Annotated in this window: 38 protein-coding genes and 1 pseudogene (1 of these 39 running past the window's edge); 14 read left to right on the top strand and 25 right to left on the bottom strand. The window is 65.7% G+C overall.

All coding sequences use genetic code 11. From position 1 onward, the window contains the following. The 3 genes from AWC08_RS05030 to eccB form a co-directional block, all read right to left on the bottom strand. Nucleotides 1-512: the 5' portion of a PPE family protein gene (locus AWC08_RS05030; protein WP_085087433.1), read on the bottom strand. It extends 712 nt beyond the left edge of the window; only the first 512 of its 1224 coding nucleotides appear in the window; it begins with the start codon at nucleotides 510-512; its stop codon lies beyond the left edge, outside the window. A 514-nt stretch (nucleotides 513-1026) separates the two neighbouring features. Continuing rightward, complete coding sequence (gene eccCa, locus AWC08_RS05025; RefSeq protein WP_065132018.1) at nucleotides 1027-5190, bottom strand: type VII secretion protein EccCa; 4164 nt, start codon at nucleotides 5188-5190, stop codon at nucleotides 1027-1029. Then, nucleotides 5187-6716 carry a type VII secretion protein EccB gene (eccB, locus tag AWC08_RS05020; RefSeq protein ID WP_065132017.1) on the bottom strand — a complete coding sequence of 510 codons (1530 nt, stop codon included), beginning with the start codon at nucleotides 6714-6716 and terminating at the stop codon, nucleotides 5187-5189. The genes eccCa and eccB overlap by 4 nt, the downstream gene beginning before the upstream one ends. A 255-nt stretch (nucleotides 6717-6971) precedes the next feature. Between eccB and malQ the strand changes: the two genes are divergently transcribed. The 3 genes from malQ (at nucleotide 6972) to AWC08_RS05005 (ending at nucleotide 9985) form a co-directional block, all read left to right on the top strand. Beyond that, complete coding sequence (malQ, locus tag AWC08_RS05015) at nucleotides 6972-9143, top strand: 4-alpha-glucanotransferase (protein WP_065132016.1); 2172 nt, start codon at nucleotides 6972-6974, stop codon at nucleotides 9141-9143. Next, nucleotides 9137-9607, top strand: a complete 471-nt coding sequence (locus AWC08_RS05010; protein ID WP_065132015.1) for a nuclear transport factor 2 family protein — start codon at nucleotides 9137-9139, stop codon at nucleotides 9605-9607. The genes malQ and AWC08_RS05010 overlap by 7 nt, the downstream gene beginning before the upstream one ends. Before the next feature lie 102 nt (nucleotides 9608-9709). Continuing rightward, on the top strand, nucleotides 9710-9985 hold the full coding sequence (locus tag AWC08_RS05005) for a LapA family protein (RefSeq protein ID WP_232008055.1): 276 nt from the start codon (nucleotides 9710-9712) through the stop codon (nucleotides 9983-9985). 3 nt (nucleotides 9986-9988) lie between these two features. Here the strand turns inward: AWC08_RS05005 and AWC08_RS05000 are convergent, their stop codons facing one another. Beyond that, complete coding sequence (locus AWC08_RS05000) at nucleotides 9989-10417, bottom strand: type II toxin-antitoxin system Rv0910 family toxin (RefSeq protein WP_174900755.1); 429 nt, start codon at nucleotides 10415-10417, stop codon at nucleotides 9989-9991. Between the two features lie 190 nt (nucleotides 10418-10607). Between AWC08_RS05000 and AWC08_RS04995 the strand changes: the two genes are divergently transcribed. Beyond that, a complete protein-coding gene (locus tag AWC08_RS04995) occupies nucleotides 10608-12347 on the top strand; it encodes a molybdopterin-dependent oxidoreductase (RefSeq protein ID WP_065132014.1) in 1740 nt (579 codons plus the stop codon). A gap of 7 nt (nucleotides 12348-12354) precedes the next feature. Here AWC08_RS04995 and AWC08_RS04990 read toward each other — a convergent pair whose 3' ends face one another. Beyond that, nucleotides 12355-12573, bottom strand: coding sequence for a hypothetical protein (locus AWC08_RS04990; protein WP_069434784.1), 219 nt, complete (start codon nucleotides 12571-12573; stop codon nucleotides 12355-12357). Here AWC08_RS04990 and AWC08_RS04985 point away from each other — a divergent pair. After that, complete coding sequence (locus tag AWC08_RS04985) at nucleotides 12563-12838, top strand: hypothetical protein (RefSeq protein ID WP_142283414.1); 276 nt, start codon at nucleotides 12563-12565, stop codon at nucleotides 12836-12838. The genes AWC08_RS04990 and AWC08_RS04985 overlap by 11 nt on opposite strands. A 63-nt stretch (nucleotides 12839-12901) precedes the next feature. Here AWC08_RS04985 and AWC08_RS04980 read toward each other — a convergent pair whose 3' ends face one another. Beyond that, the gene (locus AWC08_RS04980) at nucleotides 12902-13462 is read right to left on the bottom strand and encodes a hypothetical protein (protein ID WP_065132011.1); all 561 of its coding nucleotides are present in this window, start codon (nucleotides 13460-13462) and stop codon (nucleotides 12902-12904) included. Between the two features lie 203 nt (nucleotides 13463-13665). On the opposite strand from AWC08_RS04980, the gene AWC08_RS04975 reads away from it, so the two are divergent. Both AWC08_RS04975 and AWC08_RS04970 read left to right on the top strand, forming a co-directional pair. Beyond that, on the top strand, nucleotides 13666-15534 hold the full coding sequence (locus AWC08_RS04975) for a DUF4407 domain-containing protein (protein WP_069434786.1): 1869 nt from the start codon (nucleotides 13666-13668) through the stop codon (nucleotides 15532-15534). A gap of 143 nt (nucleotides 15535-15677) precedes the next feature. Next, entirely contained in the window at nucleotides 15678-16127 is a 450-nt protein-coding gene (locus AWC08_RS04970; RefSeq protein ID WP_065132009.1) for a DUF6941 family protein, read from the top strand. Nucleotides 16128-16184: 57 nt separating this feature from the next. On the opposite strand, the gene AWC08_RS04965 is transcribed toward AWC08_RS04970, so the two are convergent. The 3 genes from AWC08_RS04965 to AWC08_RS04955 all read right to left on the bottom strand — a co-directional run bounded on the left by AWC08_RS04965 (nucleotide 16185) and on the right by AWC08_RS04955 (nucleotide 24325). Further along, the gene (locus AWC08_RS04965; RefSeq protein WP_197522041.1) at nucleotides 16185-17399 is read right to left on the bottom strand and encodes a cytochrome P450; all 1215 of its coding nucleotides are present in this window, start codon (nucleotides 17397-17399) and stop codon (nucleotides 16185-16187) included. Nucleotides 17400-18122: 723 nt separating this feature from the next. Then, on the bottom strand, nucleotides 18123-20006 hold the full coding sequence (locus tag AWC08_RS38935; protein ID WP_085087427.1) for a PE family protein: 1884 nt from the start codon (nucleotides 20004-20006) through the stop codon (nucleotides 18123-18125). 95 nt (nucleotides 20007-20101) lie between these two features. After that, nucleotides 20102-24325: a PPE family protein gene (locus tag AWC08_RS04955; RefSeq protein WP_083271123.1), complete on the bottom strand. Its 4224-nt coding sequence runs from the start codon at nucleotides 24323-24325 to the stop codon at nucleotides 20102-20104. Between the two features lie 254 nt (nucleotides 24326-24579). Between AWC08_RS04955 and AWC08_RS04950 the strand changes: the two genes are divergently transcribed. Both AWC08_RS04950 and AWC08_RS04945 read left to right on the top strand, forming a co-directional pair. Then, the gene (locus AWC08_RS04950) at nucleotides 24580-25140 is read left to right on the top strand and encodes a TetR/AcrR family transcriptional regulator (protein WP_065134714.1); all 561 of its coding nucleotides are present in this window, start codon (nucleotides 24580-24582) and stop codon (nucleotides 25138-25140) included. A gap of 234 nt (nucleotides 25141-25374) precedes the next feature. Beyond that, on the top strand, nucleotides 25375-25932 hold the full coding sequence (locus tag AWC08_RS04945; RefSeq protein WP_065134713.1) for a TetR/AcrR family transcriptional regulator: 558 nt from the start codon (nucleotides 25375-25377) through the stop codon (nucleotides 25930-25932). Nucleotides 25933-25937: 5 nt separating this feature from the next. Here AWC08_RS04945 and AWC08_RS04940 read toward each other — a convergent pair whose 3' ends face one another. Further along, nucleotides 25938-26747, bottom strand: a complete 810-nt coding sequence (locus tag AWC08_RS04940) for a DAPG hydrolase family protein (protein WP_069433560.1) — start codon at nucleotides 26745-26747, stop codon at nucleotides 25938-25940. Next, complete coding sequence (locus AWC08_RS04935) at nucleotides 26747-28087, bottom strand: FAD-binding oxidoreductase (protein WP_069433559.1); 1341 nt, start codon at nucleotides 28085-28087, stop codon at nucleotides 26747-26749. Before AWC08_RS04935 ends, AWC08_RS04940 begins: the two co-directional genes overlap by 1 nt. 66 nt (nucleotides 28088-28153) lie before the next feature. Between AWC08_RS04935 and AWC08_RS04930 the strand changes: the two genes are divergently transcribed. Next, nucleotides 28154-28900 carry an IclR family transcriptional regulator gene (locus AWC08_RS04930; protein ID WP_069433558.1) on the top strand — a complete coding sequence of 249 codons (747 nt, stop codon included), beginning with the start codon at nucleotides 28154-28156 and terminating at the stop codon, nucleotides 28898-28900. A gap of 73 nt (nucleotides 28901-28973) precedes the next feature. Here the strand turns inward: AWC08_RS04930 and AWC08_RS04925 are convergent, their stop codons facing one another. The 12 genes and pseudogenes from AWC08_RS04925 to AWC08_RS04870 form a co-directional block, all read right to left on the bottom strand. Then, nucleotides 28974-29264 (bottom strand): ANTAR domain-containing protein, encoded by a 291-nt coding sequence (locus tag AWC08_RS04925; RefSeq protein ID WP_065134709.1) that lies wholly within the window; start codon nucleotides 29262-29264, stop codon nucleotides 28974-28976. Nucleotides 29265-29431: 167 nt separating this feature from the next. After that, the gene (locus AWC08_RS04920; protein WP_069433557.1) at nucleotides 29432-30796 is read right to left on the bottom strand and encodes a wax ester/triacylglycerol synthase domain-containing protein; all 1365 of its coding nucleotides are present in this window, start codon (nucleotides 30794-30796) and stop codon (nucleotides 29432-29434) included. A gap of 112 nt (nucleotides 30797-30908) precedes the next feature. Continuing rightward, nucleotides 30909-32186 (bottom strand): D-arabinono-1,4-lactone oxidase, encoded by a 1278-nt coding sequence (locus tag AWC08_RS04915; RefSeq protein WP_069433556.1) that lies wholly within the window; start codon nucleotides 32184-32186, stop codon nucleotides 30909-30911. A gap of 2 nt (nucleotides 32187-32188) precedes the next feature. Continuing rightward, complete coding sequence (locus AWC08_RS04910) at nucleotides 32189-33394, bottom strand: M28 family metallopeptidase (protein WP_069433555.1); 1206 nt, start codon at nucleotides 33392-33394, stop codon at nucleotides 32189-32191. A gap of 19 nt (nucleotides 33395-33413) precedes the next feature. Beyond that, nucleotides 33414-34652 (bottom strand): amino acid deaminase/aldolase, encoded by a 1239-nt coding sequence (locus AWC08_RS04905; protein ID WP_069433554.1) that lies wholly within the window; start codon nucleotides 34650-34652, stop codon nucleotides 33414-33416. Nucleotides 34653-34761: 109 nt separating this feature from the next. Then, on the bottom strand, nucleotides 34762-35877 hold the full coding sequence (locus AWC08_RS38930; protein WP_085087424.1) for a PE family protein: 1116 nt from the start codon (nucleotides 35875-35877) through the stop codon (nucleotides 34762-34764). A 135-nt stretch (nucleotides 35878-36012) separates the two neighbouring features. Next, on the bottom strand, nucleotides 36013-44370 hold the full coding sequence (locus tag AWC08_RS04895; RefSeq protein ID WP_069434535.1) for a PPE family protein: 8358 nt from the start codon (nucleotides 44368-44370) through the stop codon (nucleotides 36013-36015). Nucleotides 44371-44622: 252 nt separating this feature from the next. Beyond that, nucleotides 44623-44976 (bottom strand): annotated as a pseudogene (locus AWC08_RS37880) (HAD family hydrolase); the annotation flags it as partial. A 156-nt stretch (nucleotides 44977-45132) separates the two neighbouring features. Further along, complete coding sequence (locus AWC08_RS04885) at nucleotides 45133-46872, bottom strand: DUF6311 domain-containing protein (RefSeq protein WP_069434534.1); 1740 nt, start codon at nucleotides 46870-46872, stop codon at nucleotides 45133-45135. Between the two features lie 5 nt (nucleotides 46873-46877). Then, a complete protein-coding gene (locus AWC08_RS04880; protein ID WP_069434533.1) occupies nucleotides 46878-47621 on the bottom strand; it encodes a PP2C family protein-serine/threonine phosphatase in 744 nt (247 codons plus the stop codon). Next, entirely contained in the window at nucleotides 47621-49072 is a 1452-nt protein-coding gene (locus AWC08_RS04875) for an AMP-binding protein (protein WP_069434532.1), read from the bottom strand. The genes AWC08_RS04880 and AWC08_RS04875 overlap by 1 nt, the downstream gene beginning before the upstream one ends. Further along, the gene (locus AWC08_RS04870) at nucleotides 49069-50049 is read right to left on the bottom strand and encodes a phosphotriesterase family protein (RefSeq protein WP_065134496.1); all 981 of its coding nucleotides are present in this window, start codon (nucleotides 50047-50049) and stop codon (nucleotides 49069-49071) included. The genes AWC08_RS04875 and AWC08_RS04870 overlap by 4 nt, the downstream gene beginning before the upstream one ends. Nucleotides 50050-50174: 125 nt before the next feature. Between AWC08_RS04870 and AWC08_RS04865 the strand changes: the two genes are divergently transcribed. The 3 genes from AWC08_RS04865 (at nucleotide 50175) to AWC08_RS04855 (ending at nucleotide 53597) form a co-directional block, all read left to right on the top strand. After that, nucleotides 50175-51893, top strand: coding sequence for an acyl-CoA dehydrogenase family protein (locus AWC08_RS04865; RefSeq protein ID WP_069434531.1), 1719 nt, complete (start codon nucleotides 50175-50177; stop codon nucleotides 51891-51893). Nucleotides 51894-51975: 82 nt separating this feature from the next. Further along, the gene (locus tag AWC08_RS04860; RefSeq protein ID WP_065134493.1) at nucleotides 51976-52659 is read left to right on the top strand and encodes a TetR/AcrR family transcriptional regulator; all 684 of its coding nucleotides are present in this window, start codon (nucleotides 51976-51978) and stop codon (nucleotides 52657-52659) included. Further along, on the top strand, nucleotides 52656-53597 hold the full coding sequence (locus AWC08_RS04855; protein ID WP_069434530.1) for a R2-like ligand-binding oxidase: 942 nt from the start codon (nucleotides 52656-52658) through the stop codon (nucleotides 53595-53597). Before AWC08_RS04860 ends, AWC08_RS04855 begins: the two co-directional genes overlap by 4 nt. Before the next feature lie 94 nt (nucleotides 53598-53691). Here AWC08_RS04855 and AWC08_RS04850 read toward each other — a convergent pair whose 3' ends face one another. Beyond that, nucleotides 53692-55110 (bottom strand): NADP-dependent succinic semialdehyde dehydrogenase, encoded by a 1419-nt coding sequence (locus tag AWC08_RS04850; RefSeq protein ID WP_069434529.1) that lies wholly within the window; start codon nucleotides 55108-55110, stop codon nucleotides 53692-53694. Between the two features lie 77 nt (nucleotides 55111-55187). Here AWC08_RS04850 and AWC08_RS04845 point away from each other — a divergent pair, with 77 nt between their 5' ends. Continuing rightward, on the top strand, nucleotides 55188-56834 hold the full coding sequence (locus AWC08_RS04845; RefSeq protein WP_069434528.1) for an acetolactate synthase large subunit: 1647 nt from the start codon (nucleotides 55188-55190) through the stop codon (nucleotides 56832-56834). Here the strand turns inward: AWC08_RS04845 and AWC08_RS04840 are convergent, their stop codons facing one another. Continuing rightward, nucleotides 56835-57287 (bottom strand): hypothetical protein, encoded by a 453-nt coding sequence (locus tag AWC08_RS04840; RefSeq protein ID WP_065134488.1) that lies wholly within the window; start codon nucleotides 57285-57287, stop codon nucleotides 56835-56837. Nucleotides 57288-57671: the final 384 nt, after the last annotated feature.

Here is a 57671-nt window from a genome sequence, read left to right as displayed (position 1 = left end):
GGCGGGGTGAACGGACTCAGTTGCAGAGCGGTCGCTGACGAGGCGGCGTAGCCGTACATCGCGACGGCGTCCTGCGCCCACATCTGTGCGTAATGTGCCTCGGTCCCCGCGATCGCCGGCGTGTTCTGTCCGAAGAAATTGGTGGCGATCAGCGTGGCAAGCAGCGCTCGATTTGCCGCGACCACTGGCGGCGGCACCGTCATGGCGAACGCGGTGTCGTAGGCGGCGGCAGCTGCCCTGGCCTGCGTTGCAGCCTGCTCGGCCTGGTCCGCGGTGGCGCTGATCCAGGCCACATAAGGCGCGATCGCGGCCACCATCGACTGGGATGCCGGTCCCACCCACGGCGAACTGGTCAACTCGGTGATGACCGAGCCGTAACCCGATGCCGCCGTGGTCATTTCGGCGGCGAGCCCATCCCAGCCCGCCGCTGCGGCCAGCATCGGGCCCGATCCGGGGCCGGCATACATCCGGCCCGAGTTGATTTCGGGCGGTAACGCTCCGAAGTCCAACACCACCCCTCCTCAGCCAGCCGAGACCGCCTCGGCGGTCTGGCTTTCGGTTGCTGCGGTTGCTCCCCCATGCGGTGACCGAGCTCAGTCGTGCAGCGGGTCGGTAATGCTGCGCTTGCCGGATGAGCTGCCGAGAACCCAAATATCTCTCCAACCACAAAAAAGCCGGAGATAGTAGCATCGTCAGCAGTTATCTGGTTTGCTTTCGCGCAAGCACATAGAAAACACATTAGAACCTGAAATCAGGCGAGGATACCGATGACACCGACTATTCATTCCCGGCCAACCGTTGTTCAGCGGGCGTTAAACCATCGATCGAGCGCTGCGCTCTGACCTGCACAAATCGGGGGGACGGATCCGCGACAAATCGACTGCGACCCTGTTTCCGAGCGCAATGTTCACCGCGATGTCGCTAGGGCCGCACAAGCAGACAACGCCGCCGCGCCGTGTCGAATCCAGCGAACTGGAAAATCGACAGCGACGCGGCGGCGTTGCTTGCGCTATGACCTGACTGGAACTACTTGCGCACCTCGGTGGCCGCAACCTGAACGAACACGCCGGTGTCCTCGGCCATGAGCAGGCCTCGACCACGGGGCAGCGGGCCGCCCTTCATCTTGCCGCGGATGAAGCCTTCGTCCGGGTCGGCGTCCATGACCAGCAATGGCGCGTTGGCCTGGTGCAGGGCACGTAGCATCGGGTCGCTGCCCGCCGACGACCAACCACCGAAGGTGCGCGTGACGATCACGTGCAACCCGACGTCTGCAGCCCGGTTCACGAACGGAACCACCTTGTGCAGCGGCGAATCGAAGCCCGGCGGCAGCTGCTGGATATCGTCCACGATCAGGAAGATCTCCGGACCACTCCACCACGACCGCGACAACAGCTCCTCGGCGGACAGACCGGGCGGCGGCTCGCGTCCCGCCAGGGCAGCCGCCAGCTCACCCATCATGGCCACCACGCCGTCGAGGTTGTAGGCGAACTTCTCCACGTAATCGGAGCCCAACGCGGTGAGCAGCTGACGGCGCGGGTCGATCAGCCACACCTGCGCCGACGGCCGTCCGGGCGGAGGTGGCGGCGCGCTGGTGGAACCCGGCGCGTACAGCCGTCCGATCTCGGACATGATCGTGGCCAGCGTCGTGGTACGGCCACACTCGCGACGGCCGGTGACCATCAGGTGCGAGTTCTCGGCGAAGTTGAGATACACCGGCTGCAGGTCCAATTCCGAGATCGCCCAGGCGATTCCGCCGGCACCGACGCCCTGACGGGTGTCGCGGGCCGCCAGTTCGCGGACCTGCTCGACGCCGAACCGGGCCGGCAGACGACGTACCGGAGGTGCCGCTGCCGTGGTGAGCCGGCTGACGGCCGCGACAACGCTGTCACACTCGAAGACGTTGTTCGGCGTGCTGGCCAGTGCCGGGCGCGCCACCAGGGTGTGCAGGCCGGCCTGCGGGTCGCTGTCGAGCCGCACGTAGTTGACCGCCACCATGCCACGCCCGGGCTTGACCGGAACGTCCTTGGCGAAACGCGAGCGCACCAGTTTGGCGTCTTCGACTGCGGCCAGACGCAATTCGACACGGGAACCGAAACCGCTTCGCACCGGCGGCCGCAGCTCCGACTCGCGGTCGGCGGTGACGATGACGTGTACGCCGAACGAGGGACCCTGGTTGATGATCACGTTGACCTGGTCGATCAACACCTCGTTCTCCTCGGCCAGCGCCCGGTAGTTGTCGATCACCAGGAACACATCACCGAACCCGTCGTTGGGCACCGGGCCGGCTTCCCCGCCGAACTTGCGCCGGCGGAACATCTCCATCGACGCGATGCCGTATTCCAGGAAGCTGCGCTTGCGCTCGCGCACCAGCGCCAGCAGTTCGGCGACCGTACGGCGCACGCCGTAGGGATCGGTGGGACCGGCGACCTCGCCCACGTGCGGGAACTGCGCCACCGTCGTGAGTGCGGTGCTGCTGTAGGCCAGGCAGTAGAACTGCACCTGTTCGGGCGTGTGGGTCAGCGCCGCGGCGCAGATCAGCGTCTGCAACGCGGTGGTCTTGCCGGACCCGCCGGCACCCAGGATCAGCACGTTGGCACCGGGGCCGGAGGTGTCCACCGTCCACGGCGGCTGGTCGTGCTTGAACGGCCGGTCGATGATGCCGATCGGGAACACCAGGTTGCGGGCCGAGCCGTAGTCCTTGTTCCACGGGTGGCCGAGGAAACGGTTGACCAGCTCGTCGATCGCGACCGGCTCGGTCAGTGGCGGCTGCCACAAGCGGTACGGCTCGAAATTGATTCTGCGGAGCTGGTCGATGATCACGGTGCCGACCTTCGGCGTCCGGATCGCTTCCTCTTCTTCGTCCTCTTCGACGTGGCCGTTCAGCGCCTCGCCGTTGCTGAAGCTCGCTACCGGCTCGATGCTCGGACCTCCGACGCTGACTTCCATCGGGGTGAAGGAGTTGGTGAACAGTTGCGGGCGCACGTAGTCGATGCTGTGCACCAGCACCGGCGCTTCCTCACCGTCGACGGTGGAGATGCGCAGGTAGTCGCGCCAGAGGAACTCCGCCTGGAACCGGATGATGTCCTCGAGGCTCTTGCGGAAATAGCCCAGACCGGCCTGGGCCGGCAGGTTCACCGCGTTCGGTACGCCTGCCGCCTGCGCGGCGCCGGCGGTGCGTGCCTTGAGCACCAGGCGGTAACCCATGTTCTCCATGAGCTTCTCGGCCCGGCTCTCAATGGTCTGCGAGGCCATCATCAGGTGAATCCAGTAGGCGCGACCCTGGCGGCCGATCGAGTCGAGCACGTCGACGGCGGTCGGCATGATCCGGAACCACTCGTAGAACTCGTCGATGACGACCACCAGCATCGGCAACGGCGCCATGTCCTGGCCGCGGGCCCGCATTCTGGCCCGCACCGAGTTGTACTCCTTGGCGTCGTCCACCCCGGCGCTGTCGCAGATCGCCTTACGGCGGGCGATCTCACCCCACAGCGCGTCCAGGAACCGCTCCATCAGCGCCTGGTCTTCTTCGAGGTCGGTGATGATGCGCGAGACGTGCGGCACGCCGGCGAACGGCTTGACCGCGGACCCACCCTTGAGGTCGGCCAGCACGAACTGCAGTTCCTCCGGCGGGTGGCCGAGCATCAGTGACTCGATCACGGTTCGCACCAGCGTCGACTTACCGGAACCAGTGGTACCCGACATGACGCCGTGCGGGCCGTCGCCGCCTTCGTCCAGCGACTTCATGTCCAGGAACAGCAACTCGCCGTTGTCGGAGCGGTTGCCGAACGGCACGCGCAGTCGGGATCGGCCCATGGTGTCGGTGCGGCTGCCCCACAGGTCTTCGAAGTCGATGTCCGCCGGGTCGCTGATCCCGTAGTAGGACAGGATGTCGCGGGCCCCGATGTGGGCGACCCGCTGGCCGATCTCCTCGTAGGCCTCGGCCAGGCGCCACTGCGCCAGCTTCTGGGCGAATTCCTCGGCCTCGGCCGTGCTCATCTGGTCGGTCAGTGCGAAGAACCAGGCCTTGTCGTCGATCACCATCCAGGTGTCGCGGTCGCGGGGCAGTGCTTCGATCACGCCGATCTTGTCGAAGGTCAGCTTGCGCTCGGGCACGTTCGTCCACATCTCCGAGCCGGTCAGGTCGAAGAACGTCACGCCGTCCACACCTTCGGCGCTGATCACGTACTCCCACTGCGGGTCGTCGACGTCGGCGATGATCACGTGGTGCGGGGTCGGGGTCTGGGCGGACGAGCTCGCGTGCCGGGGTGTGAACGAACCGCGGCCGGCGAACAGTTCGGCCTGCTCGGCCGCGAATTCGCGCACCGAGCTGTAGACCATCCGGGCGCTGCCCGCGGCGTCGGTGCGCCGGGAGTCACCGAAGTGCGGCAGCCACTTCACCCAATCCCACTCGTCCAGGTCGGAACTGACGACGATCAGCCGGATGTGGTCGGGGCCGTGCGAGAAGGCCAGCTGACAGATGATCGCGCGCATCAGCCCCAGTACCTGCGGGCGATCGCCCACCAGTGCATACCAGGGCTCCACCAGCACCGAGATCATCTTGGGCAGGTTGTAGACGACGCTCTGGTAGCGGCCGAACTCCTGCAGCGCCTTGCCGGTCACCGGCTCCAGCTCGATGTCGGTGGGCATGTTCTGCGGCTCGCCCCAGGTCACCTCGGGGCGCGTCATGCCGACCCCGACCCGGACGACCCCGAAGTTGAGGTCTTTGCCGTCGGGCTTGCGTTCCCACATCCGTTGGGAGCCGACCGCGGCGGCCAAGGTGTTCGGCGCGGGGTGGAACCAGCGGTAGTTGGCGTCCATGCTGTCGGCGGACTCCTGCGCGGTCTCCCGCAGCATGTCCAGCATCAGCATGAACTGGGCACGCATGGCGTCCAATTTTGGGCGGCTCATCTGCTGCTGACCGCCGAAGCGGCCACCGAACATCATCATCATCATGCCGCCGACCATGAAGATCGGGAAGATCGAGCCAACGCCGCCGAACACGTGCGAACCGCTGGCGAACGTCATGGCCACCATGCCGCCCAGCAGACCGATCACCACGACGCCGACCACGATCAGCCACCAGGGTTTGCCCTCCGGCGGCGGAATGCTCAGCGGCGTCGGCAGGACGATGTTCTCCGGCTTGATTACCGGAGGCTTCTCCGGTGTAGGCCGCGCAAATCCACGTTTCACTTCGGTACCACCAACTCTGCAGGGGTCATGTCCATCGGGAGCGTGTCGTGCTCCACGAGGGCGTCGGCACGAGACAAGGTCGGACCCTGCGGCAACAACCGGAGCGCCACCCAGGGCGCCATGCTGGGTTGCAGCGTCAGACCGAGCGCGTCGCGGGCTTCCTTCGTGTCATCCACCCCGAACCGCGCGCCGGCGTTGGTCAGCCACCACAGCGACTCTGCCGTCTGGGCGCCCGGGTTGTTGCCCGTGACTGCCACGAAATTTGCGTAATTGGGGCCGAAGTAGACCTGGTCGGCCTCACGACCGGTGACGTCCGACTTCACCAGGCTGACGACATTCTTCATCTCACTGGACTTGATCGGGATGGTCGGCCCGGAGACGACCTGGATGCGGGCCCGGTTCTCGCCGTTGGTGCGTTCCCACCACCAGCAGGTCGACGGATTCTCCCGGATGTCCAGGACGTTCAACGGGTCGTTGGGGTACGCCGACAGGTCCAGCCTGTTGACCACCGGCATTCTGGCCAGCGCCGACGGTTCCACCGTGACCGGCTTGGTGTTACCCGGGCGTCCCGCGTTCTGCAGGATCTGGGCCACCAGCGGCGGCAGGGTCTGGACGCCGTCCTCCAGCACCAGCGAATACTGTTGCGGCCCACTGATCTGCGGCGTCACCAGGATGGTTCCGACCGGGCCCGGGGCGCCCTGGAAGGTCGCCGGGGCGCCCGCTTTGGGCACCTCCGGAACCAGGAGCTCGGGTCCGACCGGGAGGGCGTCATAGAGCGCGTGGCTCATCGGGCGCGCCTGACTGACCTGCTCAGGGGTCAAGCCCAGCGGCAACAACACCGAGCGGTCGGTGGCGTCGATCTTCGACCGGCGGCCCTCGCGGATCACCCAGGTGTTTCCGCCGTAGCTCAGCACCACGGCGTCCGAACCGTTGAGGATGCGGCGGTGGCCGCTCATGTCCGGCGTGCCGTCGATGACGGTCACCGTGACGCCTGCCGGCGACGGCATGCCCGAGGGACCGGACGTGCCGCCGACGGTGTCGCACACCAGCCACGACGACGTGGAGGGACTCTTCGGTGCGAACTCGGAGGGAGCCCCGGGGATGCCGACCAACGGCCCGTGCGGCATGTTGGCGATCTGGCTTCCCTTGACCAGGTGCGGGTTATCGGGCCGCCCGGTGATCAGTCGCGCCGAAGCCAGGTTCAGTGCGGGGTACAGCCGATCCCCCACCTTGACGTACAGGGCGCCGGAATCGCGGTCGGCGATGATCGGCGACTCGTTGATCTGGCCCGCCGGGCTGATGAACGAGTACAGCAACGCGCCCAGGCAGATGACCAGGGCAGCGGAAACGGAAGCGACGACCGCCAGGGTCTGGCGACGGCCCGGCTCGATCTCCATGCGCACCCGCCAGCGGGTCAGCGCCATCGCGGTGCGGCGAGCCAGGAACTGATAGCCAGTCACCTGGGTGCGCGTCGACAACCCGAGGCCGTAGCCCGACCCCCGCTGTCCGCGGCTATGTTCAGCCACGCTTGATCACCTTTCGGTCATAACGCCCGGATATGAAACGCCCGCTAATCGGGAAGCGCCAAATCACATCGACAACGGTAAGGCACCTGCGCAGACCTTGCCAGGCGTTCGATCCCCCGCGGAGTCGTCGTGACTTCACTGGGCATGTTAGCTGCGAATCACCGACTCGGCGCGCTAAGTAGCCCAGTGTTCACATCGGCGGCAGGGGACCCGCTGAGCTGCGGGGCGGGTGGCGGGACGTAAAAATGTTGTTCCATGACCGAGCTAGCGCCGTCGCTTGTCGAACTCGCCCACCGGCTCGGCATCGCCATCGGATACCAGGACTGGCGTGGTCAGCAGGTGTTCGTCCCGGAAGCCACCCTGGTGTCGGTTCTGGGCGCGCTCGGCGTTTCGGCGAGCACGGAACAGGAACGCAACGCGGCCCTGAGCGCATTGCTGCGGTCCTACTGGGCCCGATCGCTGCCGCCGACGATCGTCGGACGTGCCGGTGCGCAACTGCGGTTCTGGGCGCACGTCACCCACGGCGCTCCGGCGGAGGTGTGGCTGCAACTCGAGGACGGCACGGAACTCAGCGGCCCGGAAAGCCGCATCGTGCAGGTCGACAACTTCACCCCGCCGTTCGATCTGGATGGACGCCAGATCGGCGAGGCAAGCTTCCTGCTCCCGGCCGATCTGCCGCTGGGCTACCACCGCGTGCACCTGAGCTCCGGTGACCACCGTGCCAGCACTGCGCTCATCATCACGCCGGACTGGCTCGGGATGCCGGAGCGGCTGGGAGCACGCCGTGCCTGGGGATTGGCCACTCAGCTCTACAGCGTGCGGTCGCGGCAGTCCTGGGGCATCGGCGACCTGACCGACCTGGGTGATCTGGCGCTGTGGTCGGCCTGGGGGCACGGCGCCGACTATCTACTGGTCAATCCGCTGCACGCCGCTTGCCTGCCGGCCCCGGGGGGCGGTGGTGGGCGAATCGAACCGTCGCCGTACCTGCCGACTTCGCGTCGTTTCGTCAATCCGCTGTATCTGCGGGTGGAGGCGATTCCGGAGTACGCCGACCTGCCCAAGCGGGGCCGGATCCGGGATTTGCGCGAACGGGTCCAGCGGCGGGCCGCACGGTCGGACACCATCGACCGCGACAGCTCCTGGGCCGCCAAGTGCGCGGCCCTCAAACTTGTGCACGCCGTGCCGAGATCAGCCGGGCGGGAGCTGGCCTACGCCGCCTTCCGCGCGCGGGAGGGCCGGGCCCTCGACGACTTCGCCACCTGGTGCGCCCTGGCCGACAAGCACGGCACCGATTGGTATCAGTGGCCGAAATCGGTGCGACATCCCGACGCGTCTGGTGTCACCGCCTTCGCGGCGAAGAACGCGACGGCCGTCGATTTCCACCGGTGGTTGCAGTGGCAACTGGATGAGCAGCTCGCCGCGGCCCAGTCGCAGGCCATCCGGGCCGGCATGGCGCTGGGCATCATGCATGACCTGGCGGTCGGCGTGCACCCCACCGGCGCTGACGCCTGGGCGCTGCAGGATGCGCTGGCGCTGGGGGTGACCGCAGGCGCGCCTCCGGACGAGTTCAACCAGCTGGGCCAGGACTGGTCGCAGCCTCCATGGCGGCCCGACCGGCTCGAGGAACTGGAATACCGGCCGTTTCGCGCGTTGATCCAGGCGGTGCTGCGGCATGCCGGCGGAGTTCGGATCGACCACATCATCGGCTTGTTCCGGTTGTGGTGGATCCCCGAGGGCCGGCCGCCGACCGAAGGCACGTACGTGCGCTACGACCACGAGGCGATGATCGGGATCGTCGCCCTGGAAGCCCAGCGGGCCGCTGCGGTCGTGGTCGGTGAGGATCTGGGCACCGTCGAGCCCTGGGTACGCGACTACTTACTCTTACGTGGCCTGCTGGGCACCTCGATTCTCTGGTTCGAGAAGGACGAGGCAACCGGCGCGCCGCTGTGCGCCGAGCGCTGGCGGGAATACTGCCTGTCCTCGGTCACCACCCACGACCTGCCCCCGACGGCCGGTTACCTGACCGGCGACCACGTCCGGTTGCGGGAATCGCTGGACCTGTTGACCCGGCCCGTCGCGGCCGAGGCGCAGGCGGCCGCCGATGAACGGGCGGCCTGGGTGGCCGAGTTGCGCCGGGTTGGCCTGCTCGACGACGGCCAGGAGAGCCCCGAGCAGCTGATTCTCGCCTTGTACCGCTACCTCGGCCGGACGCCGTCGCGGCTCCTGGGTGTGGCGCTGACCGACGCCGTCGGGGACCGGCGCACCCAGAATCAGCCGGGCACCACCGACGAGTACCCGAACTGGCGGGTCCCGCTGACCGGTCCAGACGGGCGGCCGATGCTGCTGGAATCGGTGTTCACCGACCCCCGCGTCGCTCGACTGCTCGACGCAGTGCGTGCCGTGACCACCCCGGCGAATTCATGCTGATCGACCGGGCTGCCCTCAGCGATCTGGTGCACCGGTACGCCGCTTTGGTGGATGATCGCCAATTCGATGCGGTGGCAACACTATTCACTGATACTGCGGAGCTGGTGGTGGCTGACCCGCCGGCGACGCTGGAACCGGTCCACGTACATCGGGGCCGCGATGCCATCGCGGTCGCGGTGGGTGCGGTGGCCCGGGTCGCGCGCACCGAGCACGCGGTCGTCGGCGAGGTCTACGACCTGGCGGGGCAACCCGGTCTGGCCCGGGGACGCATCACCGGAATCGCCCACCACTGGACCCAGCGTTCGGTTGATGGCGACGGGACCGAAATCGTGGACGTGATCTGGCATCTGCGTTACGACGACGAGTACCGGTTGACCGACGCGGGTTGGCGAATCAGCCGCCGGGCGCTGACGGTCAATGCCATCGAAACCCGGCAGGTGCGCCGGCTGCGATCGTCCGAGTAGCCCGGAACCCGTTTGCCCGTAAGATATTTCGGGTAGGCGTTGGAAGGCTCGATGTGGTCGTTCGGGACGGCCGACTGCAATTGACTGCAGAGGGAGACGCTGATGGCCGAGATCGTGCACATGCCTCGCGCCGAGCGCGAGCTGGGGGAATTCGAAGATGCCGCGGAGCGCAGGCCTGTGCTCATGGTGATGGCGGGAGCCGTTCTCGCATTTGTCGTGTCGGTGGCGGCGTTCGCCTTTGGCCAAGCGGGGGTGGGTGTTTCGGTGTCCAGTGGTGGAATGCTGGTTTTCGGCGCGGGGCTGTCCTGGCTCAGCATGGAGCGCAGGCGGGTAAGGGAAGCGGAACGCGAAGCGCTGCTGCCCAATTGGCGCCGTTGAGCCTCAGCGCAGCTCGGCCAGGTTCTCGACGGACCTCTTGACATCGGAGCGCAGAACGCGGGCGACCAGGCGTCCGACCGGTCCGCTGAGCACTCCACCGGACAGGTCGGCGGTGAGCTGGAAGTCCGAACCGGGGTCTTTCGGCGTGACGGCCATCGCGACCGTTAGGCGGACGCCGCCACGCCCACGGCCTTTCAGCTCAATCGAATTGGGCTCGTCGTAGTGCGTCACTTCCCAGTAGATGACGTTGCGGAATCCCTTGACCTTGATCAGCGACGCGACACAGGTGCCCTCTTCGATCGTGTCAGGCACCTCCCCTCGCCAGCCACCGAAGATCGTCATCCATTCGTCGAATCGCTGCAGATCCGATGCCAGCTTCCATGCGGCTTCCGGTTCCACCTCGGAGGTGGTCGACACCTCTACCCTTGCCAACGAATCCGCTCCTCTGCACTCGGGGTCAGGGCGGTTGCATACCCGGGTGTCCAGGGTGGGTAAACCCGACCGTGGCTCGCCAGCGCTGCAGTTCGCCACAGTTTCTAATTTGTACAGTCGCCATAGTGTAAATTTGCTCAACGTGAGTAGATCCCTTGACGCGGGGGCCGACCCCCGCACCGGATTGGCGATGTCAGAACGTCAGTTGGGGGTGGACTATGCCAGCGAGGTGCATGCCGCCGAGGACGTCGTCGACGTGGAGTCCTACGGCGGTGGCTTCGATCTCACGCGCCGCGCCACGGCCCCGCGCTTGCGGGTCGGCCGGGACAAGTGGTTCAACCTGCTCTGGCTGATCCCGATCGGTTTCGTTTTGCTGCTGGCCGGCGTCGCGGTCGGTAAAGGGCTGCACCACATGCCGGCGGTGCAGTCGTTCATCGCGCGTTATCCCGGCACCGATGAGCATTCCGGAGCCGTCGGACGGCCGGCGTGGATCGGGTGGACGCACTTCTTCAACCTGTTCATGATGACGTTCATCATCCGTTCCGGCATTCAGATCCTGTGCGATCACCCTCGGCTCTACTTCAGCCGCAATGCGACGCCGGGCAAGGATGAGTGGCTGCGGGTGGGACCGCCCGTCCCGGACGATCCATTGTGGACCGCCAACGCCGACACCGTTGCTCTCCCACCGCAATTCGGGTTGCCCGGCTTCCGGCACTCGATCGGCCTGGCCCGTTGGTGGCACCTCGGCGTCGACGTGTTGTGGATGGTCAACGGCGCCGTCTTCTACGTACTGCTCTTCCTCACTGGCCAATGGCGGCACCTGGTGCCGACGAGTTGGGATGTGTTCCCCCAGGCGGCGTCGGTGGCCATTCAGTACGCGTCACTGCAGTGGCCCACCGACAACGGCTGGGTCGCATACAACGGCTTGCAGTTGCTCGCCTACTTCACCACCGTGTTCATTGCGGCTCCGGCGGCGGTGATCACCGGACTCGGCATGTCACCGGCTCTGTCACAACGGGTGCACTGGCTCAGCAAGCGGTTGAGCATCCAGCATGCCCGCTCTCTGCACTTCCTGGTCCTGGTCTACTTCCTGTTCTTCATCCTCACGCATGTGACGATGGTTTTCGCCACCGAGGCCCTGCGAAACCTCAACCACATGTTCGCGGCCCGTGACGACAACGGATGGGTTGGCTTTGCGGTCTTCTGCGTCGCGATGGTGATCGTGGCGATCGGATGGGTTGCCGCAACCCCGTTCACCATTCGCCACCCACGCGTGGTGCAGCGGGTCGGGTACGCGCTGGTCGGCCCCTTCCAGCGCTCGCTGGAACGGCTCAATCCCAAACCCGGCGCCTTCACCGAGAAGGACATCTCGCCCTATCACTGGCGCAACGGCCGCCTGCCGGAAACGGTCGAATACAAGGAGCTGGAGAAGAACGATTTTGCGGACTGGCGGCTGCGCGTGTACGGCCTGGTCGAGAACCCGGTGGCGTTCTCGCTCGAGGACCTGCGCGCGCTGCCCTACCACGATCAGATCACGCAGCACTTCTGCATCCAGGCCTGGTCGGGAGTGGCCAAGTGGGGTGGGGTGTCGATGCAGACCATCATGGACATCGTCAAACCGCTGCCGGAAGCGAAATGGGTGGTCTTCTATTCGATGGGCCTGGGCGCCACCGGTGGCATCTATTACAACGCGCATCCGATCGAGCAGATGACGCACCACATGAGCATGCTCGCCTATGACATGAACGGCGAGCCGCTCCCCTACCTGCACGGCCGGCCGCTACGGCTGCGCAACGAGCTGCAGCACGGGTTCAAGCAGGTCAAATGGATCAAGGGCATCGAGTTCGTCGCGCACTACTCCGAAATCGGCAGTGGTTACGGGGGTTACAGCGAAGACCACAAGTTCTTCGGCCGCCACCAGACGCTGTAGCAGGCGCTTAGGTGGGACACACCTGGTCGACCCACGACTTCACGACTTCGTTGTTCTTGGTGTAGTCGGGGTCGTCGAAGTGCGCGCCGCCGGTGGTGACGAAGTGTTCGATCGCGGACTTGACCGAGGACGGCGGGTTATACCGCTCGAGGGTGTCGGCGGCCTTGCGCGCCGCATCCTTGTCGGACGCCGTCAGCAGATCCAGGTTTGCCCCGGTGACATCCACGCACTGGCTGGAGTCGAGCGTGGTGACCGGTGCCGACTCGGTCGAGGTGGCTTCGCTCGACGAGGCTGAGGTCGAGCTCGAGGCCGAAGTCGACTTGGCCGGGCTACTGGGGCCCGACGAGTGGACCACCGTCGTCTTGCTGGACGTGCAGCCCGCCGTCAGTGTCGTGGTAACCACGACAGCCGCAATCCACCACCGCTTTGCCATCAAATCCTCCTGGACGTGCGGCAACCACTCCCGGCGCGGTTGCACCGCCGTAGAGTAACGCAACGGTTGTGCCTGAGTTGGTGTTTGAGCTGCACAGATCCGCAGCGTGTACCGGACGCGGCTAACTACCCCAAGCGGCCGCCACCTGGGTGGCTACGTCGATTACCTGAGCCGACTGAGATTGCGGAGAGTCGATCTCCTCGCGGACGTACTGGGCGATGAAGCGCCGTATCTCCCCGTCCACGCCCGCGAGGATGCGTAACACTTCGCCGCGGATGGACTTAGACGAGACATTGACGGTGATGTCCGAGGGCCGCGGTTTGGAGACGTCGACGATCAACAACAGGGGCTCGGCCGCCCGCGCGGTGGCACGCAACGCGATGTCACCGGTCACCATGAACCGTTGCTTGTCCAGTCGCAGGTCCAGCAACAGGTCGATGGACAGCGGGATGTGGATGACGAAGGTGATGAGGTCACCGAGCTTGCGGGTGACCCGCGGCTCCTGGATCTTGACGTTCGCGCTGACCTTGGCGATCCCGCCCGGGCCCTGGGCAATCGGTTCCATGGCGAACTCACTGCCCGCGATATCACTCAGTGCGGCGGCGACCCGATCCGGCGTGACGGCAACCTCGAAAAATCTGCGGCCGAACTCTTCGTAGCTGAGGAACTCGTGATTTTCCATAAGATTTATACGGTCTCATGCCACCCGCCCCATGAGCCGCTGATCCGCTCGAGTCGCCGAAAATTCGGCCTGCCTCATCGGCCTGAAGTGTGATCCGCACCACCACGCCGGCGGTTGTGAAGAACGCCACAAGCGGGCGCTTCGATTCGGTGTGTCGGGCGACGGCCTGCCAGGCTTGACGTCATTGGAGGTGTTTAGTTCTCATGCGCGCGCACGAAATCTCTGAGCAGCGCTCGGTCGTCACGCGGATCGAGGCGCTGCTGACCTGGCTTGGCGGCGGCCACGCAGGCGAGCTCGGGGAACGCCATGAGCGGTCCACACACGCCGTCGCGGGAGCGGTGGTGGTGCTCGGCGCCGTGCTGGCGTGGCTGGTGGCCGCTCTGGCGGTCACGTCCGCGGTCGCGACGGCCCCGGCCTGGGCCATCGTTTCGGCGACCCTCGTTTTCGGCCTGCTGATCGGAGCGGTCACCCGCAGCATCGCCGGTGGCCCGGCCCGCGGCTGGTCCGGCACGGCCGGTCGCGCCGCCGTCGCGGTCGCCGTCGGCGTGGTCGTCGGTGAGCTCGCCGCGCTCGTCCTCTTCTCCGGGGCCATCGACCGCCGCCTCGACGAGCGGGCGCTGCGCACCGCGGACTCGGCACCGGCCGTCGCACAGGCCGCGGCATCCCTGCAACAGGCGCGTGCGGCCCGCAGCGCGCTGGACGGGAGCGTCGACCAGGCTCGCGGGCACCTTGATAACGCCCTGGTGATTGCGCGCTGCGAGTACAACCCGACACCGGCCTGCCCGCAAACCCGGATTACCGGGGTTCCCGGCCGAGGACCTGAGACCCGGACGGCCAACGAGCTGCTCGGTGATGCACAGCGTGAGTTGGACGGCGCGCTGGCCGCCCGCGATCGTCAGGCGCCAGCCCTGGACGCCACCGTTTCCCGCGACGAGCAGGCTCTTGCCGACGCGCGGCATGCCGTGGTCGCCGATGCCGGTCGCGGTCTGGGTGCGCGGTGGGTCGCGATGAATGACCTGACTCTCGACAGTGCCGGGGCGCTGATCTTGCGCCTGCTGACGATCGCGTTCTTCGCCCTGCTGTATCTGCTGCCGCTGATCTTGCGGATGTGGCGCGGTGAAACAACCCACGATCGCCACGCCACCGCACGCGCAGAACAGGAACGTGCCGAGCTGGAGGCCGACACCGCGATCGCGATCAAGCGGGCCGAGGTGCGCCGGGCAGCCGAAATCATGTGGGCCGAGCACCAACTCACCCAGACGCGCCTCGCCATTGAGGCCCAGGCCGAGATCGATCGCGAACACCACCGCCGTCGCGTAGTCGAGGCGCTCGACGCCCCGGTGCACGCGTCGTCGGAGCGTACCTTCGAGTCAGTGGAGGAAGACATGTATCTGCCGATCGCCGCCGAAGCAGAGGCCGCAAGCCGGGCGGTGGCCCAGTTGCCCCCCGCGGACCGGGACGTCCAACCGCCGGTGACCGAGAACCTTCCGGCCCCGGCCGAACCCGCCGTGGCGGCCGTCGAGCACTACGAGGTGCCGTCCGCCGGCGAGGTCGATGACGCACAGCGCGCCCCCCTCATTCCGTCTATTCCGGACGCCACCAAGGCCGCCGCCCGGTGGATCCGCCCGCTGGTGCCGCCGTTCGTAGCACGCGTCATCGACAACACGACCCAGCCCTTGCGTACCGCGCGGCAGGTGTTCGAGGAGGTCGAGGAAATTGCGTTCTCGCTCAAGCGGACTCGCAAAGTCACGATGAACACCGAAAGCTCGGATGGGGGCGCCCAGCAACAGGCCCAGCAGCCGCAGCCGCTGCAGGCCCCGGCTGCCGCAGCCGGCGACCCCGGAGTCCACCGCATCGATTCATCGCGAGGCCAGGCGGCTCACCCGAATTACGCCGGTAATTACGCTCAGCTGGGCGGGCAGGCCGAACAGGCACTGGGTCAGGCACCCACCAGGGACCTGGCCGGTTTGTCGGTGGGGGCCTCGGATGGCCGGCGCGAGCTGGTCGAGCGGGAGGGGCCGCGTGAGCTGCGCGGGCCCGAAGGCCCACGTCAGTTACCGCCGGCCAAATAGGGTGGCATAGCGGCAAACCGGGCGAGTGCGTCGCAGCGTAGTATCTTTCGGGGTCGGCAGCGCCGGGTAATTGCATACGGATTGGGAACAGGACGTGGATCTATGGATCTCGTGACGGCAGCATTCGTAAGGCAGCAACTCGCATGAAGGTCAGCCTTTTTCTGGCGGACGCGGCTCAGGCCGATGTCCAGTCGGGCAAGGTCCATACCCTCGGGCTGGGCTGGCGGCAATGTCAAACCCCTACCCCGCCATTCGCATTGGTGATGTTTCTGGACATCGACTGGGACGAGACCAACAAACAGCACAAGCTCACCTGCCAGTTGCTGGACACCGACGGTCAACCGGTGGTGGTGCCGGGGCCACAGGGCCCGCAGCGGATCCTGTTCGAGGCCGCCGCCGAGGCGGGCCGCCTGCCGGGTGCGATTCACGGGACCGCGGTCCGCATGCCGCTCACCCTCAACATCCCGGCCGGGATTCCATTGGACCCGGGAATCTACGAGTGGCGCGTCGAGGTGGACGGTTACGAACAAGCCACCGCCGTCGAGGCGTTCATCGTGTCCCCGGGCGGCATCCCCCCGGCGACGCCGGGATAAACCGGCGCGCAAATTCGGTGCTCCGCCGCAAGAAGCGAGCAGAGCGTTCAGCCGCAGCTATTTGACGGCGAGTTCGAGCCGCTGTAGCCGGCGCACCAAGATGCTGGGCAACCACGGCCCGACGTCGGCTGCCTCGATGAGGGATGTCCGGCTTAGCATCAGCCGCAACGCAATCTGGGCTTCGAGTCTGGCCAGCGCAGCACCGACGCAGAAGTGTGCGCCCTTGCCGAAACTGATGTGACCTTTTCCTGCGGAGCGGTTCAGACGGAACTCGTCGGGCTTTTCGAACTGTGCCGGATCGCGGTTGGCCGCGCCCCACAGCAGCAGCAGATGCGAGTCGGCCGGCAGTTCCACGCCTTTCAGCATCGTGTCGCTCCGTACGTGGCGGTAGTGCCCTCGGAACGGAGCCTCATAGCGCAACGTCTCCTCGATGAAGGCACCGAGAAGCTCCGGGTTCTCCCGCAGTTGTTGCTGGATATCACGACGTGTTGCCAGGATCATCGCCGCACTTCCCAGCAATGACGCCGTGGACTCTCCGCCGGCGGCGAACAGCGTGACCATCATGATCTGGGCGGTCAATGTGTCGAGTTCGCCTGCGGCGCAGGCACTAGCCAGCTCGCCAAGCAAGTTGTCTTGCGGATCGGCTGCGGCTCTGTCGAATTGCTCTTCGATGTAGCCGGTTAGTTCCATTACCGCTCGGCCGGCAGCCGCGATCTGGTCTTGATCCACCAGCCCTTCGAGCAGTTGGGTGGCCGCGTAACCCCACTTCACCAGCTGCGCGACGTCGCAATCGGGTACGCCGATGAGCCGGGCCACCACCATCATCGGCAGCCGGTTCGCGAAAGCGCCCATCCATTCGATACCACCGTCCTGCAAACCGGCGGCCCACAGCCGGTCTGCGGTCTCGGCAGCGAACTGCTCCATCAGGCGAATTCGCTTGGCGGCCAGGTACTTCACCAGCTGCTTGCGGTGGATAGCATGCGCAGGATCATCCGCCGTGGCCAGTACGTGGGTCGGTCCGCCCAGCGGGTCCATGAGAAATGGTCGAACGAATCCTTCAGCCGTATAAGTCAGCGTGGCGGTGAGGTTCGAGGAGAACTCGTCGGTACGGCGCACGGCGTCGTTGACCGCGTCCCAGCCGCACACAGCAAAGAAGTCCGAGTCGGCGATGCGGTGCACCGGACCGGCAATTCGCATCCGCTCGTAGATGGGATACGGATCTTGCAGGCACTCGGGGCTGAAGAAGGTGATCGCATCGGTGGCTACTGTCACTACGCCAGCCTTGCGGGTACGGATCCACAAATCAACGGCATAGGGCAAGTCGAGAACATGTGCACGACGTGATTGGCCCTTCGGCGTCTCAACGCTGCGGGCGGACATGCGGGAACGCGGGAACCCAGCGGCATTTCTGTCTCACGCCTGAGACGCGGCGGCGCTAGTCGAACGATTCAATCATCTGCGTTAAGAAAGCAATCGGGTGTTGAGTGGATGCATCTTCCGCTCCGAACATGACCCCACAGTCGAGTACACCTACGAGGTGGGCCACGCGAATTGCCGCCCACCGCCAAGCGTTTGCGACGATGGCTGCCGCTGCCGAATACCCGGCCCAGCGCCTCCACCGATCAGCTGTGTCCCGCCGTCGAGTAACGCCGTGCTCAACACCTCGTTCGAACGAGAGTTGCAGCTGGCGAGCGACTTTCCTTGCTGTGAAGGGCATTCCACAGTTTGGAAGGCGGGTATGGAGCCGGGGATACTCGAGTATTAGCGGCCCACCATTACGTCCCATGCTGTCGCCCGCCTCAAATCTCAAGATAGACAAAGCTGATGGTGGATCCGCGTTCGAACCGATCAACCCTGCAGTAAGGAACGATTTCGGATGTCGTCGCCGGGCAGGACATGCGAGTTCCGTGCTGAGTGAAGCTCCTCGCTGTGCCGCCAACCAAGTTTGAGACCAACTACCGGGGCACAGGCTGGCTCCGCAGTCCGTCCTGGCCCCTAGAACAGGACCTTCGAGCCGGTACTGCCGTTGACGCCGTTGGCGCCGGCGCTGCCGGCGGTACCGCCACTTCCTGCGGGGCTACCAGGTCCGCCAAGCCCGCCGGCCATACCACCACCGCCCTTCCCGCCGGCGCCGCCGACGCCGGGAGTGGCGCCGTAGTAACCGGTGCCGCCGCTGCCGCCCCTGCCGCCAGCACCGCCTGCGCCACCGCGCCCACCCGCACCACCCGGTGCGACGGCACCCGCGGGACCGGCGGGGCCATCCGGGCCGGCGGGGCCACCGGCCCCGGGCAAGCCGGCGGCGCCACCGACGCCGCCGGCACCGCCAGGCGCACCGATGCCGCCCGCACCGCCCTGGCCGCCCGTGCCGAAGACTTGGGCACCACCGCCGTTGCCGCCGCTCGCGCCAGCGCCGCCGGTCCCGCCGATACCACCGACACCGCCCGCACCGGCGGCCCCACCCCGGCCGTACTGACCCCCGTTACCGCCGTTGCCACCGGCGCCACCGGGTCCGCCCAGTCCGCCGGCCGCGCCGTCCCCACCGTCACCCCCGGTGCCACCGTTTCCACCGACCGTGCCGCCAGGCCCGCCGTGGCCTCCACTGGCGCCGGAAGCTCCGGCCCCGCCCACCCCGCCGGTTCCGCCGACTCCACCGGCACCGCCGTTGCCGCCCAGGGATCCTCCGTGGCCGCCATCGCCGCCGCGCCCACCAGCGCCGCCGACGCCTCCCACGCTCTTGGAGCCACCGGCGTCACCACCGTTTCCGCCGTCACCACCGGTCCCCGAAGTCGTCCCAGCACCGCCAGCTCCACCCCTGCCGCCTGTGGCACCGACGCCGCCGTCGCCGCCGTCGCCCCCATTGCCGCCGATGCTGCCCGTGCCGGTGCCGCCGTTGCCGCCCGCGCCGCCCGGCGCGCCTGCCCCGCCGTCGCCGCCGTCCCCACCGTGGCCACCGGGTTGACCCGTGACGCCGTTGCCACCCCGGCCGCCTGCTCCGCCCGGAGCTCCCGTTCCACCGTCGCCGCCCCCTCCGCCATTGCCGCCACTGCCCGTACTGCCCGGAATGGACGTCGTGCCGTTGCCGCCGGCGCCGCCCGCGCCGCCGGGTTGCCCAGCGACGCCGTCGGACCCGTTACCGCCGAAGGCACCCGGGCTTCCGGCGGTACCCGCTGTCGCTGCCGGTTGAGTAATGCTCTGGGTCGGATTGACGCCGGCTACGCCGGGCGCACCCGCGCCCCCGGCGCCGCCCGCTCCGCCGTTGCCCAGCGTCGCGACGTTGCCGCCGGCGCCGCCGGCGCCGCCGCCGATGCCGCCGCGTCCGCCGGCGCCACCGTTGCCGAACGTCGCGTCGCCCCCTCGGCCACCGGCCTGACCGGGCAGACCATCGCCGCCGCGGCCTCCATTGCCGCTCAGCCACCCGCCCGGCTTGCCGGGCTGACCGGGCGCCCCGTCGGCCCCGTTGCCGACCAGCGGTCGGCCGGTGAGCGCCAGGGACTGCGCGTTGGCGGCGGCGTTTACCGCCCTGACCGGGCTCAAGAGCGTCTGGGCCGCCGAGTTAATCGCGGTCATCGGGTTGGTTGCCGCTGCGGTGCCCAGCGCGTTGATCGCCTCAGCGCTCTGGTAGAGGCCCGCGCTGGTAGCTAAGGTGCGCACGAACTGTGCGTGGAACTCCGAGGCTTGCGCGCTGAACGTCTGATAGGCCTGCGCGTGCCGGCTGAACAGCGCTGTTGCGAGTTTGGACACGTCGTCCAAGGCTGGGGCCACCACGCGCGTGGTGGAGGCCGCGGCGGCGGAATTCGCCTCCTCCAACGCTGAGCCGATGCCGGCAAGGTTGTTGGCGGCCAGGGTGAGCAACTCCGGCCCGGCGATCACATATGACATGTCAGTTTCCTTTGGCTAGACAGATTGGATCAGTGCCGGTGCTGCCGAGTTTCGTGCTCCGCAGCGTCGCGGCGTGGCGTGGTGTGTGCCATCACTTAGAACCCGTTGAGGAAGCCACCCGTGACTCCGAGGTTGGCGATGCCGGCCAGCAGGTTGGGCAGGGTCAGGTTTCCGGTGTTGGCCAGGCCCGAGAGGGAATTGCCGAGGTTGAGCAGGCCCGAGATGGTGGAGCCGATGTTTTGGAAGCCCGAGCCGCCGAAGAAGCCCTCTGGGTTGGCGTTTAACAGACCCGACAGGCCTAGCCCGCGGTTGCCGAAGCCGGAGTTGGCTCCGGTGCCGGTGTTGAAGAAGCCCGACGACGGCGCGGTGCTGGTGTTGCCGAAGCCCGGCGCCGGCGGAAGGTCGAAGGCGGCGATGGTGGTGCCGGGCAAGGTGATGCTGGGGATCGTCAGGCCGGGAATAGTGAACCCGGACAGAGCAACCGGCGGAACCGTGAGACCAGGGATGGTGAAGGTGTCCAGCCGGGTCGGGTTCAGAGTGAGTCCCGGGATGTTGAAGGCGCCCAGTGCGATCGGCGGCACTGAAACATCGGGGAGCGCCAGCAACGGCAGACCGAATGGATCGATCTTGACGGGCTCGATCACAAATTGTCCGGTGGTAGCACCAGGAATCTCGAAGCCGCCGAGCGTGATACCCGGGATCTTGACCTCGGGCAGGGTGAGCGCCGGGAGGCCGAAGGTGGCCACTCCGACCGGGTCGATGGTGAACGGGGCGGTGGTCATTCCGGGAACGGTGAAACCGGCCAGCTTGACCGGATCGATGGTGAGCGACGGAATAGTGAAGTTGCCCAGTGTGACCGGCGGGAGGTAGACGTCCGGCAGGCTGACGAACGGAGTCACGAAATCGCCCACCCCGACGCTGGGGATCGTGAACGGGTCGGTGGTGGCGCCGGGAATGGTGAAACCCGCGAGCTTGACCGGATCGATGCTGAGCGGCGGGATGGAGAAGTTGCCCAGCGAGACCGGCGGGACGAAGACCTCCGGCAAGCTCATGAACGGCGCCGTGAATTCACCGACCCCGATGCTGGGGATGGTGAACTGGCCGGTGGTGGCGCCGGGAATGGTGAAGCCAGCCAGTTTGATCGGATCGATGCTAAGCCCGGGAATGGTGAAGCCGTCCAACTTGATCGGCGGGATGCCAATCTCCGGCAAGGTGACGAACGGAAGATTGAAGTCACCCACCCCGATGCGCGGGATGGTGAACTCGGCGGTGGTGGGGCCAGGGATTGTGAAGCCGTCCACCTTGATCGGCGGAATGACAACCTCCGGCAAGGTGACAAATGGAAGATTGAAGTCACCCACCCCGATGCGCGGGATGGTGAACTCGGCGGTGGTGGGGCCAGGGATCGTGAAGCCGTCCACCTTGATCGGCGGGATGCCAACCTCCGGCACGTGGATGAACGGAAGATTGAAGTCGTCCACCCCGATGCTGGGGATGGTGAACGCGGCGGTTTTGACTTCGGGGATCGTGAAGCCACCCAGGTTGATACGTGGAATCGTGATGTCCGGCAGCGTAATTGGAGGCAAACCAAACTTGTCGATCCCGATGCCTGGGATTTTGAAATCCTTAATGGTGAAGCTCGGCAGATTGAAAGCGTCCGCAGATATCGAGGTCAAATTGAAGTAGGCCGCCCCGTTATAGTAATCAATTTCTGGGACGCCCAAAATCCATCTGCCAGTGTAATTTACGCCCTTCAACGCAAACACGTTCGTGTCCCAGTCGATCCGAAGGTTCGGTGAAACTTGAAAGCCATTGACGCGTATCACGGGTCCATTAATTTCAGGAAACGCTATCGTCGGCGTCGTCCAACCGCCCAAGGTTGAGCTATTGAGCGTAAATTTCGGAATTATGATTTCGGGCAACGTCATCGGCGGGACTGTGATCGGGGGCAGCGTCAATGCGGGAATGGTCAGCTCGGGAGTGCTGAAGCGGTCGAGCCACGCGGGCATGAGGTTAAAGCCCGGGATGGTGACCTTGGGCAGCTCCAGCCCCGGCACAGAGATGTCAGGCAGCGTCAACCCGGGGATGGTCAACTCCGGGAGCTTGAAGGCGTCGAGCCAGGCGGGTTTGAGGTTGAAGCTTGGGATGGTGACCTTGGGCAGATCCAGCCCCGGCACAGCGATGTCAGGCAGCGTCAATTTGGGGATGGTCAGCTCGGGAGTTTTGAAGTCGGCCAGCCACGCGGGGTTGAGGTTGAAGCCCGGGATGGTGACCTTGGGCAGCTCCAGCCCCGGCACCGCGATGTCGGGTGTGGTGATCGCGGGCAGCAACAAGTCCGGCACGTTGATCGTGGGCAGGGTCAACGCCGGAATGGTCAACTCGGGTGTCCTGAAGTCGGCGAGATACACACCGTTCACGTTGAAAGCCCGCGTATTTATCTCGGGCAGCCGCAGGCCTGGCACGGCGATCTCGGGCGTGGTGATCTTGGGGAGCAACAAGTCCGGCACCCTGATCGTGGGCAGCGTCAACGCCGGAATGGTCAACTCGGGAGTCCTGAAGTCACCGAGATACACACCGTTCACGTTGAAGGCTCGCGTATTTATATCGGGCAGCCGCAGGCCCGGGACGGCGATCTCGGGCGTGGTGATCGCAGGCAGCGAGAGGTTCGGCACGCTGATCGCGGGCAACGTCAATCCGGGAATGCTGAGCCTGGGTGTGTCGAAGGCGCCCACGCCGGTGGTGTTGAGGTTGAAGCCCGGCACGGTCAACTCGGGCAGCGTCAGGCGTGGCACCGTGATAGTCGGCAGCGTCAACCCGGGAATGGTGAGCCTTGGGGTGTCGAAGCCGCCGACGCCGATGCTGTTCAGGTTGAAGCCCGGCACGGTCAAGGTGGGCAGGTCCAGCCCGGGCACGGCGATGGGGGGTGTGGTGGTCCGGGGCAGGTCGAAACCGGGGATGGACAGGTCGGCCGTCGTGATGCTGGGCAGGTTCAGTGGCGGGATCGCGATGCTGGGAATGTTGATCGGCGGCAATGTGAGATCGGGCGTCCCGATGGCAAAGCGCAGCCCACCCTGTCCGATGCCTCGCCACGCGAAGCCGTTGTTCATGTCACCGGAGTTGAAAATCCCAGTGTTCACGTCACCAGAGTTGAAAAGCCCGGTGTTCACGTCACCAGTGTTGAAGAGCCCGGTGTTGACACTGCCCGAATTGAAGTCACCGGTGTTGAAGCTGCCGGCATTGAAATTCCCGGTGTTGGCATCGCCGAGATTGAAGGCGCCGGTGTTAAATGATCCCGGGTTGAAGAAACCGGTGTTGGCCAGCCCGGCATTACCGAAACCGAAACTTCCCACCCCCGAGTTCAAGAATCCGCGATTTCCCGTGCCGGAGTTACCTATCCCCATGTTACCGCTACCGGAGTTGAAGAAACCGACATTGCCGGTGCCGGAGTTGAACAACCCTAGATTTGCGTTGCCCGTGTTCAGCAAACCGATGCCAACCTGCCCAGTGCCGGTAAGTCCGACGCCGATATTGCCGGTACCGGTGTTGGCGAATCCGACGTTGTTGAAACCGTTGTTGGCAAAGCCGATGTTGTAGTTACCCACATTTGCCGGCCCGACATTGTTGTTGCCAAGATTGCCGAGGCCGAAGTTGTTGTCGCCGAAATTGCCGAGCCCTATATTGCCGATTCCGAGGTTCGTGCTGCCCAAATTGATCGCACCCAGTCCAGCCCCCCAGCCGGCCGCGGGAGGCAACAGGCTCGCCGCAGCACCGCTAAGCCGACCCGGCAGGCCCGCCAAACCTTGCAACGGCGCAACCAAGGGCGTCAACGCCGAGACCGCCGCCGAGGCGCCTGCGTGATAGGCGACCATCGCCGACACATCCTGGGCCCACATAGCCTCATAAGCGGCTTCCACCGACGCAATCACCGGCGCGTTCTGCCCGAACAAGTTGGACCTGACCAACGACACCAAATCCACCCGATTGGCCGCCACCACCAGCGGCTGCACCACCGCGGCCCGAACCGCCTCGAACTCTGCCGCCATGGCACCGGCCTGCGCCGCTGTCTGCCTGGCTTGAGCTGCCGCGGCTGACAACCACCCTGCATACGGCGCCGCGGCCTCTGCCATTGCCGCCGCCGATGCACCCTGCCATGCCCCGCCCGCCAGCCCAGCGGTCACCGCCTGAAACGAGGCCGCGGCCGAAGCTAATTCCTCGGCCAGTTCACCCCACGATGAGGCAGCCGACAACAACGGCTCAGCGCCCGCCCCAGCAAACATCAACGCCGAGTTCACCTCTGGAGGCAACACCAAAAAACTCATCGCTCAGCCTTTCCTCAGCCCGCATCCCACTTGTGCCAGCAACACCGATCAGGGGTGTGATCGCCCCACCTTGACCAACGCGAATCCGCAGGTCAATGGAAGGAACGGAAGTTGAAATGCATCACTCGGGACGCGTGCTGACGCCGTCTCAGCCTGCGGATCTGACCTGCGGCGCCGGTGTAAGAAGCTGTTATTTTTGTCTCACCGGTAGAAAAGTTTTGTTGTTGCTTGTGCCGAGAAAGGACATCTGATCGGTGCCTGCTGATGATTGGCTCGTCGGTGGTGAGCGTCGGGCGGCCGCTGCTGAGCGGATCTATGACGCGGCGGCAGAGCTTGTCGCCCATGACGGGCTCAGTGGCCTCGATATTGACAAACTCTCGCTCAAAGTCCATTGCTCGCGGGCGACGATCTACCGCTACGTCGGTGGCAAGACGGAGATCCGCAATGCCGTCGTGCAGCGCACCGCTGAGCGCATCGTGGAGTCCGTGCGCTCGGCGGTCGACACCCTCAGCGGCGCGGAGCGGCTCGTCGACTCGATCATCTTGACTCTGCAACAAATTCGCGCCGACCCGTTGTGCCAGCTGATGATCAGCTCGATCCGTGGGGGTACTCGGCAAGTAGCTTGGCTTGCCGAGTCCCCGTTGACTGCCAGGTTCGCGACTGATTTAGCCGGCCTGTCCGGAGGGGATCCTCAAGCCCCGAAGTGGGTGATTCGCGTTGTGCTATCGCTGATGTTCTGGCCCGCCGAAAACGATGAAGCCGAACGGCGGCTGGTGGAGAAGTTCGTCGCGCCGGCTTTCGACCAGCGGCGTTGAGCGATTAAAGCTCTCGTCTACGATTTTAAATCGCTGGAAGACCGGCTGACCCCTACGGCGGTCAGGGAAAAGCTAGTCTGATACAAATCCGAATTTCGAATGCTCCGCTGAGGGATGAAGCAAGTAGCATCCCATCGCTAAACGCCAAACTGCCGCAATAATCAAATGAGATGCTAGTTTGTGTCTCACCGCGAGAAGCGCCGCCGCAGTGTCCATCTCGGAAGGTGTTGACCAGTGCCTGGTGATGATTGGCTTGTCGGTGATCGACGGGCGGCCGCCGCTGAACGCATTTATGACGTTGCAATCGACCTCATGGCGCGCAGCGGAATCAATGAACTAGACCTTGATGAGCTGGCCAGGCGAGCGCACTGTTCGCGAGCGACAATCTACCGCTATGTCGGTGGCAAGCGTCAGATCCGTGACGGTGTTGTCGCCCTGGTTGCGACACGCATCACCGAGACTGTGCGGTCTCAAGTCGGCTCGATGACCGGGCCGGAACGCGTCACCGCCGCAATACTTTCAACACTGGCAGCTATCCGTTCAGAGCCACTGTGCAGGCTGATGATCGCCTCCATCCGAGGCGGCACCCGCGAAGTGTCATGGCTTGCCCAGATGCCCCTCCTTGCGGAATTTGCCGCAGAACTTGCCGGGCTGCCGCGCGACGATCCCGAGCCTGCGCGGTGGGCGGTTCGGGTGGTGTTATCGCTAATGTACTGGCCCGCCGAAAGCGACGACGCCGAACGCCAGCTGGTGGAGAGCTTTGTCGCGCCAGCATTCGACCAGCGCCTTTAGGGCGCCTACTCGTTACCGAAGCTCTCGTAGAGCTCAGGCAGAAAACCGGCCAGGTGGTTCATCTCCTGGGCGCAGTGCACCAGCAGATTGCGTCCGCTGGTTTCGGCGTTGCCCAGTATCCGGGAGGCGATGGGACGCACTGCCTTGGACGCCACGCCGGGGGCGTTGCGCACGGCTATGTGCGGGCCACCCATCCAGAAGCGGGACCGCATTTCGGAGCCGGCCTGCGTGGAGCGGATGTGGTGGACGAACCAGCCCACATCCACCGGCGCGTCGCCGGAGCCCAGCCGCGCGCAGACGGCCACCGCATCGTCGGTGTCGGCGGGCAGGCCCATCTCCCCCGGCGCGACGAATTGTATTGCCCCACTGAGCATGCTCGAGCCGATGTATTCGTTGATCATCGACCACCGGCCAATGTAGCGTTGCGCGCCCTGCCGGCCGGCGTCATCGCCGTCCTTCCAGGCGGCCGACAGATGCGCCCGGGGGTGCCACAACTTGTAGCGTCGGCTGTCGCACCCGTGCCAGCCGAACCACCAGGACCACATCGCCGGTGTGACGCCGGGCATGTCGGTGCGCACCGACACCTGATAGCTGCCGTCCTCCAGGACGCCGTAACCGTTCTCCGTCTGCTGGTAACCATCGTCGGCCACGCTGGCGACATCGTCGCGGGCCAGCAGTGCCATGCCACCTTGCGGACCGTGCTGCAGGGCCTCCACGACATGCTGTGGCAGGGGCGCCATTTCGGGCTTGAAGAATTTACCGAACGGGGTGTCCGCGTCGTCTCCCCGGTAGCCGAGGTAGAGGTCACCGGTCATCAGATTCGTCCCATCCAGCTGTTGAACAGATTGTCGGGGTCATAGGTCGCGCGGGCCTTATCCAGCCGCGCCATCGCCTCGTCGGTGGCGAAGCGCGCGGGCCGCTGGCCCAGGTTCTCGTCGGCCAGCTGGATGCCGGTCGCCAGATGCGACATCGCCGCCATGTTGGAACGCGCCCAGTCGCCGTATTTCTCGTCGTCGGCCGGGTCCTTCCAGGAGCCGTAGAGCGCGAGGTAGATCTCGTCCTCCACGCTGTAGGCCATGTCTTGACGGGCCGGTGACGGACCCCAGTTCAGCCACAGGAAGTGCGACGGGGAGGGCGGCAGCGTGTCGACGATGTTGCGGATGCCCGGCAACAGGTCCTCCGCCGACGCCGAAGTCCACATGTTGTCGGCCGTGTAGCGGTGATCTTCCAGGTAGTGCGTCATCACGACGTCGTACCAGGTGGGCAGATCCGTTGGCATGTAGGGATTCTTGACGAGTGCGCGGTCGATGACCGGACACGTCTCGAACACCGCCAGGGCCTCCTTGGCCTCCTCCTCGGAGTCGGCAAATGCCGGCGATGCCATCACGATGGCCGGAATGTCGAGCCCCATCTCGGCAACGCTGGCCGTCGCGATGATCTGCATCTCGACGCGCCGGTCCACGTCCGCGCTGACGTTGCGAGCCCACGTATACACCTCGTCGGCGACCTCGAGCGGGTAGACGTACACGCTGGTGCCGCACACCTTTGGGCGCGGATAGACCTTGAGGTAGAAGGAGGTGACGACGCCGAAGAAGCCGGGACCGGCACCGCGTGCGGCCCAGTAAAGTTCCGGATGGTTGTCTGCGTCGCAATGGACTTCCTCACCGTCGGCGGTGATCACATCCAGTGCGGTGACGCTCTCGCAGGCCGGCCCGTAGATCCGGCTGTTCCAGCCGTATCCGCCTTGCAGGAGGTAGCCGCCCAGACACACGCCCTTGCAGTGGCCGCCGGGGAAGAACAGATTCTGCGCCTGCAGGTCGGCCATCAGCAGGCTGCCACCTTTGCCGGGGCCGGCGACGGCCGTCATGTTGGCGGCATCGATGGAGGCGTGATTGAGGCGACTGACGTCGAGCAACAGGGCGCCGTCGCGCAGATGGCTGGCAGCGAAGCTGTGCCCACCCGACTTAATGTTGACCTTGTGACCGTGTGACCTTGCGTAGGCGAGAGCGGCTTTGATGTCATCGGCGTCGGCGGCCTGCACGATCACCTCCGGATACCGGTCGGGGACCCGCTGATGCCAGACGCTGTCGCGCCGGGCCGGTTCGTAGCCGTCGTCGCCACGGAAGTAGTGTCGCCCGGCAGGTAGCGCGCTCATCTGGAACTCCTTTGATCCCTATTTCGGTTCTTCACAGTCCGCTATGCGGCACACTATAGTGGAAGAGTGGGGCAAACGGAACGGACTTCGACGACGAATCGTGACGAGGGAATTCAGGTGCTGCGTCGTGCCGCCGCCGCCCTGGACGAGATCGCCGCCGAGCCGGGACATTTGCGTCTCGTCGACCTAGGCGAGCGACTGGGACTGGCCAAGTCGACTGTCCGCCGGCTGCTGGTCGGCCTGGTCGAGGTCGGGCTGGTCAGTGTGGATTCGAACGGCCGGTTCTCCCTGGGCGATCGCCTACTCGGCTTCGGCAGTGCCACCGGTGCCCATATCGCCGCGATCTTCCGCCCCACCATCGAGCGGGTCGCCGCCGCCACCGACGGAGAGACCGTCGATTTGTCGGTGTTACGAGGCCAGCGAATGTGGTTCGTCGACCAGATCGAATCCTCGCACCGGTTGCGCGCGGTGTCGGCGGTCGGAATCCGCTTCCCGCTGGCCGGCACGGCCAACGGCAAAGCCGCGCTCGCCGCACTCGACGACGCCGAGGCGCAGGCCGCACTGGCCCGGATGCCGCAGGAGCTGGCTGCTGCGCTGCGTTCGGAGATCGACGAAATTCGTTCCACCGGAATCGCTTTCGATCGCGATGAGCACACGCCCGGAATTTCGGCTGCCGCTATCGCGCGACGATCGGTGGGAGACAACGTGATCGCCATATCGGTGCCCACGCCGACCGAGCGATTCGCGGAGAAACAGGACCAGATCGTCGCCGCACTGCGCGCCGCTGCCGAGTCGACGGCGTGGACCCGCTGACCGGACTGCTGAAACTCCCAGGGGCGCGCGGTACTTCCCTTTACCGCGGCCGCACGGTGTTCGGCGATGCCGGTCAGCGCGAGGATGCGGCGGACCCGGCGAAGAGGTCGCCCCATTCGTGCCGCGCCGCGGACTGCGCTTCGATGAAACTGGGCGTCTCCTCCCCTTCACCAGCGAGGTGCACCAACGCCCAGGCCATCGCATAAACGGGGACCCGGTGCCGTTGTGCTGCGCCGTGCAGCTCGTCGAAGGCCGTTCCGGACCGGCACCGACGCAGGCCGATGAGGATGCCACGTGCGGTGTCGAGAAGGCGACCAGAGTTCGAATCAGAGGGAATCTGGGTAGGAGCCCAGCTTGCCGTCATACCTTTCCTACCTCCAACCGGTACATCCACCAGCGAAACTCTTGCAGGTGAGACCATTTCGCCGGAGGCGCGCCAAGAATGGCGCACGGTGCCATGATTTGCGGGTCGACGCGATTACGCCAGAGTGCCGCCCATTTCGATATCCAGCTGTAAGGGTGCTGAGACGATCAGTCCGCCAGCGCCAGCACCTCGTCGAAGCCTGCAACCACAGCCGCGTGGAAGACGTCATGGTCGGGGATCGCCGCGGTGTCGACGTTGATGCCGAGCGCGCAGACATCCACGTAGGACAGCAGCGTGACATTGACCGATGAGCCGATGGTGGGGCCGAATGCGTACTGACCGCGTACCGCGGCACCACCCAGAAACACCGGCACCGGGATGCCGGGCACGTCACTGGTGAGGAAGTCGACATGACGCAGCACCGAACCGATGTACCACCGCGGCATCAGGTTCAGCACGCCGGCGATCAATTGGGTATGCGGCAAAGACTTTTCGTTGCGTACCGCACCGACCCGTTCGTGAATCTGGGCGATCCGGCGCGCCGGATCGGGCTCGCCGACCGGCACATCGAAGCGCATCAGCGTGATCTTGTTGCCGCCCATGTCATCGGTTGTAGTCCGCAAGCTGATCGGCATCGTCAGGTGCAGGTCGCCCACGGACACACCGTGCTTCTCGTGGTAGATCCGCAGGCCACCCGCGACACCGGCGACGAACGCGTCGTTCAGTGCGCCGCCGGCCCGGTGCGCCGCTTCCCGCAATGCGGTCCGCGACACGTCGTGGACGCTGAGACGGCGGATGAGACTGCGTTCGGTCGTCAACGGCGAGCCGGTTCGGCCCAGGGGGCGCACGGTGCGGTAGACCGACGCGGCGTTGGCCGCCGCTGAGCGCACCGTCGCCACGGGGCGCCGGACTCCGTCATACACCAGGCGCGGCGCCAGCCTGGCAGTGCCCATTAGCGCCTTTCCGAGCAGAGAACTGTTGTAGCGCAACGTGTCCCGATAACCGTCCAGCCACGTGGAGGCGGAGACCTGCGGCTCGTCGGGTAGCGGCGCGTGCGGGTAGAACTCCTCGGAGAGGTCGAACAGGTTCATCGCGATCTGCACGCCACCCACCCCGTCGGTCAGGGCATGGTGGAACTTGCAGATCACGGCCGCGCGGCCGTCGGCCAACCCCTCGACCAACGTCGTCTCCCACAATGCCCGGGCGCGGTCGAAGTCCTGCATCTCGGCCAGGCGGGCCATTTCGAGCACGTCGTCGAGGGTGCCGGATCCGGAGGCCGCCGTGCGCCGCATGTGGTAGTCGAGGTCGAAGTCCGGGTCGGACTCCCAGCGCGGCGGCGCCGGCGGCGGGGATTCGACCACACGCTGCCGGAACATCGGCAACTTGCGGCTGATCAGATCGAACCGGTCGCGGACCTCGCCCCAGTCCGGACTCCGGTCCAGCAGCACCACGCTGACCACCGTCGACCGCAGCCGCGGATCGCTTTCCATCGCCCACGTGAAGGCATCGCTGTTGCGCAAGAATTCAGTCATGTTCGCTCCCGGTCGTAAACCTACGGCCGGCAACGCCTCACGTCAGCACCATACTGGCAGCCAATGACTTTGGTCCCCACAGATCGGGCCGTTCGTCTACGCCCCCGGCGCGTCAGGTGCCCAGAACCCGCCGGGTGTAGTCGTTGCGGAATACCCGGTTGGGGTCGAGACGGTCGCGCACGGCGGTGAACCGATCCCAGTCGGGGTAGCGCTCACGTAGGGTGGCGGCGGTCTGGTAGTGCCGCTTGCCCCAGTGCGGGCGGCCTTCGTAGGAGTCCATGATCTCCTCCACGGCGCGGAAATACGTCTCGAATTCCATGCCGCTGAACTGGTGTACCGCGATGTAGCAGGTGTCCCGACCGTTCGCGGTCGACAGAAAAGCGTCGTCGGGAGCGCTGAAGCGTACTTCCAGGGGATACATGACCGGCAGGTTGCGCCGGCGTACGAGGTCGATGACGCGCTGGACCGCAGTTTGCGCATGCTCTCGGGGAATCGCGTATTCCATCTCGGTGAACTTGACGTTTCGCGCGCTGGCGTAGACCTTCCACCCATGATCCTGGACGCTCGACGGCGACATCAGGCTTGTCATCAAGCGATTCAGGCGTGGTGCGGCGCTTGGGAATTGGCGACCGGCGCGGCAGATCACGTTCAGGCCGGCGTTCTCCAAGCCCTCACCGAGCTTCTTTTTCCACACCGGTCCGGGCCGGGGTGGTTCGTTGCTGCGCCGGGTGGTGCGGGTGAGCGCGGTGTCGCCGTAGGGGAAGACGAAGAACTCGAAGTGGTCGTTGCCGTCGACATCGGCGTCGAGTCGCTCGAGCGTGGTGCTCAGCGGGCGCAACTCGTCCTCGCGGTGCAACGTGAACAGCGGCACCACCTTGAGCGTGACCTGCGATATCACGCCCAGCGCTCCGAGCGATACCCGCGCCGCCAGGTAGTCGTCTCCGTCGTTGACCTCCAGCACCTCACCGCTGGCGGTCACCACACGCGCCGAAACAATCTGTGCTGACACGTTTTTGAAGCGCGCTCCGGTGCCATGCGTGGCGGTTGCCGTGGCTCCGGTGATCGATTGCTTGTCGATGTCGCCCTGGTTCTCGATGCCGAACCCGTTGGCGGCCAGCTCGGCGAAGAGCGGATGCAGCTTGGCGCCCCCCTCGACCGTCGCCAGCCCGTTGGCCTTGTCGACGTTGATCACCCGCTGCAGGCCGCTCATGTCGATCATGACGCCGTCGGTACAGGCGCAGTCGGTGAACGAGTGACCGCTTCCCACCGCGCGGACCGGCTGGCCTCGGCCGGCCGCCCGGACGACGATGTCCGAAAGCTCGGCCTCCGAAGCGGGCCGTTCGATCAGGGCCGGCGCGCAGATTTGGTCACCGGCCCAGTTCTTCCACATACTCATCGCACCAGCTCCCGTGCTACAGATTCCGCGACCGTGACCGCGTGGATCACGGTCTCATACACCAGATTTTCTGGCGTATCCGACATTTGGTGATAGTTGGACAACGCCTTGTGGCGGTCGATCGAAGAAAAGCACGCGGTAGGGTAACCCGCCCGGCTCATCAGCACGGCGTCGGTGCTGGTGCGTGATCGCATGCCGCGCCGCAGCGGTGCCCCGGCGCGTTCGGCGGCCCGCACCACCAGATCGCGGAACGGCCGGTAGAAGTAGTCCTCCATGACCGTCGCGCCCTCTCCTTCGAGCATGATCAGCTCCGGGGAGCCGACGGTGTCGAAGTTGAGGAAATAGGTTCGCTCGCGGTCCAGTTCCGGTTTGTGCCGCGCCATGAAACCGTAAATGCCGCCCTGCAACTGCTCTTCGGCGCCCAGCGAGACCAGCAGCACCCGCACATCGGGCGTCGGACGGTCACGCAGCCGCTCGGCCAGAGCCACCAGCAGCGCGACCGCCGAGAGGTTGTCGTTGGCCCCGGGCACGATCGGGCTGCGGGCGATGTCGGCGAATGCGGCCACCCCGATTGCGCTTATCGCCGCGCCGGCGAGCATCATGGCCCGGCTGCCGCGCAGGGCCCCGACGCCGGCCAGGGCGGGCGCGAAGATCGTCGGCCACCAGCTGGGCAGGGACGTGTCGACCCGTTCGACGATTCCGGGGACCCAGGCGACCGCGTACTCCTGAAGCTTGGAGTCGAAGAATTTGCCGCTGTGTGCGGCGTCGTGGTGCGCGCACACCACTACCGTGTGCTCACCCGCCGGGTCACCCGCTTCGGCCACCACATTCCAGGTGGTCCGGGATTTGTGCAGGGTCTTGCGCACCACCCGGGCTCCGTTGGAGCAATCGTCGGCGATCGCCAGCCCGGCACTCACCCCGGCCAGCGCCGCCGGCCCCCGCAACCGCCGGCTGACCAGACCCGCCGCGGCGGCCGCGACGCCGACGGCGGACAGCTTCGCGTGCAGTCGGGGGTAACCGTCGTAGAACTGCTCTTCTTCGACGCGCGCATGCCGCGCCCCGGCGGCGCGCAGGCGCTCGACGATCCAGAGGGCCGCTCGGTGCTCGCCGGGGCTGCCGGCGCCCCGCTCGATCGGCGCGAGCGTCTCGACGACTTCCCGCAGCGTGTCGATCTCGGTGGGCTCCGCGCTGATCGCGGTCATGGCGACTCCTGTGTGCGCATCAGAGGAACGTGCACCCCTCACCCCGGTAGGTCGGGACCGTGTCGACTATCGCGTTGCCGCGCACCAAATGCAGCCGGTCGAACCGCTCACACAGTTCACCGGCCTTGGTATGCCGGAAGTAGACCTTGTCACCGATCCGCAGGGCACGGGCCGCGTCCCCGGTCAGCGGTGTCTGGACTTCGCCCGTGCCCTCCATCGAATTCAGTGCCAGCCCCGGCGGCAGGTACGGAGTGGGCATCCGGTCTTTGGCACCGACGCCACTGGCCAGATAGCCGCCGCCCAGTGCGGTCACCGTCTGGTCGTCCGGCCGGCGACACACCGGCAGGGCGAACATCGCCGCGGGCGCCAACGTGAACGACGAGTAGGAATCGAACAGCGTCGGCGCGTAGAAACCGGATCCCGCGGTCGCCTCGGTCATCGCCGGTTCCTGCGCTACGAGCTCCAGGTCCCCGGTGCCGCCGGCGTTGACGATCTCGAGGTCGGCCACTTCCCGGACCAGCTCCACGGCGCGGGCGCGGCGCTCCCGTAGTTCCGCGATCGAGCGGCGCTGCATGAGCCCCACGAGCGCATTCTGCAGATGCTTGCCGGCGACATGGTCGCCGAACCCGGCGATGTGGCCCTCATAGGACATCAGCGCGACCAGTTTCAGCTTCGGCCGCCGCGCGATCTGTTCCGCGAGGGCACGCGCTTGCTCGGGGGTGTGCAGGGGGGAGCGCTTAGGGCCTATCTTGACGCGGCCGCCGCCCGGCCAGTATCCGGCGTCAAGGTCCAGGCACAGCCGTACCGGCTGGTTTGTTGCCTTCTCGATCAGGTCCAGATGCTCCACACTGTCGACCATCACGATCGGGGCGCCGTCGGGGTCCGCGGCGGTGACCTCCCCCAGCTCGCGCAGCGCGGCGCGATCGGTGCTCGGGTAAGCGAGCAGCAGATTCCGGAAGCCGTGGCCGGCCAGCCACAGTGTCTCGCGCAGGGTGAAGGTCATCAACCCGTCGAAACGCTGGTTGAAGTCCAGAATTTGACGCTGTATCGGCCTGCACCGCAACGACTTTGACGCTACCCGAATCGGCTTTCCGCCGGCGCGGGTCAGCAGCTGGGTGGCGTTGCTCCACATTGCGTCCAGGTCCAGGAACGCAAAAGGCGCATCCAGGTCGGCGAACGCTTCTTCGTAACGCCGCAGCCGGCCTGGTACATCCAGCCTGACTTGCCCATCCGCACGTTGCTCGCGACCGGCATTCACGCCGTCACCTTACTGAACATTCGCCCAATTGCCGCAACCTCTTCACAACCGAGTCCGCAGTCTGTGCACTTTGCCGTCCATGCCACCGAAGATTGTGCAGAATGCCCTGCTACGGGCCGTTGACGCCGTTACTGCCGAAGAGCAGGCCGCGCCTACCGCCGGGTCCACCGGGGGCGCCACCGGTGCCCGCTCCGCCGTTGCCGCCATTGCCGATCAGGACGGCGTTGCCGCCGGCGCCACCGGCACCGGTGCCGCCCGGCGCGCCGTTGCCGCCGGCACCGCCGTTGCCCAGGAGCAGCCCCCCGCCGCCGCCGGAACCACCGATACCGGCCGCTCCGGCGCCGGAACCGCCGTTCCCCCCCGCGCCACCACTGCCGAACAGGTAGGCGCCGTTACCGCCGACGCCCCCGTTCGCGACACTGCCCAGGCCGCCGGCGCCACCTGCCCCGCCCGCCCCTCCGACACCGTTCGCGCCGGCACCGCCGGCCGCGCCGTTGCCGCCTATCCCGCCGACTCCGGCGAGCAGACCACCCATGCCGCCGACACCGCCGGCGCCACCGGCTCCACCGGCACCGCTGCGGAACGCGGCCTGGCCGTCCTGGCCGGCCGCGCCGGCACCCCCGATCCCGCCGTTCCCCAACAGCCAGGCATTGCCGCCTGCACCACCGGCTCCGCCGGCCTGGCCGGCGAAGATGCCGCGTCCACCGGCCCCACCGGCGCCACCGCTGCCCCACAGCAGTCCGGCGTCCCCACCGCGGCCGCCGGCCTGCCCCGCGGCGCCCGGTGCGCCGTTGCCGCCGTTACCCCAGAGCCATCCACCGTCGCGACCGGCCTGTCCCGGCGAGGTTCCGTTCGCGCCGTCGCCGATCAGCGCGCGCCCTGTCAAAGCCCGTGACGGGGCGTTGACGAGGGCGAGGACCTGCTCCTCTGCCGCGGCAACGGCATTGGTCGCTTCGGCTGCCGCGTAGGCGTGCGAGCCGGCCTGGAGATTGCGCACAAATTCGTCCTGTAGCCGCGCCACCTGCGCGCTGAGCGACTGATACTCCTGGCCGTGTGACCCGAACAGTGCGGCGAGCGCCACCGACACTTCATCGCCGGCCGCCGCTGCCAGTGCCGTCGTAGGGACCGCGGCCGCCGCATTGGCGGCGCCGATAACCGAGCCGAGGCCCGCCAGCTCGGCTGCCGCCGCGTTGACCGCCTCCGGTACTGCCAATACAAACGACATCAGCCTGCCCTCACTGTGGACTCGCGCATTCCTAGGTCGCTGATTCAATCGCGATGACTTTCGGCAATCGTTCAGCAGACATGAAATGCCCAGGCAGCGGCTATGCAGGGGATCGGTACTGCGGCCAGCCGGAAGCTACGAATTGAGCCCACCCAGAGTGAAAATCGTTTCGAGTAGGTCCAGCATGCGCGGGTTGTAGAAACCCGAGATGGAATTGCCGAAGTTCAGCCACCCCGACTGCAGATTCCCAGCGTTGAAATAGCCGGAATTTCCGCGGCCCCCCGTGTTGAAGACGCCGGAATTCTGCGCCATCGCGTTACCAAAACCGGATACGGCGCCGACGGCGTCGTTGAAGAAACCTGAGGCACCGCCGGCGCCGGAGTTGAGGAAGCCCGACGACGGGGCAGCACTGGTATTGAAGAATCCTGAACCCTGTTGCCAGCCGAAGCCGAAAGTGAAGGGTCCGACGGTTCCGGCGTCGGCCACGCTGAACGGATACGACAGGGTCACCTCGACTGGCGTGTCGCCATTGATCACGTTCGGATCGACGGTGAAGGGGCCGACATGCTGGGTGGTGAGCAGCTGCGATACCGCGACATATTGCAGGCAGTCGAACGGGGGCAGCGGGTTGATCAGCACGCAGATAAACGTTTCGAGGCTGATCGGTATCTCGAACTCGTCGATGGTGAACATTTCCTGCGTGATGGTGTCGATGGTGCCCTGGATCGGAATCTCGATGTCGCCTGCAACGGAGTAGTTCCACGGAATCTCGGGAATCGTCATCTGGTATGCGAAACCGCCCAGGCCCTGGTACTGGCCACGCCAGAACGCTCCATTGCTGTAATCGCCTGAGATGAACAAGCCGGTGTTGACATCACCCGAGTTCCCGATACCGGTATTGGAGTTTCCGGTGTTGAAGTAGCCGGTGTTGTAGCTGCCCCTGTTGAAGTCGCCGGTGTTGAAGCTGCCCGGGTTGAAACTGCCGGTGTTGGTGTTGCCGACGTTGTAGAACCCGGTGTTGTGGCTGCCGGTATTGCCGATCCCGGTGTTTGCCAGGGCGGTGTTCAAAAGGCCCGTATTGCTGGCTCCACTGTTGGCGATTCCGGTGTTGTGACTACCCGAATTCCCGATGCCGAAGTTGCCGGTGCCCGAATTGAAGAAGCCGATGTTATCGGTTCCCGAGTTGAACAACCCGATATTGCCGCCCCCCGAATTGAGTCCGGCCAGGCCCACCCGCAGATCGCCGCGCAGGCCGATCCCGATATTGCCGTCGCCGGTGTTGGCGATACCGATGTTGCGGTTGCCGGTATTGGCGAAGCCGAGGTTGAAACTACCGGTATTTCCCAGGCCGAGGTTTTGCACGGCGTCCGTCAGAGCGGGCCCGGAGTTTGCGAAACCGACATTCACGTTACCGAGGTTTGCGCTGCCGAAGTTGTGGTTTCCGGCATTGGCGCTGATCGCGCCCCAGAGTCCACTCCCGGGCCACCCGGACACGCCGATGCCGTCATTGCTGAACCCCGAGATCGCCTCACCCAGGTTTGCGAAGCCCGATTGCAGCGAACCGTAATTCTGGAATCCCGAATTTCCGAGTGCCGCGGTGGCGACGTTGAAGAGACCGGAATTGTTGCCGAAGTTCTGGAAGCCGGAGGCACTGCCGGTTCCCCAGTTCAGGAAGCCCGACGACAGACCGCTGGTGGCGTTGAAAAAGCCCGGTCGCGGGGCCAGGTTGATCAGCGGAATATGGATCGGCCCGAACTCGCCAGTGCCAACGAACCGGACCACGGTCGAACCATCAGGATTGCCGATGTTGAAGTTGATGGCGGGTTGCGTGCCGAATTTGATGATGATGGGTGTGTCGGCGGGCGCTGATTTGCCGCCCCCGTGGACGTGGATCGGGCCTATCGGGGCGCTGATCGTTCCGTTGAATACCCCCAAGTCGAGAGTGCCTCGAGCGTCGACCGCCGGAATTGTGAGGGCGGAGATGGAAACGTCGGTAATGGTGCCGGTGACGGGAATGTTGACGGGCACGTCGACCGTGAAGAATGCCGAGATGGCGTCCACTTTGATGGTGTAGTTTGCCGCCAGCAGGCCTTGCCGGTCGGCGCGCCAGTAGAAGCCGTTGTTTTGATTGCCGACAATAAAACCGCCGGTGCCGAAATCGCCGGCGTTGCCGATGCCGGTGTTGTAGTTGCCGGTGTTGTAGTTACCGGTGTTGTAGTCGCCCGGGTTCCCGATGCCTGTATTGACGTTGCCGGTGTTGAACCAGCCCGTGTTGTGGTCGCCGGGATTGGCTATGCCGGTGTTGTAGCTACCGGTGTTGAAGAAGCCCGTGTTGAAGTCGCCTGGATTACCCCAGCCGGTGTTGCCGCTCCCGGAGTTGCCGATGCCGAAGTTTCCGGCGCCGGAATTTCCGATACCGATATTGCCGGTGCCGGAGTTGCCGATCCCGACGTTTCCGGCGCCGGAGTTGAACAGGCCGCTGTTACCGCTACCGGAGTTCAAACCGCCGAATCCCACCAGGTTGCGGCCGGCGAGGCCGATGCCGAAGTTCGCGTCGCCGCCGTTGGCCAAGCCGATGTTGCCGTTGCCGGTGTTGCCGAAGCCGACGTTGCCCATACCTGTGTTGCCGAAGCCGATGTTGTGGCTGCCGGTGTTGCCGAAGCCGATGTTGCTGTCGCCCAGGTTGCCGAAGCCGAAGTTGTTGCTACCCAGGTCGCCGAAACCGAAATTCCCCGCACCGCGGTTTCCGAAGCCGATATTGTAGGAGCCGACGTTGCCGCTGCCCAGCTGGTAGTCGCCCAGGTTCGCGCTGCCCAGGTTCAGCGCACCAAGGTTGGCCAGACCCGCGTTGAAGGTGGTCGTGCCCGTCGGACCCCGGAACACTCCGGCCAGATCGCTGCCGGCGGTCGACCAACCCGATACGTTGGCCGGCATCATCAGGTCCGCGGTGCCCGTGTTGAAGAAGCCCGAGACGGTGTTGCCCAGGTTTGCCCACCCCGATTGCAGCGAGCCGAAATTCTGGAAGCCCGAGTTGCCGAGATTACGCAAGCTGCTGTTCCAGAAGCCCGAGTTGTTGCCGCCGATGTTGCCGAAGCCGGAGGAGCTACCCGTTCCGGAGTTGAAGAATCCCGACGACGGCGCCGTACTCGAGTTGCCGAAACCGGGGGCGGGCGGGATGTCGAGAAGCACGATTCTGATGGGCCCGGCGCCGCTGCGAATTGCGATCGGCAGCGAAGCGGTCGGTCCGCCGATGGTGATATCGATTACCGGCAGGGTCCCGGTGACGGTGGGGAAGTAGATGGGTCCGATGGTGTAGTTGATGATGTCGGTGCCGTTGATGACTGCCGGTGGAATGGTGAACCCCTCGCTGCCGAGGCTGCCCAGGTCCAGATGGATCGGAATGTTGACGGGAATGTTCAAGTCCAGATTCAGGACCGGGAATGCCGGAATGAATATTTCGGCGTGAGCCCCCCACAGGCCTTGGTAATCGCCGCGCCACAGGACCCCGTTGCTGTAATTTCCGGCGTTGAAGGCGCCGGTGTTGACATCGCCCGAGTTGTGAAATCCGGTGTTGTAATCACCGGTGTTGAACATTCCGGTGTTGTAGTCGCCGTCGTTGGCGACACCGGTGTTCGTGTCACCGGTGTTGGCGACACCGGTGTTGTAGTCGCCCGCGTTGGCGATGCCGGTGTTGGTATTGCCGCTGTTGTGGAAGCCGGTGTTATGGTCGCCGGTGTTGGCGACGCCCGTGTTGCCGGTGCCCGGATTCCACAGCCCCCAGTTTCCGTTGCCCGCGTTGGCTATTCCGGTGTTGCCGGTGCCGGAATTGCACAGGCCGGTGTTTCCCGTGCCGGAATTGAACAGGCCGATGTTTCCGGTACCCGAGTTGAACAGGCCGACGTTGCCGGTGCCCGAATTGAGCAGGCCGATGTTGCCGCGTCCTGAGTTCAGGGCGCCGAATCCGATCTGGCCGGTACCTGTGAGCCCGATGCCGATGTTGTTGTCACCGGTGTTCCCGAAGCCGATGTTGTGGTTGCCGGTGTTCGCGATGCCGGCGTTGCTGTTGCCCGCGTTGCTCAGGCCGAAGTTCTCGTGGCCCAGGTTCGCCAGTCCCGCGTTGAGCGCGCCGAAGTTTGCGAGGCCGACATTGCCGCTGCCGAGGTTTCCGATGCCGAAGTCGTGGCTTCCGACGTTGCCGCTGCCGAAGTTTGCCGATCCCACATTCGATAAGCCGACGTTGTAGGCGCCGAGGTTGCCGAAGCCGAAGTTGGCCAGCGGGGCCCCTGCGCCGGTCAGGTGACCCGCGATTTCAGCGCTGCTGTGCCCGAAACCTGAAAGGTTGGCCGGCATGGTGAGCGCGCTCGTATTGAAGGCGCCCGAAATCGTGTTGCCGAGATTCGACAGGCCTGACACCTGCCCGCCGACGTTGTAATAGCCCGAGGCAGCGGTGGCCAGGTTGAAGAAGCCGGATATGTGGCCGCCGGCGTTCCCAAAGCCCGATACCGGCCCGGGGCCGGAATTGAATATTCCCGAGGAGGGCGTGCTCGTCGTGTTCCCGAATCCCGGGCCGGGCGGGAAATTGATGAACGGCAGGCTGATCGGAAGCAGGCTGCCGGTCCCGCCGGTCTCGATCAGAGGGCCCGGGCCCGCACCGATGCGCATGCTGACGGTGGACTGGCTGATCGAGATTGCCGGAATGGTGATCGGCCTGACGTCGAGGACCCTGGTCCCAAGATCGACACCTGGAACCTCGAAGAACGTGGCTTCGACACTCAGGCGCGGAATGGTGAACGACTGGATGGTGATGGTGCCGAGCGTGCCGGTGACCGGGACATCGAGGTAGAGCGACATCCGCAGATGCACGGGAATGGCGGTATCTGGAATGTTGCCGGAGGCGGTGGCGCCCCACAGGCCCTGGTATTCGCCCCGCCACAGGATTCCGTTGCTGTAGTTGCCGGAGATGAAGGCGCCAGTGTTGACGTTGCCCGAGTTCGCCAGGCCGGTGTTGTAATCGCCGCTGTTGAAATGGCCCGTGTTATAGGAGCCCGGGTTGACATCGCCGGTGTTGAAGCTGCCGGTGTTGAAGTTGCCGGTGTTGTACTTGCCGGCGTTGCCGATGCCGGTGTTGGCGACGCCGGAGTTGAGCCAACCGGTATTGACGTCGCCCGCGTTGAGGATTCCCGTGTTGGCGTTACCGGAGTTGCCGATGCCGACGTTGCCGGTACCCGAGTTGCCGATGCCGATGTTGTTCGCGCCGGAGTTGAACAACCCGAGGTTGCCGCTGCCGCTGTTCAGCCCGGCTGCGAAGTCGAAACCCACCAGATTGTCGCCGGTCAGCCCGAAACCGATGTTGTTGTTGCCGGTGTTGGCCAAGCCGAAATTACCGTTGCCGGTGTTGCCGAAGCCGAAGTTGTGACTACCCGCGTTGGCGGCGCCGAAGTTGGCGTTGCCGAGGTGCCCGAAACCGACATTGGTGTCGCCCAGATTCGCCAGCCCGATATTGGCTACACCGATGTTGGCCGGGCCGACGTTGAGCGTCGACGTCCCGTCTAATTGGCGCTGAATGAAATCCGCGATATCGGTGTTGAGGAACCCCGAAGCAGTCGTGCCCAGATTCAACAGGCCCGATTGCAGCTCGCCGTAGTTTCCGAATCCCGATGTCCCGAAGGCGGCCACGTTCGCGAAGCCCGAGAGGTCGGCACCGGTGTTTGCGGCGCCGGACACGGTTCCGGTGCCGCCGTTGAAAAAGCCGGAAGACGGGTGGGCGGTGGAATTGAAAAAACCGCTAGCCGCGGGAATGTTGAGCAATGTCCAGTCGAAGGGACCGATACTGGCGGTGATCGGCAGTCGTACCACGGTCGATCCGTCGACGTCGCCGATGTTGAACGCAACCTGCGGGCCCGAAGCCCGGATCGACGGCAGGGTGACGGCGTCGATGACACCGCGCGCGAGTGGCAGTGGCCCGAGGGGGACGCTGAAGCCGAAATTCAGTGCGCGCAGCGTGATTCCGCTGAACACCGTGTCGGTGAAGGAGGCAGTGACGGGGATATTGATGGGAATGGAGAGTTCGACGTGCACGGGAAGTTCGGGAACGTGAAGCGTGTATCGGGCGCCCCAGAGGCCTTGGTACTGGCCTCGCCACAGGATTCCGTTGCTGAAACTCCCGGAGACGAAAGCGCCGGTGTTCACGTTGCCCGCGTTCGCCAGGCCGGTGTTGTAATCGCCGGTGTTGAGGTAGCCCGTGTTGTAGGAGCCCGGGTTGAAATCGCCCGTGTTGAAGCTTCCGGTATTGAAGCTGCCGGTGTTGTGATTACCGGAGTTGCCGACGCCGGTATTGACGTTGCCGGAGTTGAAGAATCCGGTATTGACGTGGCCCGCGTTGAGGATGCCCATATTCCCGCTGCCGGAGTTGCCGATTCCGACGTTTCCGGCGCCCGAGTTGAACAAGCCGATGTTGTCGGTGCCGGAGTTGAACAGCCCGAGGTTGCCGCTGCCCGAGTTCAGCCGGGCCGCGACATCGAAACCCACCCGGTTGTCGCCGGTCAGCCCAATCCCGATGTTGTTGTTGCCGGTGTTGGCGAACCCGACATTGCCGTTGCCGGTGTTGGCGAAGCCGAAGTTGTGACTGCCCAGGTTGGCCAGACCGAAGTTGGACTCGCCGGCGTTTCCGGCGCCCAAATTCAACTGACCGAGGTTTGACAGCCCTGCATCGAACGCCGGCGCCGCGAACCCCGGTTCCCGGAGGAAGCCGGAGACGTGGCTACCGGTGCTGTGGAAGCCCGAGACGGTGTCGCCCCAGTTCGCCCAGCCGGATTGCAGCGAGCCGGCGTTCATCAGGCCGGAGTTCCCTACTGCGCTGCCCAGGCCGGTGTTCCAGATGCCCGAACCGGTGCCGCCGAAGTTGTTGAAGCCGGAGGTGCCACCGGCTCCTGAGTTGAAGAAACCCGACGAGGGGCTGCTGGTCGAATTCCCGATGCCGGGTCCGCCGGGGATGTCGAGAAACGTGATCGTTCCGCCCTCGAAGGCGCCGACGATGCTGATCGGGAGAACCATGCCCGGTGTGCCGATGGTCAGTGTGACCGTCGGAGTAGTGATAGTCGATCCGCCGAGAACGATCGGGCCCAAGAAGAAGAAGCCGTCCAGGTACTCGGTGCGAGGGAAGACGGACTCGGGGACGGTGACTGGAATGGTCATGCCGTCGATCACCACGATTTCGTGCAGTGGCATAAGCATCTGCACGTTGATGGGTACTCGTGGAATGGTCACGGACAGACGGATGCCGAACTGCCCCTTGTTGTCGCCCGACACGAATAATCCGTTGTTGAAGTCGCCTGAGTTGAAGACGCCCGTGTTGACGTTGCCAGTGTTGAAAAGGCCCGTATTGAGACTGCCGGCGTTGCACGATCCAGTGTTGTAATTGCCCGTGTTGAACCACCCGGTGTTGCCACTGCCAGGGTTGAAGTCACCGGTGTTGTAGTTGCCGGTGTTGCCGATGCCACTGTTGGCTATGCCGGTGTTGAAGAGTCCCGTGTTGGCGTGGCCCGAGTTCCCAATTCCGGTGTTATGGCTGTTGCCCGAGTTGCCGATGCCGAGATTGCCAGTGCCCGAGTTTCCGATACCGATGTTGCCGGTGCCGGAGTTGAAGACGCCGATATTGCCGTTGCCGGAGTTGAAGCCGCCGAAGCCGATCAAATTGCTGCCCGTGAACCCGATACCGACGTTGTTGTTGCCGGTGTTGGCGAAGCCGGTGTTGCCGTAACCCCAGTTGCCGAAACCGAGGTTGTTGCTGCCGGTGTTTCCGAAGCCGATGTTGTTGCTGCCGGTGTTTCCGAAACCGATGTTGTTATTGCCGACGTTTCCGGCCGAGAAAATATCGAAGCCCGCCGGAAGCAGATTGCTGAAAATCGTCGATTGGGCCGCCGCCGGGCCGGCGACCGCGGGCGCCGCGCTGCCCACCCCCATCTGCAAGTTCACCAGTAGCCCCGCGGTGAACGGTGTGACTTCGGCGACGGCAGCCGAAGCCGCAGCGTGGTAGCCCGCCATCGCGGCGACATCCTGAGCCCACATTTGTTCGTACTGGGCTTCTGCCGCCGCGATCGCGGGGCCGTTCTGTCCCAGCACGTTCGAAAGCACCAGCGACTCGAACGTGTAGCGGTTAGCGGAGATCACTGACGGGCGCACCGTCGCAACTAACGCCACCTCGAATGCTGCCGCCGTCACCAGCATCTGGCTGGCGGCTTGCTCCGCCTTCATGGTCGCGGTGCTCAGCCATTCGATGTAATGAGCCGCGGCATTCGCCATTACCGCCGAAGCCGGCCCCCGCCATGCGGTGCCGGCCAGGTCCGAAGTCACCGACGAGAACGACGCCGCGGCCGACCCCAGGTCGGTGGCCAAGCTCTGCCAGGCCGCGGCGGCATTCACCATCGGTTCAGCCCCCACGCCGACAAACAGTCGCGCCGAATTGATCTCTGGGGGCAGTACCCGGTAGTCCATGACCAGCCCGCTAGCTGGATTCGTTCGAACTCAAAACCGTCACAGTCCTAAATCCCCGTAGTCGGTGTCGGAACCAAGGCCTGGTCAGCCTGCCTACGGCGGATTTGGTGATCGTGTGTCAATCGTGAAATGGGCGGCGGGGCCTGCCGGCCACTGAAAGTTGGTACCGGCCGCTACGGCGTAGGCATGGCGGCTTTCTGGCGACGGGAGGCTGCGGCCGCCGCCCCCGACCAGGGCGATGGCGAACCCGCCGATGACCTCGCCGTAAATCTGCTCGGCGAGTGTCATCAGTTCCGCGACCGAGCGGCCCTCGACGAAAGTCAGTGCTTTGTGTCGGACCGCGGCGTCATCATCGCTGTTCTCCTTGCCCTACAGCCGGAACTCGGCCTGGGAGTAGACGAAGCCCAGCACATCGCGGTAAGTGAACTAGCCGTGCGCGGCCAGCCCACTGCCGAAGTGCAACGCCGACGAGCCGTGCACCAGGGTGTTGTCCACATCGAAGAATGCGGCGGTCCGATCGGCCGGCGGGTGGCTGACAGCGGCCCCGACATCCGGTCCGGCGCCGCTTCGCCCGTACCCGACGGGGCGGTGACAACGATCCGAAATCTCCGATGTCGAGGATGTCCACGGTGATCGTTGTGCTTGCCTAGCGGCCGCGTCAATGTCCCTGGTCGAGGACGCTGGATAGCGTTGCGGCAGACGGGACTCAGTCGCCGACAGCGCGGATGCCGAGAGGCGCTGCGCCGCCGCCGGGCAACGCGCCTACCGCGCCGCGACGACACCCCCGACGTCCACGTCCCGCCAGATCGCGATCTCGTCGACGTACTGGGGTGGGCGGCCGAACAGGTCGCTGAAGAACGCGATCAACGCCTGGTACTCCCGGGTCGGCCCGACGATGACGTGACGCACCCCCGCCTGCCGCAGATCCGCCTCGACCTCGTCACGCACCTCACCGCGCGCCAGCAGCGCGGTGCCCTGCTGAATCGTCACCATGACCGAGAAGAGCCGCGTCGGCGGGGGTCCGGGCCTGGTCCCGCCGTCCGGCTGGGGCATGTAGGCGTAGGCCTCGGGCATCCGCAGCCCGTAGTCGGTTTCCGCCGCCCACAGCATTGGCGCCGCCCTGCCGTCGGGATCGAGGAAGTACGGCGCGACCAGGACGGTTTCCTCGGGCGCGATGTGATGGCTCGCCCAACTTCGGAAGTAGGCGGGGGTGTAGAACGCCATGCGCTGCAGCGGGGCGGGAAGGATCAGGGCGAGCGCCGCGCCCACCGCGAGCAACCACGCTGCCTTCCGAAGCGGGTCCAGCTGGGTCGCCCGTGCGATGACGCCGGCCACGATCACGGCGACCGCCAGCCAGACGTACAGCGTGAAGCGCGCCGGCAGCACGTGATTGAGCAGTGGCAGCGAGCCGAAGGGCAGCCAGGGCAGCGGGACCGGCAGCGCCTCGGTGCCGAGGTGCAGCCACGGCCCGAGCGAGAGCACGAGGAGCAGCGCGCCCGTGACGCTCGCGACCCGGATCCGAAGGTCGTCCCAGTGGCGGATGGTCACGACGACGAGAAGGGCCAGCAGCGGCAGGCCGAGGTAGCCGGTCGCCTCGTGATATAGACCGCTGAACTCCCGCGACACCCGGGTGGCCGCGGGCGGGGCAATCAGCTGGTAGGGCGTCGGAACGACCAGGTTCAGCAGGTCGGTCGAGAATGTCTTGGAATCCTGTACCTGCTCGGTGATGCGTTGCGGTCCGAAGAACTGGGTGAACAGGGGCCAGGCAGAAAGCACCAGGAACACCGGCGCTGCGACCGCGAGCGCGTTGCGCAGACGGGCCAGCGCTGCACGCCGCCCCGTCCGGGCGGCCAGGGCCATGACACCGATCAGCACTCCCGCGGCCACGACGCCGGTCGCCAGCATCTCGGCCGCGATCAGAAGTTGCGCGGCGCCCAGCAAACCGAGTGCCACCCCCGCGTGCCACGCCGGTCGCCGTCCGGTGACCAGCAGCTCGTCGATGACGATCACGACCAGCGGCGCCACCCAGGCCGTCGCCAGGTTGAGGTGCAGGGCCGCATGGGAGGCGACGTAGGGCGAGAAGGCGTACACCGCGCCGCCGACGACCGGGCCGAGGCCGTCTCCGGTCCAGCGGCGGATCGCCAGCCACGCGGTCCACCCGCTCAGAGCCACGCCGAGGACCATCAGGACGTTGAAGCCGAAGATCGGCCCGCCGATCTTGGCCGGCAGCCAGCCCAGCAGCCCGAGCAGAGTCATCGGGGTGTTCCACATCAGGTTGACGCCGGCGGGCGCGCCGATCTGGGTGGTGAAGAACGGGTTGAGGCCGTGGGTGAGTGCGTGCGGAGCCCAGCCCAGGTACCAGATCGTCTGCTCCTGGTCGCAGCAGCCGCCGGCCCAGCCGGATGTCGGATCGCTCCAGGCGCCGATGGTCAGCACGACGGCCCCCACCAGGTAGCAGACGAACACCGTGAGGCCGGCGGTCCACCGCCGAACGCCGGTCACCCCGGCTACGAGTCGGAGACGTCGACCACCAGCGCGGTGACGTTGTCAGGGGCGCCGGCACCGCGCGCCGCCGCGATCAGGGCGGCGCAGACTTCACCGGGGTCGTCGTGTCTGCCGAGGATCCGCGTCGTCGTGCCCTGATCGACGATGCCGTGTAACCCGTCGCTGCACAACAGGATTCGGTCACCGTCGGACAGGTCATGGGCGCCGGAGTCGGCCCGCGCGGGCGGCTTCATCCCCATGTACCGCGTCACCACATTGCGCACTCGCAGGTTCCCCGCGTCCTCGGCCTGCACCTGATTCGCGTCCACCAGGGATTGCACCAGGGTGTGATCCTTGGTGAGTTGGGTCAGCTGCCCCTCCCGATACAGGTAGGCGCGGCTGTCGCCGAGATGTGCGACCAGAACGCGGGCGCCGACCACCACGATGGCCACCAGGGTGCTGTTGGCGCCGGCGTACCGGGCATCTTTCTGCGCCTTGGTGTGCAGGTCGTCGGAGAGCTCGGAGATGGCCCGGCCCAGGCGCTCCGGCGCGTCCGGGGCCTCCCGCTGGTCCGGTGGCAGGTGATGGGCGACGTAACGGGGCAGGATGTCGACCATGGTCTGGGCGGCCAGCGCGCCGTCGCGGCTGCCGCCCACGCCGTCGGCCACCATGAACAGACGCTGGTCGCCGTCCGCGCCCCAGCGGTCCTGGTTCTCGGAGCGTTCGCACCCGACGTCGCTCAGGGCCGAGTACCGGGTGGCATCCATCACGGCCCCCCAACCTGTAGTCGCGCAATGACGGCGTCGCGCACCGCGGTGCGACGTGCCTTGCCGGCGTCGTCTCGCAGTGGGGTATCGACGAATTCAACGATACGGGGCACTTTGTAGGCCGCAAGTCGATCGGCGACGAACGCCTGGACGGCCGTGGCGTCCAGAGCCGACCCGCTCGTCGTGTGCACCAGGGCGTACGGCACCTGGCCGAGGTCGCCGTCCGGAATCCCAACAGCCAAGCAGGACAACACTTCTGGATGAGCCGACAGCGCGTTCTCGATCTCGGCCGGGTATACGTTGCGGCCACCGACGGTGAACATGTCGACGCGGCGGTCCGACAGGTAGAGGAATCCGTCGGCGTCGAAATAGCCGAGATCGCCCAGCGAATCCCAGCCGTCGCGCGACTTTGCGGTGGTGCCGACGTAGCGGTAGGTCGGCGCGCTGCCGGGGTTGGGGCGCATGTAGATTTCGCCGACCACGCCGGGCGGGCACTCGTTGCCGTCGTCGTCGAGCACCTTCATCTGCCCGCTCACCACCTGCCCGACCGACCCCGGGTGGGTCAGCCACTGATCTCCGGAGATGAAAGTCAGCGCCTGTAACTCGGTGCCGCCGTAAAGCTCCCAGATCTTCTCGGGACCCAGCAGGTCGATCCAGGCCTGCTTGACCGTCGGCGGGCACGGCGCGGCCAGGTGCCACAACCGCCGCAGCGAGGACAGGTCATAGGACCCGGCCTGATAGACGGGTAGCAAGCGCTGCATGATCGTCGGCACGGTCACCAGGAACGTGACGCCATACCGTTCGATCACCCGAAGGAATTCATGCGGATCGAACCGGCTCATCAACACCAGGTGCTGGCGCATGATCAGCGCGATCAACGCGGTGGTGAACCCGGTGTTGTGCGTCAGCGGCACCGGCACCAGGGTGGTGTCGCCCTCCTGCATGCCCAGCGGATAGCCGATCGCCGGCGGTACCCGGCTGTCACCGCCGGCCTCGATGAGCTTGGGCCGCCCGGTGCTGCCGCCCGAGGCCATCGACTTCCAGCACGGCGACACCGCTTCGGGGAGCGGGGCATCCGAGGTGTCAGGGACGAAACCCCTTGGCAAACTGGGTGTTACGGGATGCTCCCGGCCTATCAGCAATGCCGAGCGGCGCAGGCCCAGCAATCCTTCAAGCTCCGCTTCGGGCAGTCGCGGGGACAACGGCTGCGGCACCGCCCCCAGTTTCCAGCACGCCACCGCCGCCTGGATCCATTCCACGGAGTTGGGCAGCACGATCGTCACGTAGTCGCCGACGCCCACGCCGCGCTGCGCGTACGCGCGGGCCAGCCGGTTGGTGGAGGAGTCGAGTTCGGCGCGGGTGATGGTGTACCCGTCGCAGCTGACCGCGGGCTCGTCCGGGGCGAGCGCGGCCAGCTGCGAAATCTGGGTTCCGATCGACGGGACCGTCACTGATAGGCGCCCTGCCGATCGAAGATTTTTCGCGGGTTCTCCACGAGCATGGTGTGGATCTGTTCGTCGGTGACGCCGCGTTGTTTGAGTGCGGGGATGACGTCGTTGTGGATGTGCAGGTAGTGCCAGTTGGGCGCCATCTGCGGCACCAGCGCTTCGGGCAGTGCGTCGAAATAGCAGTTGGCGTCGTGGGAAAGCACCATCTTGTCGGCGTGGCCGCGCTCGCACATGGTGGCTACGATCTGAACGCGCTCCTCGAAGGGCAGCAGCACGTCCAGGCCGAACCGGTCCATGCCCAGATACGAGCCCGCCGAGATGAGCTCCTCGAGGTAGCCGACATCGGTGCTATCACCGGAGTGCCCGATGATCACCCGGCTCAGGTCCACCCCCTCTTCTTCGAAGATGCGCTGCTGTTCCAGCCCGCGGCGCAAGCCGGCGTGCGTATGCGTGGAGATCGGCACCCCGGTCTGCTTATGGGCCTGGGCGACTGCGCGCAGGACCCGTTCGACGCCCGGGGTGATGCCGGGTTCGTCGGTGGCGCACTTGAGGATGCCGGCCTTGATGCCGGTGTCGGCGATGCCTTGCTCGATGTCCCGGACGAACATGTCGGTCATGATCTCCGGGCCGTCGAGCATGCCGCCGGGCCCCTCGTAGTGGAATCGAAACGGAATGTCGTTGTACGTGTAAAGCCCGGTAGCCACAACGATATTCAGCTCGGTGGCGGCAGCCACCCGGGCGATGCGGGGAATGTAGCGGCCGAGCCCGATGACGGTCAGGTCGACGATGGTGTCGACGCCACGGGACTTCAGTTCGTTGAGGCGAGCGACGGCGTCGGCCACCCGTTTCTCCTCGTCACCCCAGGCTTCGGGGTAGTTGAGGGCGATTTCGGTCGTCATGATGAACACGTGCTCGTGCATGAGCGTGACGCCGAGATCGGCGGTATCGATGGTTCCCCGGGCGGTATTAAGTTCTGACACGCCTTTGATGCTAGGTCGCTGCCGGGGCATTTTTAAGACCTAGCAACGTCGTCGTTGTACCGGCTGCCGGAGTATTGCAGTACGGTCTACCCGTCCCGATCCGAAATCGCTCTGGAGCCACCCTCATGCTGCTCAATCCCAACAAACTGCAACGCAAGTACCCGGATGCCCGGTCGGGGGAGATCATGCAGGCCACGGTGGACTTCTTCGAGAACCGCGGTAAAGCGAAGCTCAAGCACGACGCACACGAGCGCGTCTGGTACACCGACTTCCTCAACCACATCGCCGAGAACCGGATCTTCGCCTCACTGCTGACGCCCGCCGAGTACGGCGCCTCGGACCCGGATCTGGCCTGCCGCTGGGACACCTACCGCATCAGCGAGTTCGCCGAGATCATCGGCTTTTACGGGCTGAGCTACTGGTACCCCTTCCAGGTGACCGCGCTGGGTCTGGGCCCGATCTGGATGAGCGACAACGAGGACGCCAAGCGCAAGGCCGCCGCCCAGCTGGAACAGGGTGAGGTGTTCGCTTTCGGCCTCTCCGAGAAGGCGCACGGCGCCGACGTCTATCAGACCGACATGGTGCTGACCCCGTCCGAGCACGGCTGGGTCGCCAACGGCGAGAAGTACTACATCGGCAACGCCAACGTCGCCCGGATGACCTCCACCTTCGGCCGCATCGACGACGGTTCGGAGAACCCGGAGTACGTGTTCTTCGCCGCGGACTCTCAGGACGACCGCTACGAATGCAAGAAGAACGTCGTCAACTCGCAGAACTACGTGGCGAACTACGCCCTGCACGACTACCCGGTCACCGAGGCCGACCTGCTGCACCGCGGCATGGGCGCCTTCCACGCCGCCCTGAACACGGTGAACGTCTGCAAGTACAACCTGGGCTGGGGCTCGGTGGGCATGTGCACCCACGCCTTCTACGAGGCCATCACGCACGCCGCCAACCGCCACCTGTACGGCACCGTCGTTACCGACTTCAGCCACGTCCGCCGGTTGCTCACCGACTCCTACGCGCGCCTGGTCGCCATGCGGCTGGTGTGCACCCGGGCGTCGGACTACATGCGCAGCGCATCCGCCGACGACCGCCGCTACCTGCTGTACAGCCCGCTCACCAAGGCCAAGGTCACCAGCGAGGGTGAGCGCGTGATCACCGCGCTGTTCGACGTCATCGCGGCCAAGGGCGTGGAGAAGGACATGTTCTTCGAAACCGTCGCCCAGGAGATCGGCATGCTGCCCCGGCTGGAGGGCACCGTGCACATCAACATCGGGCTGCTGGCCAAGTTCATGCCCAACTTCCTGTTCGCCCCTGACGCGGCGCTGCCGCTGATCGGCCGGCGCGACGACGACGCCGACGACACCTTCCTGTTCAACCAGGGGCCCACCGGCGGCCTGGGCAAGGTGCGCTTCCACAACTGGCGCACGCCGTTCGACAGCTACGGGCACCTGCCTAACGTTGCGCTGTTACGTGAGCAGGTCGACGTGCTGGCCGAGATGCTGGCCAGCGCCACCCCGGACGCCGCGCAGCAGAAGGACATCGACTTCGCCTTCGGCGTCGGCCAGATCTTCGCCCTGGTGCCCTACGCTCAGCTGATCCTGGAGGAGGCCCAGCTGTCCGGCGTGGACGAGGCGCTGCTCGACGAGATCTTCGGCCTGCTGGTCCGCGACTTCAACAGCTACGCCGTCGAGCTGCACGACAAGGCCGCCACGACCGGCGCGCAGGCCGAGTTCGCGCTGCGCATGGTCCGCCGCCCCGCCAATGACCCGGCGCGCTACGACACGGTGTGGAAGGAATTCGTGCTGCCGCTCAACGGCGCGTACGAGATGCGGCCATAGCGCTGGGCCGGCCGGCGAACCCTTGACTGTGAGCTGCCTCACAGTAGAATGACCAGTGGTCATTCATGGTGAGGGGAGCCCCATGCCAACGGTTACCTGGGCGCGCGTCGATCCGGCTCGCCGCGCGGCGGTCATCGAAGCCGCGGAGGCCGAATTCGGCGCCCACGGTTTCTCTAACGGCAGCCTCAATGTCATCGCCCGGCGCGCGGGGGTGGCCAAGGGCAGCCTGTTCCAGTACTTCGCGGACAAGCGCGACCTCTATGCCTACATCGCCGACGTGGCCAGCCTGCGCGTCCGCGCCTACGTGGAAGCCACCATCCGCGAACTCGATTCGGGCCGGCCGTTCTTCGCCTTCCTCACCGACCTGCTCGACGCCTGGGTCGCCTACTACGCCGAGCACCCCCGGGAACGGGCGCTGCACGCCGCGGCGACCTTGGAGGTCGACACCGACGCCCGCATCAGCGTGCGCAACGTCATCCACCGCCACTATCTGGAGGTGCTTCGGCCGCTGGTGACCGAGGCGCACCGGCGGGGCGATCTGCGTGCCGACTCCGACACCGACGCGTTGCTTTCGCTGCTGCTGATGATCTTTCCGCACCTGGCCCTGGCGCCGTACATGCGCGGGCTGGACCCGATTCTGGGCCTCGACGAGCCGACGCCGGAGCAGCCGGCGCTCGCGGTGCGCCGGCTCGTCGCGGTGCTTTCGGACGCGTTCTCCGCGCCGGCCCCAGCCGTCCAACCCGCCCGATCGGAGGAAAGCACATGACACGCACCCATACCGGCTCAATGGTCGCCGGCGGGCTCAACTGGCAGAGCCTGCCGCTGAAGCTGTTCGCCGGCGGCAACGCCAAATTTTGGAACCCGGCCGACATCGACTTCTCCAAGGACGGGGAGGACTGGCAGAACCTGTCGGACGCCGAGCGTGACTACGCCATTCGGCTGTGCGCCCAATTCATCGCCGGAGAGGAAGCGGTGACCGAGGACATCCAGCCATTCATGGCCGCGATGCGGGCCGAAGGGCGCCTCGGCGACGAGATGTACCTGACCCAGTTCGCGTTCGAGGAGGCCAAGCACGTCCAGGTGTTCCGCCTCTGGCTGGACGCGGTGGGCGTCAAGGATGACCTGCATGGCTATCTGGACCCGCTGCCCACCTATCGGGACATCTTCTACGACGAGTTGCCCGACTGTCTCAACGCGCTGACCGGCGATCCGTCACCGGCCGCACAGGTGCGGGCATCGGTCACCTACAACCACATCGTCGAGGGCATGCTGGCGCTCACCGGCTATTACGCCTGGAACAAGATCTGCGTCGAACGCGGCATTCTGCCAGGCATGCAGGAGCTGGTGCGGCGCATCGGCGACGACGAGCGACGCCATATGGCGTGGGGCACCTTCACCTGCCGTCGCCACGTCGCGGCCGACGACGCCAACTGGACCGTGTTCGAAAACCGCATGAACGAGCTCATCCCGATGGCGCTGCGGCTGACCGAAGAGGGGTTCGAACTGTACGGCGAGCATCCGCCGTTCGGCTTGAAGCCCGACGAGATGCTGCAGTACTCCACCGACAAGGGCATGCGGCGGTTCGGCACGATCAGCAGTGCCCGCGGGCGCCCGGTGGGCGAGATCGACCTGGACTATTCGCCGGTGCAGCTCGAGGACGACTTCGCCGACGAAGACGAGCGCGCGCTGGCTGCGGTTTCCTAGCGGGGACCTTCCTAGGGCGAGCAGACGCTAAGGCCCCCGAAACAACGGAGTTTCGGGGGCCTTAGCGTCTGCTCGGCACTGGTAGCCGGGCGAGCTACTCGGTCTTCTTACTGCCGCTGGTGTCGGCGGTGTCGGCCGAGCCGATCCAGACGGTCTTGGCGTTGCAGAACTCGCGGATCCCGAGGCCCGCCAGCTCGCGGCCGTAACCGGACCGCTTGACGCCGCCGAACGGCAGCTCTGGGTAGGACACCGTCATCCCGTTGATGAAGACGGCTCCCGCCACGATGTCGTCGATGAAGCGCTGCTGCTCTGCCTGGTCCTGGGTCCAGGCGTTCGATCCCAGCCCGAAGGTGGTGGCGTTGGCGATCTCGATCGCCTCGTCGATGTCGGCGGTCCGGTAGACCGACGCGACCGGGCCGAAGACCTCCTCGGTGTAGAGCGCCATGTCCTTGGTGATGTCGCTGATGACCGTCGGCGGATAAAACCAGCCCGGACGGTCCAGACGCTCACCGCCGCAACGGATCACCGCACCGGCCGCGGCCGCATCCTCGACCTGCTGGGCGATCTCGTCGCGACCCGATTCGGTGGCCAGCGGCCCGACGTCGGTATCCGGGTCGGTCGGGTCTCCAACTTTCAGCGCTTCCATCCGCGCGACGAACTTTTCGAGGAACTCGTCGTAAATGTCGGTGTGCACGATGAAGCGTTTTGCGGCGATGCAGGACTGGCCGTTGTTCTGCACGCGGCCGGTGACCGCCGTCTTCACCGCCGCGTCGAGATCCGCGGACGGCATCACGATGAACGGGTCGCTGCCGCCGAGTTCGAGCACGGTCGGCTTGATCTCGTCCCCGGCGATGGCGCCCACCGATTGCCCGGCCGGTTCGCTGCCCGTGAGGGTGGCGGCGGCGACCCGGGGATCGCGCAGGATCTTCTCGACGGCGCCGGAGGACACCAGCAGTGTCTGGAAGCATCCGTCCGGGAATCCGCCGCGCGCGATGACGTCGGCCAGATACAGCGCGCACTGCGGGACGTTGGAGGCGTGCTTGAGCAGGCCGACATTGCCGGCCATCAGCGCGGGCGCCGCGAACCGCACGGCCTGCCATAGCGGGAAATTCCACGGCATCACCGCCAGCACCACGCCGAGCGGCTGGTAGCGCGTAAACGCACGGGATGCGTTAACCTTGCCGGCGTCGGCCGGCTCGTCGGCGAGCAGCGCTTCGGCGTTCTCGGCGTAGTAACGAAATCCTTTGGCGCATTTGATGACTTCCGCCTTGGCGCTGGCCAGCGTCTTGCCCATCTCGAGGGTCATGATGGCCGCGGTGTCATCGGCCTCGGCCTCGAGCAGGTCGGCGGTGGCGTTTGCCCACTCGGCCCGTTGGGCATAGGTGGTGTTGCGGCGGTAGTCCTGGAAGCGCGCGTACGCGCGTGCTATCGCGTCCTCGACTTCGTCGTCGGTTGCGGGGGTGAAGGTTTTGACTGTCTCGCCGGTGGCCGGGTTGATGGTGGCGATGGGCACGTCGGCCCTCCTGTCAGGGTTGTCGTGAACCGTCCGACAACTAGCCTGCCACTATCTACGAAACAGAAAGGTGGCGGATGTCCACAGCGGCTGAGCTGATCGTCAAGTGCCTGGAAAACGAGGGCGTGTCAGTCGTCTTCGGGATACCCGGCGAGGAGAACATCCGGTTCATCAAGGCGCTGGCGGCTTCCGACATCCGCTACGTGCTGACCCGGCACGAGCAGGGCGCGGCCTTCATGGCCGAGATGTACGGCCGGGTCACCGGACGCGCGGCCGTGGTCTCGGCGACGCTGGGACCGGGTGCGATCAACATGCAGCTCGGGGTCGCCGATGCCACCACCAACAGCACGCCGATGGTAGCCATCTCGGCACAGGTCGGCCAGGACCGCGAATACAAGGAATCCCATCAGTACGTCGACCTGGTGTCGATGTTCGCTCCGATCACCCGGTGGTCGGCCGGCATCCCGACCGCACATGCGATCCCGGAGATGGTCCGCAAGGCGTTCAAGGTCGCCGAGACCGAAAGGCCGGCGGCGGTGTATCTCGCGGTGCCCGAGCACCTGGATGCGGATGCTGCCGACTATCCCGACTTGGGGCCGTTGCCGCGCAACGTGGTCCGGGCGGACGCGCCGGCCGCCCGTCAGGTGGCGCGGGCGGTCGACATCCTGCGCACGGCGCAGCGGCCGGTGGTGCTTGCCGGTCATGGCGCGGCTCGCAGCGACGCCTCGGCGGCGCTGATCCGGTTTTCCGAGGAGCTGGGCATCAAGGTGGCCAACAGCTTTCACGGCAAGGGTGTCATGCCCGACGACCACCCGAACGGCATCGGGACGCTGGGGTTCATGCGACACGACTACGTCAACTTCGGGTTCGACAATGCCGATGTCGTCATCGCGGTCGGCTACGAGTTGCAGGAATTCGATCCGGTCCGCATCAACCCGAAGGGCGACAAGAAGATCATCCACATCCACCGCTTCCCCGCCGAGGTCGACGCACACTACTCGGTTGACGTCGGCATCATCGGCGACATCAGCGACTCGCTGAATCAACTCACCGAGGCGATGGACGGACGCCGCTTCGACGACGTCGGGGTCCCCGGCTCGGGTCTCCTGGATGAGGAATTCGCTCGGGGGCAACAGGATTCGAGGTTTCCGCTGGCGCCGCAGCGGGTGGTCGCCGACACCCGGGAGGCGCTGGGTCGCAGCGACGTGGTCCTGGTCGACACCGGTGCGACCAAGATGTGGATGGCGCGGCTCTACCCGACCTATGAGCGCAACACCTGCCTGATCTCAAACGGGTTGTCCACCATGGGTTTTGCCTTGCCCGGAGCGATGGGTGTGAAGCTGGCCCGGCCGGAGTGCAAGGTGCTGGCAGTGGTGGGCGACGGTGCCTTCCTGATGAACTCGCAGGAGATCGAGACGGCAGTGCGGGAGAAGATCCCGCTGGTGGTGCTGATCTGGGAGGACGGCGGCTACGGGCTGATCGAGTGGAAGATGGATCTCGAACTCGGCGAGCACCATTACGTGTCCTTCGGCAACCCGGATATCGTCAAGTACGCGGAAAGCTTCGGCGCCAAGGGATATCGGATCAGCAGCGCCGAGGAGCTGTTGCCGACGTTGCGGGCGGCGCTCGACGACGACGGGGTGTCGCTGATCGCCTGCCCGGTCGACTACTCGGAAAACCTGCGGCTCACCGACCGGCTAGGGGAGCTGGACGAGACGCTGTAGTCAGCGGTCGAGTCTTGTCAGGGTGAACCTGTCACTGCGGTCAGCAAGAGCGCACGGCGCCGCCTCGTTGAAGAAATCCACCTCGCCGACCAGCGTGACCGGGTCCCACCATTGCGTGACGTTGACCGGATGCTCGCTGGCGGGGATCCAGCGGCCGAAGTCGCCGGCGGTGTGGCCCGGGCAGGTCACGCCGCCGGGGATGGTCCGGGTGTTGGTATACCGTCCGTCCACCAGCGTGGCCTCGAAGGTTCTCCCGGACGAGGTCGTGACGTGAGCGACGCAGTCGGGTGTGCAGCTGGTTCTGATGGTCCACGTCCCGGTGTCGCCATCCTCGTCGGCGTAGAGGTAGACACCGGCCAACGTCGGTGACTCGGCTTGGGCGGATGGGGGAGTCGTGCTGACTCCCAGTGCGGTTGCGAGTGCCGCGGCCGCTGCGAACGTGATGACCTTCATGATCTGACCTCCCTGGTTCCTGCCCGATAGTAGAAGGATAGATCACGAAAAGTATTTCGTTAATGAACGGTGGGTATGACTTCTCTATGAGGGCAGATGTCAACAGGTTTCGCTTCGGGGTTGCGCCGCGAGCGTGCAGCAAATTACGCGGACACGCCGCGCGGAGTGGCAGTAAGTGCACGCTCGGCGTTGTGGCCTTCGGCGACCCGAACTTGTCGGTGGGCCTTCGTAAAATTCTGGTATGGCAGCGAGCGCGCGTGAGGAGATCGTCGAGGCCTTCGACGCGTCCGACGATGCCCAGGACCGATTGTGCGCGTTGACGTTTGCGGCAATGACCACCCCCGAGCTGATGCGGTTGATGGAGCGCGAGGAACGCCGGGAACG

This window comes from Mycobacterium gordonae (assembly GCF_002101675.1).
GTDB classification, from domain to species: Bacteria; Actinomycetota; Actinomycetes; order Mycobacteriales; family Mycobacteriaceae; genus Mycobacterium; species Mycobacterium gordonae.
Note: the sequence above shows the minus strand (reverse complement) of the source record. Positions and strands in the feature narration are given on the sequence as shown.

What these genes read in the sequence shown, in the direction of transcription:
- AWC08_RS04925 (WP_065134709.1), bottom strand. Translation starts at nt 29,264, where the DNA reads ATGACGGCAAGCTGGGCTCCTACCCAGATTCCCTCTGATTCGAACTCT.
- AWC08_RS04895 (WP_069434535.1), bottom strand. Translation starts at nt 44,370, where the DNA reads ATGGACTACCGGGTACTGCCCCCAGAGATCAATTCGGCGCGACTGTTT.
- AWC08_RS04940 (WP_069433560.1), bottom strand. Translation starts at nt 26,747, where the DNA reads ATGACCGGTGACCTCTACCTCGGCTACCGGGGAGACGACGCGGACACC.
- AWC08_RS04935 (WP_069433559.1), bottom strand. Translation starts at nt 28,087, where the DNA reads ATGAGCGCGCTACCTGCCGGGCGACACTACTTCCGTGGCGACGACGGC.
- AWC08_RS04855 (WP_069434530.1), top strand. Translation starts at nt 52,656, where the DNA reads ATGACACGCACCCATACCGGCTCAATGGTCGCCGGCGGGCTCAACTGG.
- AWC08_RS04910 (WP_069433555.1), bottom strand. Translation starts at nt 33,394, where the DNA reads ATGACCGCGATCAGCGCGGAGCCCACCGAGATCGACACGCTGCGGGAA.
- AWC08_RS04980 (WP_065132011.1), bottom strand. Translation starts at nt 13,462, where the DNA reads ATGGAAAATCACGAGTTCCTCAGCTACGAAGAGTTCGGCCGCAGATTT.
- AWC08_RS38935 (WP_085087427.1), bottom strand. Translation starts at nt 20,006, where the DNA reads ATGTCATATGTGATCGCCGGGCCGGAGTTGCTCACCCTGGCCGCCAAC.
- AWC08_RS04860 (WP_065134493.1), top strand. Translation starts at nt 51,976, where the DNA reads ATGCCAACGGTTACCTGGGCGCGCGTCGATCCGGCTCGCCGCGCGGCG.
- AWC08_RS04880 (WP_069434533.1), bottom strand. Translation starts at nt 47,621, where the DNA reads ATGGATGCCACCCGGTACTCGGCCCTGAGCGACGTCGGGTGCGAACGC.
- malQ (WP_065132016.1), top strand. Translation starts at nt 6,972, where the DNA reads ATGACCGAGCTAGCGCCGTCGCTTGTCGAACTCGCCCACCGGCTCGGC.
- AWC08_RS04920 (WP_069433557.1), bottom strand. Translation starts at nt 30,796, where the DNA reads ATGACTGAATTCTTGCGCAACAGCGATGCCTTCACGTGGGCGATGGAA.
- AWC08_RS38930 (WP_085087424.1), bottom strand. Translation starts at nt 35,877, where the DNA reads ATGTCGTTTGTATTGGCAGTACCGGAGGCGGTCAACGCGGCGGCAGCC.
- AWC08_RS04995 (WP_065132014.1), top strand. Translation starts at nt 10,608, where the DNA reads ATGTCAGAACGTCAGTTGGGGGTGGACTATGCCAGCGAGGTGCATGCC.
- AWC08_RS05005 (WP_232008055.1), top strand. Translation starts at nt 9,710, where the DNA reads ATGGCCGAGATCGTGCACATGCCTCGCGCCGAGCGCGAGCTGGGGGAA.
- AWC08_RS04955 (WP_083271123.1), bottom strand. Translation starts at nt 24,325, where the DNA reads ATGAGTTTTTTGGTGTTGCCTCCAGAGGTGAACTCGGCGTTGATGTTT.
- AWC08_RS04915 (WP_069433556.1), bottom strand. Translation starts at nt 32,186, where the DNA reads ATGTGGAAGAACTGGGCCGGTGACCAAATCTGCGCGCCGGCCCTGATC.
- AWC08_RS04845 (WP_069434528.1), top strand. Translation starts at nt 55,188, where the DNA reads ATGTCCACAGCGGCTGAGCTGATCGTCAAGTGCCTGGAAAACGAGGGC.
- AWC08_RS04970 (WP_065132009.1), top strand. Translation starts at nt 15,678, where the DNA reads ATGAAGGTCAGCCTTTTTCTGGCGGACGCGGCTCAGGCCGATGTCCAG.
- AWC08_RS04840 (WP_065134488.1), bottom strand. Translation starts at nt 57,287, where the DNA reads ATGAAGGTCATCACGTTCGCAGCGGCCGCGGCACTCGCAACCGCACTG.
- AWC08_RS05010 (WP_065132015.1), top strand. Translation starts at nt 9,137, where the DNA reads ATGCTGATCGACCGGGCTGCCCTCAGCGATCTGGTGCACCGGTACGCC.
- AWC08_RS04865 (WP_069434531.1), top strand. Translation starts at nt 50,175, where the DNA reads ATGCTGCTCAATCCCAACAAACTGCAACGCAAGTACCCGGATGCCCGG.
- AWC08_RS04975 (WP_069434786.1), top strand. Translation starts at nt 13,666, where the DNA reads ATGCGCGCGCACGAAATCTCTGAGCAGCGCTCGGTCGTCACGCGGATC.